Consider the following 57,671-nt stretch of genomic DNA (forward strand, 5'->3'; position numbering starts at 1 on the left):
TATCATGGATTATGGCCTATGAAAATATCCCTCAAAATGTAAGTGCTGGTTTACTAGGACTTAGCGATAATCCAATTGTTATCTTACTACTGATTAATTTAATTCTTTTAGTTGTTGGTGTATTTATGGATATGACTCCAGCTGTACTAATTTTCACTCCTATCTTTTTACCAATTGTAGTAGATCTGGGAATTGATCCTGTACATTTTGGAATTATCATGGTTCTAAACCTTAGTGTAGGACTTTGCACTCCACCAGTAGGCTCCGTTTTGTTTATCGGATGTAGTGTTGCTAATATCAAAATTCAACAAGTAATTAAACCGCTACTGCCTATGTTCATAGCAATGATTGTGTGTTTGTTACTGGTTACTTATATTTCAGATTTAAGTATGTGGTTACCAAACACATTTGGATTTTAATTCGATGATTATGAATTAGTTTGAGTTTATTATAGGTGTGCTTTATTTAGTAATTATACATTTAAAGTACCTAAACGAAGTTCATTAGATGAATATTTAAACTTGTAACAGAATAATATTGTGATTTAGTACTTTCATAGTGAAGTTTAGTTTTGGTTAGTAAAAACCACATTCTTTTGAATGTGGTTTTTTTTGTCTTAAAAATATTTTTTATACTACCAAGCTTATTAGGGGTAACCTTTAAAATGTATTTTAAAGGATGTTATTTAAAGGAGGTCCTAAGGAGCTTGAAAATAATGATCACTTGAAAGTTTATCTAGTAATCTTAATTGGATATTTTTTAATATTAAAATCAAGTAATAAATTTGTCTTAGAGTATAGATGTGGAGTTGCTACAGTTACATTTATAGTGAGTTTAGGTATAATTAGACTAATCATTTATATCTTAGAAAAGGGAAAAATGAAGACGGAAATTTAGCAGAGAGTTTAAATTGAATGCTGTTGAGTTAAGTTACTCAACAGCCAACATAAGACAGCTCGCACATGAACTGGATATACCTCCAGAACTCACATATCGCTGGCGTAGTGAGTTTGAAAACTATCATGGAGCATGTTTGCCTGGCAATGTGTAAGCTGAGATTACAAAAGAAGAATCTGAAGTATATAGGTTGAAGAAAGAACTTGCTGAGGCAAGAATGGAACGAGATATATTAAAAAAAGCAGTTCACATCTTATCCAAGAGCGGTGGGAGATTTACCAATTCATAAGAAATCATATTAGCATATTTCCTATTGAACTGATGTGTCGGGTTCTATATGTTTGTCGTAGTGGTTATTATATGTGGCTTAAATCAGAACCGAGTCAAAGGGTTTTAGAAAATAAGAGGTTTACTCAGCAGATTAGATTGATTTATGACCAGAGCAAGCAAACTTATGCAAGTCTTCGGATAACGGAAGAGCTTAAAGCACGAGTCATTACAGTTTCAAGACCACGAGTGGTTCGCTTAGAGAAAGGCAAATATAAAACATTCAAAACCTCTGTATTATCTATTTTTGAATATATAGCAACATGGTAAAATACATGTAGAAGACATTCTTCCTTAAACTATCTTTCGCTTTTAGAATAGGGAAGACTCTTAAATAATGAAAAGAATGCAGCATGACCTAACTTATTGTCCACTTTTTTGTTGCAAGTCCAATGTTCCTTTTACTTATTAACTTATCGTTTAGGTTTTAAGCATTTTAAATCTATATGCAGTTTATCGTTTGAAAAAATAATTACGGTATTGTAATTCAACCTTCAGTATTCTTCATACTGCTTTCCGAGTATTGTTTTGGAGTTTGTCCAAACTGATTCTTGAATAGAGATATGAAATGAGAAACATCCGAAAAACCAGCCATGAAAGTAACCTCATTCACATTGTGTTGATGTTGTTGTAATAATTCGGAAGCGTAGTTTAAACGTGTAACTCTAATAAATTGACTTGGAGTTGTATCCATAAGAGCTTTAAATTTACGAAATAGTTGACTTCGACTCATACCAAGAGCTGAACTTAAGCTTTCTACAGATAAATTACAATCGGTAATTTCTGCTTGAATAATTTCGGAAACTTTATCCAAGAATAATTTATCTATTGGAACGATGTCATCTTCAATTGTTTTTAGGATATCTTTTCCCTTATACTTGACTTTGATGTTTTTACGTAATTCGATAAGGTTATCAACTTGAATTTTTAGTAATTCAATATTGAATGGTTTTTCTATATAGGCATCTGCATGGTGTTTAAAACCCTCCATTTTTTGATCATCAGATGTTCTAGCAGTTAATAATATGATAGGAATGTGTGAGGTTATATAGTCAGTTTTTAGGTGGTTACATAACTCAAGGCCATTCATTTTTGGCATCATAATATCTGATAGTATGATGTCTGGCATTTTATCTTTGGCTTGTTCTAATGCTTCTTCACCATTGGAGCATTCAATAATATTGTAATTCTGAAAACTTGATATTAGATATTTTCTCAAATCATCATTGTCTTCAACGATCATTAAGTAGTCTTTCTTCTTATCAACTTGTTTTTCTGTAGATACAGTTATTGAAATTTTAGGTTTTGTATTTGAAATAACAACTTGTTTTTTTGTGATTGTACTCAATTCATCTTTAGAAAAAGCTGTTTTTGCAACGGGGATAATTACTGTAAAACAGCTACCTTCATTTATTACACTTTCAACATTTATACTTCCACGGTGTAAGTCAATTAAACTTTTTGTGAACGATAAACCAATTCCTGTACCTGTTTGGTGGTAGTCAACAAAATCGGTTGTATAGAATCGATCAAATACCTTGTCTAATAAATTTGGAGCGATACCAATTCCATCATCTTTAATCTTAATGGTTGCCTGCCCATTTTCTATTTGAATATTTAGTTCAATGGTACCTCCTTTATTTGTAAATTTAATTGCATTGGAAAGCAGATTAAATAGTATTTTTTCTAAAATACCAAAATCATACCAGCTCTCAATTTCTTGATCGTTTTTGGTTGTAAAATGTAAGGTGATGTTTTTATTTTGTGCTACATAAGAGAAACTATTCAATATCTCTTGAGAATCTGCTAATATAGTTCCTTTAGAAACTCGGAGCTTAATTCTATTTTTTTCGACACTTCTGTAGTCCATTAATTGATTAATTAACCGAAGTAATCGTTGAGCATTCCTATTCATGCCCATTATAAGTGCTTTTAGTTGTTGATCTTTTGTTTCGTAATTAATTAGACTTTCAAGGGGAGCAGTTATAAGAGTTAGGGGTGTTCTTAATTCATGAGAAATGTTCGTGAAAAATTTGAGCCTCATTTTTCCAGCTTCTTCAATTCGTTGTTTTTCTAGAATTTCTACTTTTAATTTGTGTTCATGATTTGCTCTATATGTAATAATAACAGCAAACAAGCTAAGAGAAAGCAATAGAATGATAAAATAAATGACCATTGCAATTTTACTTTTCCAAAAAGGAGGCCAAATTTTGATCGCAATAGATGAACCTTCATTGTTCCATAATCCATCATTGTTTGATGCGATAACTTTAAAAATATAATTTCCTGCAGGGACATGAGTATAAGTGGCAATTCTATTGTGTTTTGCATTTTTCCAATCGGTATCATATCCTTCTAGTTTATATCGATACTGATTATTTTCAGAAGATGTGTAGTTAATACCTATAAATTCAAATGAAAAAGAAGATTGCTCGTAAGTTAATTCCAATTCTTTAGTTAAACTTATGTGTTTCGTTAAAGGGGAATTAGGTTCGCCAATCTTAACAGGTTCATTAAGAACGTACATCTCTGATATAACAACATTAGGAATGTTGGGATTGTCTTTTATTGAGTCGGGATGAAAAATATTAAATCCGTTAGGACCAGAAAATAGTAATTTACCACCACTTGTTTTTAATGATACAAATTCTTCAAACACGTTTGATTGAAGACCATCATTCTTATCGTAGTTCTTAAACGTATTGTCAGTAGTATTTAATTTTGAAATTCCACCTTTGGTACTTACCCATATATTGTTGTAATCGTCTGGTAAAACAGCACAAATATAGTCATTCGATAAACCGTCTTTTTCATCATATATTTTATTTGTTTTGGTTTTAAAATTATGCTCAACAAGTCCCTTGTTTGTAGCTAACCAGATATTCTTATTTACATCTTGTGTAATTCCATTAATACGAATTTTATTATTGAGAGTATTGTTCGAATCTTTTAAATCGTAAATTTGAGCCTTACCGTTTGCTTTATTATATAGGTAGACTCCATTCGACCAGGTTCCTATCAAAACATAGTCTCCAATATCTAGAAAACATCTCGCATAAGTTACATTTTTAAGATGTGAGAATTGTTTAGTTGTTGGATTGTATATGTCTACAAAAGAGTTGTTTCCAATCCATATTTTTCCATTAAAATCTTTATAAAGAGAATATACATTGTTGTTCGATATGGAATTTTTATTGTCAGATGCTGTGGCAAATTGAGAGAAATAATTTTCATTCTTATGGTATGTAAATATGCCACTACCGAAAGTTCCAATTAATAATTTTCCTGGTTCTAGTTCATTAATTGCTATAATGATATCATTATCAATCCATTTGTTTTTTGTCTTATCTGCTTTATAATTGTCGAAAATACCTTTTTTTGCGTTGAAACGACTAATTCCTCCTCCTTCTTTTGTACCAATCCATATTTCACCATCGGTATCTTCAAATAAGGCTCTAACGCTATTACTCATTAATCCATTGCTAGTATAATCAAAGTGATAATGATCAAAAAGTTTTCTGTGTCTATCAATAAAATTCAATCCATTATTGTAGCTACCGATCCAAAGGTTACCAAACTTATCAGTAAACATGGTCCGGGGAGTTTTACTTTTTATCCCTTTGGGATTATAAAGATCTGGTTGTAAAAAATGAGATTTACCTGTTACTTGATTAAGAACTAGTACTCCAAAATCTCTAATTCCTGCTAGTATAATATCTTTATTATAACTTGAAATACTCGAGATCCAATTGTATTCAGTTGTTTCTAGGTTTGGTTCAAAAAATTTGCTAATACTATCATTTACACATACATAAAGTGAGTTGCTTTGTTTTGATCCAATCCAAAGTTTATTTTCAGAGTCTGCAAATAAGGTCGTTACATACAATTGATCTTTATTGTTAGTAATATATTCAACTTGTTTAAATGAATTTGTTTGCGGAATGTAGTAGTAAAGACCCTTTTCTGATCCTAGCCAAAGACGTTCATTTTTATCTTCATAAATTGCAGTTAGGTTTTGAGGTACATTTTTATTGTTTTTTGAGATATTAATGAACATATCTTCTTCAGGATTATATCTAAATAAACCTTCGCTAAATCCTTCATTAAATCCTTCAACCCAAACATTTCCCTTACTATCAACACAAACCGATCCTCTGGCGAAAGGTGTATAGGAGGTACTTACGGATGTTGAAATGATGTAGTTTTGAAATTGATAATTGTTTTTATCAAATTTGGAAATCCCAGTAGAAGTGACTAGCCATAAGCAATTTCTAGATATGTCTTCAGCGATAGAAGAGATGAAATTATCTGCAATTGATGTGCTATCCCCAGGTATGTTTTGAAAATTATCAAAGGAGCATCCATTAAAACGACATAATCCTTCAGAGGTACCTATCCATATAAAATCATCTTTATCTTGAGTTATAGAGTTAACAGTGTTAGAAAGTAGTCCATTCTCATAATTGTAGTGCTTAAATGGAAAATATTTCTGGGCTGTAACGCTTAATAATTGACAAAATAATAGTCCTAATAGAATTAGAAGCTTGATTTTCTTCATAGAGATTGTTATTAAGAGCTTCATAATATTATTAGGTTTTAAAGACTATTAATATTTAGAAGTAGTGAGTAGAGAGGTTTGTGATTTTGTTGACCAAAAATACGCAAACGATCTAGTATAAAAAATTTCAAATGGAAAAATAGTTAAGGGATAAAACAAAAAAGTTTGTAGTTTTTTATTTAAGGACCTTACATCTAGAAGTTAATGTGCTTGTTTTTTTTCTTGGTGGTTTAAGGAGAATATAATTATTCTAAGCAAATACAATTAAATTCTAAAAGGGCTTACTAGATATATGCATATTATTTCTATGTTAGTTTACATATTGTATTTGTGTAGATAAGAATTAAATGACTTATTAGTTGAATAATGATCGTAAAAATTGAGTTTCTTATCGGGTTTTTGTTAGTGTATTCATGGTTTGTATTTTATTCTATGAAGAATAATCTTCTATTTTCATAAAAAATAAGTAACGATTGCGGCCTTGTATGTGTTTGTGGGTGATGCTGTTGGTGTGTTGTGAGACAAATATCCTATTCTTTGGAACGCATATCCTACCCAAATTATCAATTAATGAATAGTTTCGTTGTATGAGATTTTCAATAATAGATTGTCTAAAGGCAATTAGTAAAAACAAATATTTTACATACGTATACATAGTGCTTATTGCATTGTATATATTTTCTCTTCTCTACTTATTCTTATAAGAAGGATGAAGTTGAATATTTTTTTTAATTGTGTTATCAGTCTGTGCAAACGATTTAAAATGAAAATCTAATTAAAAAGAAATGATAAAACTTGATTTAGTATATATAGTGAATATAAAGAAAACGAGAGATGCTATGAACATCTCCCGTAATATAATATCTAGAAGTAGATATTATCATAGTAATAATAACTTATAATTCTACAAATTTATGAAAAAAAAATCGTTTTTAAGGCATGATGCCTTTAGAGGTGGTTTAAAATGTTTCTGCGTTTTGTTTATGTTGGGTCTATTCAATGTAAATGCGAATGCGGGTCATTATTCACCAACTGATGAGAATGGAACAGTTAGTTCTGTAAATCAACAAAATCGGACAATAACGGGTAAGGTATTCGATAGTGAAGGTATTACACTTCCTGGAGTTTCAGTTGTTGTTAAAGGAACTACAATTGGAACCATTACAACCATTGATGGTGATTTTGTGATTGATGTCCCTGTAGATGCAAAAACTCTCTTGTTAACATTTATTGGTATGAAAGATGTAGAACTGAGTTTAGCTAGCCAAACTTCTTTTAAGGTGGTGATGGAGCAAGGTTCAATTGGATTAGATGAGTTAATTGTTGTTGGTTATGGAGCAGCGAAAAAAGCAACTTTAACAGGATCGGTTGAACAGGTAAAGGGAGACGATATGACAGCAGGTAAAGGTACTTCTAGTGCTGCTCTTGCTATTCAAGGTGAGGTTCCTGGTGTATTGGTAACACGTACATCAGCTCGTCCTGGTAATGAAGGTATTGATATTAAGATTCGAGGTGATATCTCGGTAAATAATATTTCACCACTTATTTTATTGGATGGGATGGAAATTCCTGAATGGCAGCTTTCTACTATCAATCCAAATGATATTGAAACCTACTCGGTAATTAAAGATGGTGCAGCCGCAATTTATGGAGCGAAGGCAGCTGGTGGAGTTCTTTTGATTACAACTAAAAAGGGTAAGCAAGGAGACATTAAAGTAGAGTACAATGTAGATCTTCAGGTCACTATGCCTAAAGCTTGGCCTATTACTGATTTGCAAGAATTAGGAGAGTTGTGGGAGCAGGCAGGAAATAATGATGCACTTACTTTTACTGATGGTGATGGTAACGAAACCGTTGCAGGTGGAACATATAAGTTTTTTAGTAAAGAGCAATGGGAAAAAATTGCTGCTGGAGAAATACCTACAGAAGCATTGTTTGGTTCTTTTGATTTCAACTATGCTGATACCGATTACTTTAAAGAAGTTTATGGCGCAACAACATCTCAAAGACACAATATTGCGATATCTGGAGGTAACGAGAAAGCAACATATAGAACATCATTTGGTTATGCGAACGATCGCTCTACTATGGATGTGGCTTATGATGGTGCGAAAAAGTACAACTTTCGTACTAACGTAAACTATAAGGTGAACGATATGATAACAACTGATATCAATGTTTCATATGATAAAAGAGATATTTCTGAGCCAACTCAGGGAGTGGGTGAAACTACTATCGATCCTTGGTTGTTCCCTGTTTATAATCCTGATGGAGAATATTATCATCTTTGGGGTAGTAATAACGTTATCGCTAAGCTGAAAGATGGTGGTCGTACCGAAACTGAGCAAGAAATTTTCAGATTAGGTGGTAGTCTTAAATTAGACTTAGATAAATACGTTGAAGGTTTATCGTTCACCTATAAAGGGAATGTGAGTTCACGAAGAAGTGATAAAACAATTAGAAAAACGACCATTACCGTTTGGGATTGGGAAAGTGAAAATAGTATCGTAAATCCTACATTAGCAGGTACATCTGCGAATGTAAATCTTTCAAAGGTTGTATTCCAGAATCACGTTCTACAAGCTAACTATAAGCGCTCATTCGGAAAGCATAATGTGGGAGTTATGTTGGGTGCTACAGCTGAAGATACTGAAAATATTCAGTACAACATGTACCGATCGAATATGGCATCGGATGAGTTGGATGATTTGAATACAGGTGATGCTTCTACTGCAACAAATGCTGGAACGAGTAGTGATGGTAGTTATGATTCAGGTAGTTCAGAAGTAAGTCTGATGTCTTATATTGGAAGATTTAACTACGATTACGATGGTATTTATCTTTTCGAAGCTTTAGGTCGTCGTGATGGATCTTCAAGATTAGATCCTGATAACCGTTGGAAAAACTTTTATGGTACATCTGCTGGTGTTCGCTTATCAGAAATGAGTTTCTTAAAGGAGGGTTTATTTCAGAACTTAAAAATACGTGCTTCTTATGGTGAAACTGGTTCTACAACCGGAATTGGTTCTTACGATTCTTATTCAACGATTGCAACTGGAGAAACATATTTTGGTTCTACACCAACTATCAACAATACAGCATGGATTAGTGCTATGACATCAAGCGATCGTACTTGGGAGCGTGTTGCAAAAACCAATTTTGGTGTTGATTTCACAACATTAGATAGTCGCCTTAGTGGAACATTTGAATATTTCCACCATCAAAATAAGGACATGTTAATAAGTATCACTTACCCACAAGTTTTAGGTGCAACTGCACCAAAGACCAATAGTGGTGACTTTAATACCCATGGATGGGAAGTATCTTTAAAGTGGAGAGATCAAATTGGTGACTTTAAGTACAATGTAGGTCTGTCTATGTGGGATAGTAAATCAGAAGTTACTCACATGGAAGGAGCACAAACTATTGCGGATGGTGTAAATAAAACCATTGAAGGCAAACCTTTAAATGCAATTTATGCTTATAAAACCGATGGACTTTTTCAAAATGAAGCAGAAGTATTATCTTATTACGACAAATATGGTTTTGCCGATGCTTCTGATCAATTAACATCGAAGTCAGGTAGTGATCTTCCAAATTATAGAAGTAAAGATCGTTTAGCACCAGGATCGTATAGAAAAGTTGATGAGAACGGTGATGGTAAGATTAACACGGATGATTTATATTATTTTGGTGATGCGAATCCACATTATAATTTCGGTATTAACTTAGGCTTAAAGTGGAAGAGTTTTGATTTTAGCGCCTTTTTCCAAGGTGTTGGTCAGCAGTATATTGTGCGTACGGGTACTTTGGCTTATCCTTTCCGTGCTTGGTGGATGAACCAAAATAATACATGGACTGGTGAAACTTGGACTACAGAGAATACTGGAGCAGATTATCCAGCAATAAGCAACAACGGTAAACGTAAAACTTGGAATTATGGTACTACTAATGATAATAATGTGATTAATGCTTGGTACATGCGTGCTAAAGTGATTTCATTGGGATATACCTTACCAACAGAAGTTTTACAGAATATGGGGGTAGAAAGACTTCGTGTATCTGTTACTGGTAACGACATCTTTACATTTAGTAATGTAAAAGATGGTTTAGATCCTGAAAACGGAAGCTCTGCTCATGGTGGGGATGTAGATCCGTTCAGTTCGTCGTTAATTTTTAGCTTACAGGTTACATTTTAATTCTTTCAACTAAAATGAATATACAAATGAAAAATATATATAAACAAATCAATAAGTTTAGTTTGGCACTTGTAGCTGCAGGGCTAATCTTAAGTGGTTGCGATGATTATTTGGATCAAGAGCCACTAGATCAGGTAACAGAGGCGATCTATTACAAAACATCTGAGCAATTTACGAATGCATCCAATACTTTTTATACCCGCTTTGGTTGGGAAGAAGGAGATGAATCATCAGATCTTTCAGGCAACCTAGCTGATTATGACTATCCTGCTGGAAAAACAACTGTTCCAACTAAAGATGATATATGGAGAAAAAATTATATCTACCTACGTGGAGTCAATCAATTAATTGAAAAAGCGGTTGACTATCCTGGTGAACAGTCTGAAATTTCGGCATCCTTGGGTACAGCGTATTTCTTTAGAGCTTGGCACCACAATAAATTATTATTGCGTTTTGGTGGTGTACCAATTGTAACACGTTCTTTGGATGTTACTTCAGATGAGATTTATGGGGCACGTAATAGTCGCTATGAAGTCGTTTCTCAGATGGTTTCAGATTTAGATATGGCTATTTCTCTTTTGCCAGCTGCTACATCTTTAACTACTGATGATCAGGGTAAGATATCGGCTGAAGCTGCTAAAGCTTTCAAGGCTCGTATCTTGTTACATGCTGCTACTTGGGAGAAGTATGTGGGTACAACTACTGATGGAGATGGAAAGACAACTGGAGCAGGATCTGCTAAGCCAGCAAATTATCCTTCTGTTGATGAGATGTTAACTGAAGCTAAAAAAATGGCATCGGAAGTTATGAATAGTGGTGCTTATGAACTATGGGACAAGCGTGCAGAGATCGAAGCAGCATATCCAGGTTGGGGAGATCACCATTTGTTTTACTTCTTTTGTTTAGAAGATGGAACTTCTAACCCAGCTGGTCTTACCAAGGCTGATAATAAGGAGTTTATTATTCAAACAGTTTATGATTATGTGTTAAGACAAAATAGAAATAATACGACACATGCTAAACCTTGGGGACCATCACGTAAGTTAATGGATATGTATTTGTGTTCAGATGGTCTTCCTGTTCAGTACTCGCCAGAGTTTGAGGGATATGATCTTATGAATTCTGAGTTCCAGAATCGTGACCTTAGATTGGTTGGTTTGGTAAAAGAACCAATAAAAGAATATTGGGGATATGGATCAGGTTCTGAGGGTGGAGGAGCTCAATATAATTTGGATTTTGCTGATCTTGCATGGGATTTCCGTTATATACCTAATTTAAGTAGCGAAGCTGCTGGTCGTAATATGGGATATGAGGGACGTAAGTTAACTCATGAGAATGCTTATCGTGAAACAAGAGAACAGGCGTATAACTTTCCATTGCTTCGTTATGCTGAAGTGTTGTTAATTTATGCAGAGGCTACATGTGAATTAGGTGATGGTGCAATTTCAGATGCTGATTTGGACTTATCTATCAATAAAATAAGATATCGTTCTGGTGTTGCTGATTTAACAAATGCATTAATTTCTCCTTTTGGTGATTTAACAATGCTTGGCGAAATTCGTCGCGAGCGTGCTATTGAATTGTTTGGTGAAAATTTCCGTTACGACGATTTAAAACGTTGGGGAATTGCAGAAGAAGAATTGAATAAAGATGTTTGTGTAACTTATATTACAGGAACTGAATTTGAAACAGCTTTAGATCCTGGAAATACGGCAAATACCATTTATAACGCTAGTGCATGGTCTTATGGTTTAACCAGCGGAGAAGAAGCAACTTCTTCTTATGCAGGTATTGCTTCGACTAAGGCTGGTGCTTTAATTATTGATGCTGGTGCAAACAGAAGCTTTAAACGAATGAATTATGTTGATCCAATTCCTTCTGTACAGCTAGATCTAAATTCAAGCTTAAAGCAAAATTCTGGTTATTAATATTTTTTTTCAAGTTTAGTTAGAAATTAGACTAGCTAAGTAGTTTAGTTTAATAATGATTATTTCATCACGGGCAATTGATTTCTTAGGATTTTTTATTGTCCGTGATGTTTTTTTATAAGTGTATTACTACTGATTATAGATCAATATCACTTGATCTTATTATCTAATGGAGCTTAGTAGATTTAATGATGTGGATGATGAAATAGCGATGTGAAAGAAATCGCTATAAACGTTCAATTTATAGAAATCTATAACTTCTAGATATTTTTTTGCCGAAATCCCTTTATGGTTTTTGAATTTATCGCGTTGCAAGAGCACTCTTTCTTGTTTATACTCAAAATACGATTTGTAAAGAATGTGAAAATAGGTTTAACAAATGGTATTAGTGGGAGATTATCAACGATCTCAGAATAGATTTTGATCGGTGTAAAATTAGAGAGTTAATTAGTAGTGAAAAAATAAGGTTTTGTGTTTTGAATGGTAATTATTTTTAGGCAAAACTAATGTTAACATCAAATAATAACAAGTAATGAAGAGGATGAACAAATTGATAACAGCTTTTTTAATCTTAATTATAACTGTTTCATGTTCTAATGAGGAGAAGGCTACGGAAAAATTTGATACACAGAAGGTCTTGGAGTATTGTGTGGTAAAAGCACAGGAAACTATGAAGGATTTAAATGATGTTGATAGTTTGCCAAGGAATATTTATCCAGGACAAAAAAAATGGAATAAGGTTGGTAATAAAGATTGGACATGTGGCTTTTGGCCGGGGGTACTATGGTATGCTTACGAGGCTTCTAATGATTCTACGATTCTAAAAAGAGCAAAAGATTTTACAAATCCACTTACTGCAGTTCTTGATGTTCCTGTAGATAATCATGATTTAGGTTTCATGTTGTATTGCAGTTTTGGAAATGGGTATCGTCTGACTAAAGATCCAGAGTATCATGATATCTTAATTGAAGCCGCAGATTCATTGGCAACATTATACAATCCGAAGGTAGGAACTATTCTATCGTGGCCTGTAATGCGTAAGAAAATGAACTGGCCTCATAATACGATCATAGACAATATGATTAATTTGGAACTCTTGTTTTGGGCATCAAAAAATGGAGGTAAGAAAGAATTCTACGATATGGCTGTTACGCATGCCGAGACTTGTATGACAACACTGGTTAGACCAGATTTTAGTACCTATCACGTTGCTGTATTCGATACGATCGATGGGCATTTTATAAAAGGAGTTACTCATCAGGGATATGCTGATGATTCTCAATGGTCACGAGGCCAAGGATGGGGAATTTATGGTTATACCATGTGCTACCGCGAAACGGGTAAAGTAGAGTTTTTAGAAACAGCTAAAAAACTTTCTGATGTTTTTATGAAACGTTTATCTAAAGATGGTATGCCGTATTGGGATTTTGATGATCCATCAATTCCAAATGCACCTAAAGATGCATCAGCCGCTGCTGTAGTTGCTTCTGGTATGTTAGAGCTTTCTACATTTATGGAAAATGATTCTGAGAAAATGAAATATAGACAATTTGCGATTTCTCTGCTGAAAAACCTTTCTACAGATAAGTATTTAAGTAAGGATGTAAATCAATCTATGTTGTTGCATTCAACAGGGCATTTACCTCACAATTCTGAAATTGATGCTTCTATAATCTATGCAGATTATTACTTTATCGAAGCATTGTTACGATTGAAGAAAATTGAGGATTCAGAAAAATAAATATTGTAAATAAAGTTTTTACAATTACTCAGTTTGGAAAAAACATTTAAAAAAGCTTAAGAATAGTAATGATGAATCAATTTAAAATAAAGATTAGGCTATTGGTAAAATTTCTATTTGTAGTCGCAGTTTCTCTGGTATCTTCAATTCAAGCATTCTCAAAAGAGACGTGTTCTGATAGTGAAACAAAAGCCAATATTTCTTTAGAAAGTAAAGTCCTTTCTTTACCCGCAAAGGCTAACGAGATTGTGACCTACAAATTTGAATTGAAGAATTCACTGGATAGATCTCAGACTTTCCATTTGAGTATCAAAAAAGTTAGAGAGTTAGCTTGTAAAGCAATTTTATCTGATTCAGTAATTACGATTAATCCTCAAGGTAAATATTTCGGAGTGCTCCATGTAACTGTAAGTGATAGAATTCCTGTTGGTGGACAGGAAAATATTACAGTCTTGGTAAAAAACAGCAAAAATAAAGAGGTGGATAATATCCAATTTATTACTGTTCGGGCAACACCTCACCCATTTTTGTTAGTTACAAATGAAATTTTAGAAGAAGCTAAAGAGAAAGTTAAAAACAATGCTTGGGCTAAAGAGAATTTAACCAACATGTTAAAATCTCTGAATGAATTTAAGTTTCCGAAAAGAAGAATAGTTACAAAACCTAGGCCAACACAAGTTTGGTCAAGCTTATCTTATATTGCTAGTGATGGAGAAAGAGCATTTCAACTTTGTTTGGCCTATAAACTAACAGATGATGTAGCTTATCGCGATAAAGCGATTCACTTTATCAAACAAGTTTGCGATAAAGAAGAAGGTTACCTTTCAGTTGGAGCTGCAACAACAGGAGTGCAAGTACACGAAGGAAATTTTTTCCTCTTTTTAGCTGCCGCTTGTGATATCGTTTATAATGAATCTTCATTTTCTGAAGAAGATCGCGAAAATATTAATAACACATTTCGTTATTACTTGCAGCAGAATAAAGGGCACATGAGTTCTTTAGGAATTATGAATCATCAGGCCAGTGCTAATGCAGGGGCTATTGTAGCCGCTTTATTTTTACAAGATGTGGCAGAAGTTAATTACTTGATAGATGCTGATGGTGGCATGGCCGATCAATTGTCAAAAGGGATAATGGCTGATGGTTGGTGGTTTGAATCAACAATAAATTACTGTCATTTAGTAACCCAAAGATATGTATTAGTCGCTCAGGCTTTCGAAAATTTTGGATGGGATTTATATCACAGACGATTTCCGGTAGAATATAAAAGTAAGGATTTTGTAAATGCCAAAGAGGGATTTACTGGCATGAAATTCGACAACTGGGGACCTACTGGTAGAAATACAAGAGGAGTAGAAGATATGGTAGCTGCGTATATTCCAATGATGGATGAAAATGCGTGGGTAGTATCAAGTAACGATTCAAGACTTACAAAGCCAGATATCTACTATGAACTGGCTTATAGACATTACAGAACAGATGAGTTGGCGTGGGTAGTTGGAAAATCAGATAGAGATTCTTGGGTTTCGTTACTATATGGAATACCAAATTTGCCGGATGTTAAAGATCCAAGAACAAAATCAACTTTTGCACCTAATGTTGGCTTGGTGGCTTTACGCTCTCAGGGAACAGAACAAAAGCCTGAAGAGCAGATACAAGCTTATTTTAAGTTTGGAACTCATGGTGGCTGGCACGGTCAATTCGATAGAACTGGCATGTTGGCATTAGATCGGTTTGGGCACAAGTTTTTTGGAACCGAGATGGCTTGGTTTGGATATGGTGATGCAGGATATAAGGAATGTGTACAAACATCGGCTACGCACAATATGGTTGTGGTTGATGAGTTACAGCAAGAGGCGGTTCCTTCGGAGCAACCTTTGTTTTATGCGGGCAAAATGATGCAGGTGAGTGTTACCGAAACCAATGCCCGCTGGAGAAAAATACCAATTTTTAACATCGAAAAATTTCCACCCTGGAATGATTCTGATTTTGAAACAGAGCCAATTCTTCAGCGTCGTTTGTCGGTTGTTACCGACGATTATGTTGTGATTGTAGATTATTTGAAAGCGAGCAAAAAGCACAGTTTCGATTGGATGTTGCATCCTGTAGGCTTCCAATCAATTAAGGGAGCCACAAAAAAAGGAAAAGTACATCCAATGTTGAGTACTTTTCAAACTTCTCCTTACAAATATTTTACAAATGCACAGTGGTATCAGATGAAAAATGGAGCACAAACTCATTTCCTTGATGAAGGTGTTTCTCTTGATATTCATACACTTTGGCCTAAAAAGGCAGGTGTTGTCGTAGCTAATTATCCTATTGGTGGCAAACATAGCGGAATCAAAAATAATCCGAATAGAAGAACTTTGGGTGTTCGCATTGAGGCTAAGGAAGCTCTTTATGTTACAGTTTTAGAGCCGCACAAAGGGGAATCGGTAATTGATAAAATTGAATCTTTATCGCCTCAAGAAATAAGAGTTTCTCTTAAAGATGGTAGAAAACAAATCATATCGATTGATAATTTGAAAGGAAATTCGAAAGACATTCAAGTTCAAATTTCTGAAACTTTGAATGGTACTGATATACGTACTGAAACAACAGAGCAATAATTTAAAATGTCTATTAAAAGTCTAGTATAATATAAAAATAATTTGACTACTGATCTAAATTATAAGAAAATGAAAAGTAAACTACATAAAGGAATTTCGAAACTAACATGCCTGTTGGTGTTATTGGTAGTTTTTAGTACAGCACAAGCACAGAAAGTAGATTTAGTATATTCAACAGCATCGGCTAGATGGATAAAAGGAAAGAAGGCCGTTAGCATTAATAAAGATCAATCTGTTAAAGCGGATATTACCGTATTTGCTGACAGTGAATTGCAGTTAATTGACGGAATTGGTGGTGCATTTAATGAGTTGGGATGGACCGCAGTTAATGTTCTTCCGCAAAAAGCAGCCAATGAGGTATTCGATGCCTTATTTGGAGAAGATGGTTGTAATTTTTCTATGGGTAGAGTGCCAATAGGAGCAAGTGATTATGCATTGAGTTATTACTCGATGGACGATGTGCCAGAAGATTTTGAAATGCGTGATTTTAATATCGATCGTGATCGTTTTATCATGATTCCTTATTTAAAAGAAGCCTTTAAACGTCGTCCTGATTTTAAACTATGGGGATCGCCATGGACACCACCAGCATGGATGAAAGTAAATGAGCACTACTCTTTACGAGCTGGTGAAATGGAAGAAGGTCGTACAGGTGGTAATAAAATGGCTCCTGGTAAAGAAATCAGAACCAGTTCAACTGCATTTAAAATGCAAAGACGCTACTTAGAAGCCTACGCATTGTATTTTTCTAAATTTGTTACGGCTTACAAAGAAGCAGGAACACCTGTTTTTATGATTCAGCCACAAAATGAAATTTTATACGCACCAAACTGGCCTGCTTGTACTTGGTTAACAGAGGATATGTCGTATTTTATTGGAGACTTCTTAGGGCCTAAATTTGAAGCGGATAGTTTGGATACAGAAATATGGTTGGGTACTATCAATAGTCCTGATACTCGATATGTAAAGTATGCTTTGGATCACAAAAATGCTAAAAAATATATCAAGGGTGTTGGTTTTCAGTGGAATGGAGAGCGATCAATTCCTACGATTGCAAAAGAGTATCCAAATATTAAATTGATGCAAACAGAGAATAAGTGTGGAGAACAGGAAAATGACTGGTCCTCATTAGAAAGATCTTGGAAATCGATGGTGCATTATTTTAACAATGGTGCAGGATCTTATTTATACTGGAACATGATTTTAGATGAAACTGGTAAAAGTGCTTGGGGATGGCCACAAAACTCGATGATTGTTATCGACAGTGAGTCAAAAGAAGTTAAGTATAACGATGAGTTTTATTTGTTCAAGCATCTTTCACATTTTGTTCAGCCTGGCGATCATTATTTAAAATCATCAGAAGGAGATAATCACTTGGCATTTAAATTAAAGGATGGCCGTACTATGCTAATGGTTTATAATCCTGAAGAGAAAGCCAAAACAATTAATATTACAGTGGGTGAAACTACAATTACAGCCGATCTAGAAGCTGTATCTATTAATACAATTTTGTTGAATTAAATGATAAATTATAGGTTCCATTCCGTTATATAAACGGAATGGAACTTCTGTTTTGTAGGTTTTTCGAACTCAATTATTGAGAACTTAAAACAAAGCAATTGATTTAAATACAAGGTAAAATGAAAAATAATAATTTTAAATTATCAGGTTTAATATTACTTGTGCTGCTTGTTGTATCAGGAACTGGTATTGCTCAGAATAAAGTAGAAATCGATACAAAAACGGAAGGGGCTTCATTTGAACATTTTTGGAGTAATTGTGTTGGAGCTGGCCGTGCAAATGAAGGATTACGTGCAGGTTGGTTAGAGCAATTAGAAATGGCACAGAAAAATTGCGGTTTTAAATCCGTTCGTTTTCATGGACTATTTCATGATGATATGTTTCTGGTGTTTAAAGAAAATGGAGTTACAGTTTACAACTGGCAATATATCGACGATTTATTCGATCGAATGTTAGATTTGCAAGTGAGACCTTTTATCGAGCTTAGTTTTTTTCCAAAAAGTATAGCTGCTGAAAATAGCAAAACACAATTTTGGTGGAAAGCCAATATTACTCCTGATGAGTCTAAATTTGGTGAATGGCACGATTTAGTGCAAGCATTTACTCAGCACTGTGTAGACAGATATGGTATCGATGAAGTATTAACTTGGTATTTTGAGGTTTGGAATGAACCTAATCTAGTAAGAGGTTTCTGGGATGGTTCAAAATCGCAATATTTCGCCTTGTATAAGCAATCGGTAACTGCAGTACGCTCAGTTGATGAACGATTAAAAGTTGGAGGTCCTTCAACTAGTAACTTTGTTCCTGATGCTCGTTATGATGGTGAGCGTGAAAATAACAAAGGCTTTAATGATGCTTTTTCGGTTAAAGATATCAATACCTTGAATTGGAGAGGCGTTTGGATTAAAGATTTCTTAGAATATTGTGCAAAAGAAAAATTACCTGTTGATTTTATTAGTTGTCATCCTTATCCAACCGATTTTCCTTTTAATCCTAAAAGCGGAAAAGGTAGAGATTTATCTCGACGCGTAACTTCAACTAAAGAAGATATGCAGTGGTTAAATAAAGTATTAGAAGGAAGTGCCTTTCCAAATGCTGAAATACATTTAACAGAATGGAATACCAGTCCAAGTAGTAGAGATGCAATGCACGATTTTCTTCCACCTGCAGCATACATCGTAAAAACGAATTTAGATTGTATTGGCTTAGTCAACTCTTTGGCATATTGGACTTTTACCGATATTTTCGAAGAGAAAGGTGGTGCCTCTAGTATTTTTCATGGCGGATTTGGTTTAATTAATTATCAAGGGCTAGTAAAACCAAGTTATCATGCATACAGAATGTTGCATCAATTGGGTGATGAAAAATTATTTAGCGACGATCATCTTTTTGTAAGCCGTAATTCTGGAAATGGAAAAATTATTGCTTTGGCTTATAACTATCCTGAAGAGTATTACAACTCTGTACCAAGAGGGAATAATAAGCGCGAAGAAGGTACAGCTCGAGATCTTAATTTTAATCTTAAAGATCTTCAACCAGGTGCTATGTTTAAAATAGAGGTTCTAGATAAAGATCATGGAAATATTCAGAGCTACTGGGAAAAAATGGGTAAGCCTGAACCTCCTACACGCGAACAGATTAAGGTGATGAAAAAGGTAGCTGAAAATCTTAAAACTTCTTTCGTTAAAGCGGATGAAAATGGAGAGATTACTATTCAACAAGAATTGTCTCCTTGGAGTGTAGTATTGATCGAACAAATCAATTAGTAAGAATAAAAATAGCTGTTGATTTGAGGATCAATGTGAGAAAAAGTTTTATCAATAAAAATATAAAAATGCGTAATAGAGTAATTTTATTTATATTATTTGCTGCATTTCTGACGAATGGTAAACTTGTTACTGCTCAGAAAAAAGTTAATGTTTCGGCAAATTCAGAAGGTGCTAAGTTTGAACATTTCTGGAGTAAATGTGTTGGCGCTGGTCGTGCTAACGAAGCATTGCGTGCAGGTTGGTTAGAGCAATTGGAGAAAGTAGAAGAAAATTGTGGTTTCGAATATGTTCGTTTTCATGGACTTTTTCACGATGATATGTTTCCGGTGTTTCAAGAGAAAGGAAAAACGGTTTACAACTGGCAATACATTGATGATGTGTTCGATCGTATGTTGGATATGAATGTTCGTCCCTTTGTTGAACTAGCCTTTCTTCCATCAAGTATAGCTGCCGAGAATTCGAAAACGGTATTTTGGTGGAAAGCTAATATCACACCTAAGGAAGATTCTTTTGTGGAATTTCATAAGTTGGTAAAAGCTTTTACTCAACATTGTGTAGATCGATACGGAATTGATGAGGTTCTTAATTGGTATTTCGAAGTTTGGAATGAGCCTAACTTGTATCAATTATTTTGGGATGGTTCAAAGTCGCAATATTTCGAATTGTACAAGCAATCGGTGTTAGCGGTTCGTTCGGTAGATAATCGATTAAAAGTAGGTGGACCAGCAACAAGTAATTTTGTTCCTGATGATCGTTTTGATGGAGAAGTATTAGATCGTAAAGCTTCGGAAGAAGTGTTTACCGTAAAGGATATTAATTCTCTTGATTGGCATGGTGTGTGGATCGAAGATTTCTTAAAATTCTGTAAAAAAGAGAATTTACCTGTCGACTTTGTGAGTTGTCATCCTTATCCAACCGATTATGCTTTTAATCCAGAAACAGGTAAAGGAAGAGGTCTTACTCGTTTTGTTCAATCGGCGAAAATAGATTTGAAGTGGTTGAATAAAATTGTGAAAAATAGTGCTTATCCAAATGCGGAATTACACTTAACCGAATGGAGTACTAGTCCAAGCAGTAGAGATAAAATGCACGATTTATTGCCAGCGGCAGCTTATATTGTAAAAACAAATTTAGATTGTATTGGACTGACTAATTCTCTTTCGTATTGGACATTTACCGATATTTTTGAAGAAAAAGGCGGTGCTGCAAGTATATTTCATGGTGGTTTTGGGATGATCAATTTTCAGGGTTTAGTGAAGCCTTCCTATCATGCTTATCGTATGTTGCATCAATTGGGTGATGAGAAATTATTCCAGAAAGATAATTTAATGGTTAGCCGAAAATCAGGCGATGGAAAAATTGTTGCCTTGGCCTATAATTATCCTGAGGAAGCGAATAATGCTGTGCCTGCAGGTTATATGAGTTACGAAAAGCTGGCTAATGGAACGGCTAAAAAACTTAATTTTTCACTTAGTGATTTAAAACCAGGAGCAATGTTTAAAATTGAAGTTTTAGACAAAGATCATGGAAACGTAGAGAGTTATTGGGAAAAAATGGGTAAGCCACAACCTCCTACACGCGAGCAGATTAAAATAATGAAGGCTGTTGCCGAAAATCTTAAAACTTCTTTCGTTAAAGCAGATGAAAATGGAGATATCACTATTCAACAAGAATTGGCTCCTTGGAGTGTCGTTTTGATTGAACAAATCAACTAGTCATAATTTAATAGAACTATCATGTTAATTAATTCATTTAGTAATATGCACAGGAAAATTACTTACTCTATATTATCGGCAATTATTTTAATGATGTGTTATAGCTGTAATTCCGATTCAAAAGATGAATTTGAAAAAGTAAATGAATCCGAGGAGTGGTCTTTACAATTTTCAGATTCTTGTACGGGTAACTGGCAGGATAATTGGTTTTTAGATGGCTTAATTGCAACTGTTGAAAATAGTGATAAAGGAATGAATCTTATTGCAGGACCTGAGCATAAGAATAATGCTCATCATGCGGTATTATGGACTAAGCAGTCGTTTAATGGTGATGTTAAAATTGAATATGAGTACACCCGAACAGATACTCAGCTAATTAATGTCAATATTCTTTATATTCAAGCGCAGGGAATCGGAAAAGGTGTTTACGATAAAGATATTTCGAAGTGGAATAAGTTAAGAGAAGTGCCAACAATGAGTATTTACTATAACTATATGGATCCAATTCATATCAGTTATGCGGCATTTCCAATGACAAACGATGATCCAACTGCAGATTATATAAGAGTTAGAAAATATCCTGTAAAAGAAGGAATTGCTTTTGATGATATGGCGGTAGAACCTTCTTACTACAAAATGGGATTGTTTTTACCGAATGTACCTTATAAAGTGACTGTAGTAAAAGCCAATTCGAAGCTATACATGCAGGTAGTTGGAGATGGTAAAAACGAACTGTTTACTTGGGATATGTCTGATAAAGCGCCATCGATAGAAGGTCGAATTGGACTACGTCACATGTTTACTCGTTCTGCAAGTTATCGTGATTTTAAAGTTTCGGTAAAATAGAATTTTAGATCAAGATTCTGATTCAGTTTAAAAGCAAGTTAATTCACAAAAATCCTTTGTGAGTCAACTTGCTTTATAAATATGTATAATGATAAAGCATAGCAATTTTTAAACGAAAAGGAACCAATACCTGATTATCAAATAACTATGAAAACTAATTTAATAGCAATTTTATTTTTGATGATGACTCTTGCTTCTTGTAGTAAGAAGGCAACATCGGATGTTAGACAAATAACCGACGAAGAACGCATGGAATGGTGGCAAGATGCCCGATTTGGTATGTTTATTCATTGGGGCGTTTTTTCTGTTCCAGCTGGTTTTTACAAAGGAGTGGCACAAACAAATAGTGGTGAGTGGATTATGAATAAAGGCAAAATTCCAATTGCCGAGTATGAAAAATTTGCCAAAGAGTTCAATCCAACGGACTTCGATGCGAAAGCTTTTGTTGGCTTGGCAAAAGAAGCCGGAATGAAATACATCGTTATTACTGCCAAACATCACGATGGCTTTTCGATGTTTCATTCTAAATGTAATCCATTCAATATTGTAGATGCTACACCTTTTAAACGCGATGTATTAAAAGAGCTATCTGTAGAGTGTCAGAAACAAGGTATTCGTTTCGGTTTTTATTATTCTCAGGCTCAAGACTGGAATCATCCTGGTGGCATAGGCAATACTTGGGATAAAACGATAAAACGAGTTAGTAGTGAGAAATATATTCTTGAAAAAGCACTGCCTGAGGTCAATCAACTTTTAACAGAATACGGACCAATCTCTATTTTTTGGTGGGATACTCCGCGTGATATGGGAAAAGAAGTGGTTGATAGCTTGTATCGAGTAACGACTGCACTACAACCTGCCATTATTACCAACGATCGATTAGGTGAAGAATATCCTGGCGATCATAAAACTTACGAGCGTAGAATTCCATACAGAGCACCCAAAGATAAATATTGGGAAGAATGTATGCCAATAAGAGGCAGTTGGGGACATCGTAGCGATGATCGTAATTATAAATCGAAAACAACTCTAATTCATAATTTGGTTGATATTGCGAGTAAGGGCGGAAATTATTTATTAAATGTGGGTCCAACAGCGCAAGGTACTTTGTTACCCGAGACGGTTGAACGTTTAAAATATATGGGACAGTGGATGAAGCGGAACAGCGAATCGATTTATGGTACACAAGCTAGTCCTTGCACACAACCTGAGTGGGGACGTGTAACAATGAAAACAAATGACAATGAGGCAACTCTTTATTTGAATGTATTTAAATGGGTAGATGGTGGCAATATTGTTGTGGATTTAAAAAATAATGTGAAATCATGTTATTTGTTGGAAGACAATAACAGAACCTTTGTTACTGAATCATCTGAAGATGGTATTGTGCTTAAACTTACTGGGGAAGCTAGAGATACGGTATCTACTGTTGTGGTATTAAAGCTTGCTGGTTTGCCTAGTCGATTGCCTCTTAAAGAAATTGGACAAGATGATAAAGGCAATATTACCTTGCTGGCAGAAAGAGCAGAATTTCAAAGTCTAGATGCACCAGGTGCAGAATACGACGTTGAATTCAATTGCATTGGTTCATGGAATCATGAAAAAGCCAAGGTTTATTGGACTTTCAATGTGAAAGAAGCAGGTGTTTTTACTATTGAATCTGGATATACTGCAGAAAAAAAATCAAAATTCACATTGAGTCTGGCAGGACAATCAGGTGATGTGACTCTTGCCCCAACAAAAAGCAAAAAAAGATTCAAAAAATTGAATATGGGTGAATTTACGATTTCGAAAGCAGGTGAATATACTCTTTCAATTAAACCTGTTATTGGAGAATGGAATCCAGTATTACTTCAAAATATTCAATTGAATAGAGCGAAATAAATCGAAGGTGTAAGTGATATGGCACCACAATAAAATATGATTAAATAGGATAAAATGAAGGGAATTATATTAGTTGTTGCTCTTTTATTATCAGGAATAGTAAATGCACAACTCAAAACAGAGGTTGGAAATCGTAATTTTTCCGATTGGAAAGGAATATCAAAAGTAAAAAACGAAGTAGCTACTTTTAAAAATGCTACAGTTATATCTTATGAATATTCGAATTGTAATCGGGTATATCCTGGTTTAATGCGCGATTTTTATGGCGATGCTGCTGATTTGAGCATTTATTCGGGAGTAAGCTTCGAGCTATTCTTGAAAACAGAGACAATAGCTGATGTTACCCTAGTTTTAAAAGTAGATTCACTTGATTTTAATGAGTTAAATCCTGTGAATACTGCTAAGCTCTGTGTTAGTGGTCAAGGTTGGCAAAAAATCTATATTCCTTGGGACTTGCTCGATGTGAATGTTGGTCAACGTGGCAATATGCTTCAGGCAATCAAGAAGCTTGAAGTTTCTGTAAAATCAAAAAATAATTCAACCTATCAAATTCAAAAAGTACAGCTTACAAAAGGAGAATTTATCTCTGCAGATGCTAAAGTATTTGGTCGTTCGGCAAAGGGTGGCGAAAGTGTAAGTTATGAGTTTGAAGTAGGTAATACTACGGATACAAAGCAAGGAGTGCAACTTAAATTGGAAACTTTGGGTTGGGAATCAATGGAAGTTGTTATTAGACCTACAAACTTTGAACTAGCTCCCAATGAAACAAAAGTTTGTAAGCTGGAAGTAAGTATTCCTTCTTCTTTACCTGAAGGAATTCGCGAAAAGCAAACTGTGAAAATTATTCCTAACGGGAAAGGTTCTTCTGTACAGACTTTGGTGTTTACAACTGCAGTAAAGGTTCCAAGTCCTAATATTGTTTTTACTGCTGATAAATGGCAAGATGTTAAAGATAAAATCGCAAACTACGATTGGGCGAAAGAGGCTTTAGCTGAATATGAAAAAATAGCTCAAAACTGGGAAGTTCCAGAGGGGAATAAAGCGGTTCTAAATAAACAGATTTTTAATAAAGGTGAAGGCGATAGAATGTACGAGTGTGGTATTGCCTGGCAATTAACAGGGAATAAACTTTACGTTAAAAAAGCTTTAAAACTCTTGCGAAGATTAACGAGTCTTGAAAATGGATATCCTGTGACTCTTCACGGTGGTGGTGATTCATTCGTTGCCGAGGGTGTGTTTTTTCAGGGTGTTGCCCGTTCGTATGATATGATTCGAGATTGCGATTTACTTACTGATAAGGATCATCAATTAATTGAAAATACATTTAGAATTTTCATCGACAGGACTATCAAAGCAAATACACGTGGGGGAATTAGCAACTGGAATGTGGCTGAAATTACTGGCGCTTTGTATTGTGCATTAGCCCTTCAAGATTGGAATTCCATTGAGTGGTTGTTAGAATCTCCAACAGGTATCTATAAACAAATTGCTCATGGTGTGATGAGTGATGGTTGGTGGTACGAATGTGCTGTTGGTTATAACTTGTGGGTAGCCAGTGAGTTTTCTGAAATTGCCATTGCCTTGCAGCCTTGGGGTATCAATATGAAAGATATGCGCATTCCTATTGGAACTACGTCTTATTTTTCATTAAACCCAAGTCGAAGAGTGGGTGGATTACATGGAATGCAATTTATGAAATGGGGTACAATTCAAAATAATAACATAGGGATTAAAGACATGTGGGATGCGGTTATTCCATTTCTTGATTATCGTGGTGTTTTGCCTGCAGTAAACGATGCCAAAGAAGATATGGTGACCGGTAAACCTTATGAATTGGCTTATTACTTATATGGTGACTCTGAATATGCAGCTGTAATCAACAGAGGTACAAAAAGAGATTTATTGTATGGTGTCCCTGATTTGCCAAATGTTACTTCTGAAAAAATGAAACAATCAGCTTATGCTGATAATATTGGTTTGGTTCAACTTCGTTCTCAAGCCAAAGGAAGAGAACAAAAAGATCAAATTCAAGCTGCCTTGCATTACGGTTCTCATGGTGGCCATCATGGTCATTTCGATAGAACAAACTTTATTAGTATGATGCGATATGGTCGAAGTTTCTACAATCCTGAAATGTATTGGTATGGATATGCTTCGTATCTGTATAAATTTTTGGTGCAAACTTCCATCAATAAAAACATGGTTGTTGTCGATCAGAAAATGCAGGAACCCAAAGAGAGTTTCAAAACTCTTTTCTATACGGGTGATATGATGCAGGCTACAGCTGTTGAAACCAATACTCGTTGGAGTTATCCTCCTTACGGTGGTATGATTTATTCGAGTCAACACGATATCGACTTTCCTGAAAAAATGTGGTTAGATGGTAAAACTATTGAAATACCTGAAGATCGACCAGAATATGGTCTGTGTACGGAATATACTGAGCCTGTTTTGCAACGACGCCTAATGATTATGATGGACGATTATGTGATTTTAGCTGATTATTTAAAGGCAGACAAGGAACATACTTTTGATTGGTTGATGCAAATAAAAGGTTTTAAAGGCATTACTGCTGATCAAAAAGAGTATTTGCGTCACGATAATCAAATGAGTACGGATCCACTTGGAAGCGCTCAATTTATTATCGATTGCGATTGGTACAAAACTTCAGGAACTTCAAGAGCTAGCTTTGTAACCCGTTGGGGAGAAGGTGCTGATAATGCAGGTGCACGCATGCCTTTTAGTGAAGATGGTGAATTGAAGATGGATATTTTTAATGCGTGGCCAAAACAAAACGAAGTGATGATTGGAACAGTTCCCGAAAGCTTTCGAGTGAGTAAGCAGTTGTGGTATTCAGTAAAAGCCGATGATAAAACCATATTGAACGACAGTACGGGTGCTTGGATTTTAGGGAGCCAGCAAATTAAGCTTGATGTAAGAGGTAAAAAGACATTGGTTTTAACAACAAAAGCACCAGGTCGTAAGTGGAATAATACCATTTTCTGGGGCGATGCAAAAATAATTTTAAAAGATGGTTCCGAAGTATTTGTTTCATCTCTACCGGTAAAATACAAGAATGTTGAAATGCCTAAAACCAAAGGGCTTGATTATTACGATGGACCCATTAAAATTGCCGGTGAACTAATGGAAAATTCAACTCCGGCTAATCCAGAAAACACCAACGAGGAAGCAGTTATTACTGTTGATTTATCGGGTATTGAAGCGGTAAGCTTTAAAGCTAAATTAGGTGGTGATTTTCCAATGGGAGACGAAACTCAGCGTAGAAAAACGATGGCCGTTCGTAGCAAAGGAAAAGAGGCTCGTTATTTATCGGTTATTGAGCCTTACGAAACAGAATCAGTAATAAAATCTGTAACAGCTAAAAGTGCGAATGAATTAGTTGTTGAATTGCTTGACGGAAGAATTCAAGAAATCGCAATATCTGAAATGGAAGGTGATGGTACACAAATAAAAGTATCTGTAAAAGAAATTATTGATGGTAAGCTTGTTCGTGAAGAGCAAACAAAGTAAGTATACAATTTACATTTTTTTTGGATTTGGTCTATTTAAAATAGAGTGCAAAAGCCAGTCTGATCTGTTGAACTTATGCATATTACATATGATACTTTAAAGATAAAACTTATGAAATCTAGATACTTATTTTTGATACTGTTAATGTGTATGCTTGTTCAATGGACTTGGGCTCAAAATCCAATTTTAAAGAATAGCGATTCTAACTTTTTATATGTTGCCGATCCTGCAGCGGAGGTTTATAATGGTAAGGTGTATGTTTACTGCTCTCACGATGTGGATACAGCGGTAAACTACAGTGCTATGCAGGATTATGTGGTTCTGGAGTCGGAAGATATGCTTAATTGGACAAATCACGGCGTCGTTATAAAACCTCGCGAATACTCATGGGCTAATGGGCAAATGAATGCGCCAGATGTAGCCTATAAAGACGCTTGGTATTATTTCTATTTCCCATATAATAAAACACAGATTGGTGTAGCAAAGAGTCGCACCCCAATTGGACCATGGGAAGAAGCGGTTACAGATAAAATAACGACCATTTTTGATCCTACTGTATTTATTGATGATGACGGTCAGGCTTATATTTATGGTAGCGATACCAAGATGAATATTGGCGATAAAGGTCGTCATGTTATGGGAGCAAAGCTTAAAGATAATATGCTGGAATTAGATGGGCCATGGCACAGGTTAAGTGAGGAAACTGTTGCAGAAGCAGTTCATTGCTTTAAACGCGATGGTAAATATTATTTTATGGGACGTAAAGGGTGGAGAACAAGCTATTGGATGGCTGATTCGCCTCTGCCAACCGAAAAGTACGCAGTGTTTAAAGGTTATATTACAAAGAATCAGATAGACGCTCCAACCCATATGTCAGCCATTGAATTTAAAGATCAATGGTATTTCTTCTATCAACGAGGTGATGTGAATGATGGAACTTTTTACCGCCGTTCAGCTTGTTACGAAAAAATGGAATTCAACGCAGATGGTAGCATCAAACCCATAGAGTTTACTTTAGATAAAGGAGTAATTGTGAATGAACCAGTAACACCGATAAAACATTAAATAAATAATTTATTTGGTCATGATGATTGTAGTATTTAAGAAAGTAAGAACGTTTTTAATTTTCGTGCTATTAAATGTAATAGTGATTAATGGATATGGACAAAAAATTGGTCCTTGGAATTTAAATGATCTAAATGAGGTTCCAAAATGGGAAAAAACCTTAAAAGCTCAGAAAGAAGGAATGACTGGAATTTTGTACGAGTCACTTCCGAACAAAGGGAATAAAGTTCAAGTTTTTGCTTATTACAATGCTCCTAAAGGCAATATGCCCAAAGCTGGTTGGCCCGCTGTTGTATGCGTACATGGTGGAGGAGGAACCGCTTTTAATGAATGGGTAAAAAAGTGGAATGACCATGGTTATGCTGCTATTAGTATGGATTTAGAAGGACATTACCCGATTAAAGACACTATAGAAGGAAAGTTGCAACGAGTACCAACAGAAAATCCGGGTATTGCCCGTGTAGGTACGTTTATGGATTTTGATTTACCGATTAAAGAACAATGGTATTACAATGCTGTAGCACATATTATTTTGGCGAACTCGCTGATTCGTTCATTTCCTGAAGTAGATGCCAACAAAATTGGAATTACGGGAATTAGCTGGGGTGGTAACTTAACAAGTACAGTAATGGGTGTTGACAGTCGCTTTAAGTTTGCTATTCCTGTTTATGGTTGTGGTTTTTTACCTGAGGCCGATGGAGCACAAGGAGATGCCATAAAGCCAGGAAAACACACCGCGGTTGTTTATGAAAATTATGATGGTTCGGCCTATTTTAAGAATGTTAGCATTCCTACATTTTGGTTAAATGGAACCAACGATAGGCATTTTTCAATGCTCTCCACACTAAAGTCATCGCAATCGGTTAAAGGTCCGGCTACGCTTCGATACAAGAAAGAAATGCCACATGGACATAAAGTAGGCTGGAAACCAGAAGAAATTTATGCATTTGCCAATAGTGTTGTAAAAAATGAAGTTCCATTAATACATTTTGATAAGCCAGTAGTTAAAAAGAACAACATTACTGTAGCAATAAAAACTGCTAAGGAAGTTACTAAAGTCGAATTATTGTACACCAAAGATTTAGGTGCTTGGAATAAACGAAAATGGGAAGTTTCTGAAGCAAGATTAGAAAAGAAAAAAATAAAAGCAATTATTCCTGCAGGGGCAACAACAGTTTATTTGACTGCTAGCGATGAGGATGGTTTTATGGTGACTTCTGAGTTTGTAGTAATAAACCAATGATTCTACGATTGTGTGAAGTACACTTAAAGGAAAATACAAGAAGAGCTCAAATAACTTAAAATGAGATTTATTGGGACTTCTGTATAATACATATAAAAACAGACAATTTAATCCTATGAAAAATACTAAAACGATTCTTCGTTTAATAATCTTTTTATTGGTGATCAGCACATCATGCCAAGCTCAGATGGGTAATATTTCGGATAGTCAAGACAACTTTATTATTGTTGATAAGCTTTCTGATTTTATTGAATATGCTGGTAAAAACAATGTGAAAGTAAAGTTAAAAGAAGGATCTTATCAGGTTGACAATGCCACATGCATTCGCTTTATTCAGATAACAGGTAATAATTCACATTATGATTTGAATGGCGTTCGGTTTATGGTGGATACAAAGTTATTTAGTAGAACCGATCTTACGAATAGTAAGGATGGAAATTCATTGTATTGCGCTATCGAAATATCAGGACATAATACAAGCTTAGAAGGTTTGTATATAGAAACATACGGAGAGCAGTATGGTCGACAAAGTAAAAATAAAATGTTTAATATAGTTGGCGATAGAGTTACTCTTAAGAATGTAGAGATACGAACAGCAGGTTCTAGTCCGTGGGGATATGGCTATTTATATGGTATTGGTAGAGGTAGTAATGTGCGTAAAATGAATGGCATTCGCGTTAGTTATCCAGCCAAAAATGTAAAATTAGTGGGCTGTAAGGTGCACATGCGTGCAATGGGTCATGCCATATTTATACAAGGTGCTGAAAATACTATAATCGAAGATTGCCATGTGGATGGTTTACTTCGTACCACTGATGCTATTTTGGCAGAAACTTCGGGCTTTTGCTTTGATAAGAATTTTTATGCCGGCAAAGGAGGCTATATTGAAGGAACTACAGTGGGTGATGATGGGAAAATTCTTCCAGGAGAAATAATTTCCTTAAGTGAAGATGGCATACGTATCTATCCGAAATATAATAAGCATTCAACTAAAAATACAACAATTGAAAATTGTACTGTTTTTCAAATGCGTAGAGGCATTTGTACAGGACTTGGTGCATCGGCTGATAAGGTGATTAATTGCCAAGTAACGAGCTGTGTAGCTACTGGTTTTAATGTGGGCAATGCCGATACTTTAATCAACTGCAGTGCTGATGCCAAATATGCCGAGGCATTTTGTGTGCCTTATCTAAATGCAAAAAATGCTTATGTCGAAATGGAAATTTTGGATAGTAGAAATGGTATTGCAAATAGTTTGTTGGCAAAAATAAATGGAACAGGGCATTGTGTGAATATTAAAACTTCCAATCCTGATTTTATACCTGAAAAAATGGAGATAAAGCTTTCAACCAAAGAAGGCTATGGAAATTTCAATAAAAATTCAATTCCAAAATCAACTGATATTCAGTTGAATAACGATACAAAAGCCAATGTTCTCCTTTTACAAGGGGCTAAGAATGTTAAAGTAGAAAGTGAAGGAGAAGTTGTGGAGTTAAATAATAATTAATATAAAACTAATTGTAAATGAGAACAATAGTCTTAGTTGTTTTTGGGTTGATGCTTTCAAGCATCTGTATGGCAATGGAATTATCAATGCCTAGTATCTTTGCTGATCATATGGTTTTGCAACGTGGTCAAAATGTACCTGTGTGGGGAATAACTGAAGCTGGTGCGATGGTCGAAGTTTCCTTTGGGGAACAAAAAAAGACGGTAAAAGCAGACGCTAATGGAGTTTGGCGAATTGATTTGAATGCTATGCTAGCTTCTGCACAATCGCGTGTTATGACCATCTCTGCTCAACTTAATGGAGACAATACCGAATTAAATATATCTGATGTATTAGTGGGTGAGGTTTGGCTTGCAGGTGGACAATCGAACATGTATCGTCCATTCAGAATGTTGACAGGGAAAGCAACTGATCCAAAATACGAACCAGTAGCTGAGTATCTCAGGAAAGAAAGAGATACAGCCAACGACTCATTATTTCGACAGTATAGAGCAGGTAAAGATTTTAGTGTTCTAGAAGAAAAAAATCAAGGGAGAGGTACGTGGTCAAAAGCAGTTAGTGGTTCAGTAAATGAGTTTTGTGGTACGGCTTATTTCTTCGCTAGAGAATTACGTCGTGAATTAGGTGTGCCAGTGGCAATAATAGCTTGTAATCTTGGTGGCACTAAAATAGAGCCTTGGATACCGATGAGTTCATATCAGAAAAACGATACGCTTAAAGCTTTTTACAAAAATGAAATTGATGCCTATAATGAAAATCTAGCTTCCTGGAATCAGGAAAATGTAGACAAGGAGTTTGAACAAGAGATGGCCAAATGGAGTGTTAAAGCAGAAGAGGCCAAACAAAAAGGTAAAAATGAACCCAGAAGACCTAGAAAGCTTGAACATCCCGACAGAAATAAACAAACTGCTTCAACTTTGTATAATGCAATGATTCATCCTATTGCACCATTTGCAGTTAAAGGAGCTATCTGGTACCAGGGCGAGAGCAATGGAAACAATTTACCCGAACAATATGCTATGCGTCTTTCTGCTATGATTGATGGCTGGAGAAAAGCATGGGGACAGAAAGAGTTCTTTTTTGATTATTGTCAGTTAGCATCTTATAAGGATGTAAATTCAGAGCCACTTGATGAAACAGATGGTTGGGTTATTGTTCAAAACCAGATGCGACTTGCGCTTGAGGTACCAAGTACGGGAATGGCGGTATTAAACGATATTGGTGAAGCAAACGATATTCATCCTAAAAATAAGCTGGATACAGGCAAACGACTTTCTTTATGGGCACTTAGTCAAGCCTACGGGAAGAATATTGTGTATAGCGGGCCTTTATATAAAGATTCTAAAATAAAGGGCAATAAAATACTCATAACATTCGATCATGTTGGGTCTGGTTTAATGGTAGGAAAAAAGCACTTGATGGAGTCTACTGTGGAGGTGGATGAGCCATTAAAACGTTTCCAGATTTGTGGTAAGGATGGACAATGGTTTTGGGCAGAGGCAAAGATTATTGGTAAAAACAAAGTAAAGGTTTGGCATCCGAAAATTGCAAATCCAGTGGAAGTACGTTATGCTTGGTCTCCAAATCCTGAAGGTGCAAATCTATATAATAAAGAAGGATTACCAACATCGCTCTTCAAAACCTCTGATTAACAAAACTGGTTTTGTCATTAGTCGAGTTTGTTTCTTCAGTTAATGTAAGATGTGAATTTATGTTTTATAATAAGTGACTTATGGATTATGGTATTTGTTCAATAAGGATTTTTTATTTCGATTGAATTATTCTGTGCAACAGGCTCACTATTTTTTGGGATTTATATTAGATGTACATGTACGTTCTTTATTTACTTTAGCTTTCTCATTTCATGAGATGAGAACATCCCTTCATCGTATGTATATATTATAGTTTCGAATGTAGGTTAAAGATTAGTGTTAACGAAAAAGAATAAATTCCGGTTATGAAACTCTACTTAAATTTAATAATAGCATCATTGCTAATGATGGCTTGCAATAAGCAAAATACAATTGAGATAAAATCCTTGGACGGCAATCAGATATTAACTGTTATGCCAACGAGTGAAAAAGGAATTGAATTCTCGGTTTATCACAATGGAAAACAAGTTATTCTACCTTCTACGATTGAATTGAAATCAAAAGATATTGATTTTAGAAAGGCTTTTAAACTTGTTAAGGTGGAGGAGTCAACAGTTAATAATGAGTGGACCACTGATTTAGGCGAACGAAGTACAATTCCTGATAACTATAATCAGGTAAAAGTATATCTGGAAAGTAAATCTGCTAAACTCAATCTTATTTGCCGTGCTTACAACGAAGGAGTGGCTTTTGCCTATGAAATACCAGAGCAAAATAATTTTAAAAAGATAAGTCTAGATGATGAGCTTATCAACTATCAGTTTGCCGAAAATTATTCGGTATGGTCCACACCCAAAAGAGAAGCTAGAGTTTTAACAGCACAAGGAGAATATCGTAAAATTCCTTTATCGGAATTAGAAGAGGGTTGCGAGCGTCCATTGGTAATTGAAATTGCAGAAGATGTAAAGATTGCTTTGGCAGAGGCTAAATTGGTAGATTATGCTCGTTTAAGTTTTAAAGCGAGTAAAGAGTTCGAATTCGGAATAACTTCTAGTCTCGATGGAAAGTTGGGAGCACTAAAACAAGATACCATTACCGGAGCTTTGGAAGGACAATGGAGTCTACACTCTAAAATTGTAAAAGCGCTTCCTTTTCAATCGCCATGGCGAGTAGTAATGATAGCAGAAGATCATGGAAAATTATTAGAAAATAACTATTTGATTCAGAACTTAAATGATCCTTGTGCCATTAAAGATGTTTCGTGGATTACACCTGGAAAAGTTCTTCGAGAAGGGACTTTAACAACTAAAGGAGCTTATTCCGCCATTGATTTTGTTGCTTCACACAACATGCAATACGTTCATTTTGATGCAGGATGGTATGGAAATGAAATGGATGATAGTTCTGACGCAACGACTATTACTCTTGACACTAAACGTTCAAAGGGTCCTTTTGATATAGAATCAATTTGCAAGTATGCCAAAGAAAAAGGCGTTAAGGTGATGTTATATGTCAACCGTCGTTCTCTTGAAAAACAACTGGATGAGGTGTTGCCTTTATTTGAAAAATGGGGCATCGCAGGTATCAAGTATGGTTTTGTGCGTGTTGGCGATCAGGATGCAACAGCATGGTTACATGAGGCGATTAAAAAAACAGCCAAATATAAAATGATAATGGATGTTCACGATGAATATCGACCAACAGGATTTTCCAGAACTTACCCTAATTTCTTGACTCAAGAAGGTATTGGGGGGGATGAAACTACAGTTACCAATGCTCAAACTTTAATCCATATGTTTACTCGTACTTTGGCAGGAGCTTCGGATAATACTGTTTGCTACTACAATTCGCGAGTTGAGAAAATGGGTTCTCATGCCTCTCAATTGGCTAAAACAGTTTGCATCTTTAGTCCACTTCAATTTTTATACTGGTACGATAGTGCACCTATGGCACCGATTAAAGGAGATGCACTTTGGGGAGATACAAAGTACATTGGGAACGAACCTGAGTTGGAATTTTTTAATGATGTACCAACAACTTGGGATGAAACTAGAGTCTTAGAATGTAAAATAGGAGAATTAGGCGTAATAGCACGTCGAAAAGGGAATGATTGGTTTATTGGTGGTATTAACGGTGAGAAAGCCAATAAAGTAAAAATTGACTTTTCATTTTTAAAAGAAGGAGCCAAATACTCTTCAAAAATATATACCGATGATGAGGCGGTTAAAACCCGAACACGTGTGAAGATTGAGGAAAAACAATTGAATTCAAAAAGTTCAATGGAGTTGAATTTAAAAGCCAATAATGGTTTTGCAATGCATATTGAACAGGAGAATTAGGATTTATTATTCTAAAAAGATGGTTCTTAAGTATTACAGATCGTATACTTTAATAAGTGTGAGAATAGTGAGTAAAGGCGGAGTCCTGACATCAAGTTAAGGATTCTGCTTTTTGTTTGATCCAATATGCAACATTCTGCCTATATTTTGAACTGTTTTTTTGATTTTCAGAACCTGTTTTTTGTTAATTTTCTGCTCTATTATAAGGATGATTGGTGATAGAGATATTTTGGATTTTAAAACTGATGAACAAAATAAAATATTGTTTTCTGAATCGGAAACGTTGAAGTAAATCGAAATAACAAATAGAGAAAGAAATACATTTTTCTAGGCTTTGCCGAAGGAACCTTTTACTCTAAAATAATTAGATTAAGCTCTATTTATATATCCTGTTTCACTAAAAATAATTTAAAAGTACAATGCCAATTATATCGAAGCACTTATTATTAGGCTTGTTTTATTTGTGGCATTAAGGGTGAGAAAGCCAATAATGGTTTTAAGAATGCATATTGAATTGGAGAATTAGAAAATTATAACTTACTATTATGAAATTATCTGTATTTAAAGTATTTATCGTTTTAATTGTGGCGATAACTTTTGTTGGTTGCAAGGAGGAACCGAAACAACCAAATTTTTTATTTGTTCTGGTCGATGATCAATCTCCATTCGATCTAAATCTTTACGATTCTGCATCCATTCTTGAAACGCCGAATATTGATAAATTAGCAAAGGGAGGAATGGTTTTTGAAAGTGCCCGTAATATGGGTTCAATGAATGGAGCTGTTTGTACTCCTTCTCGCCATATGATTATGAGCGGACGTACTGTATGGCACTTACCACCAAGTGCCGAGTTTCAGAAACAAACCGGTCCAAATCCTATTGATGATCAAACCATTGGTGCTGTTTTTAATAGAGCCGGCTACAAAACGATGCGAACCTGTAAAAAAGGAAATTCGTATCCTGGTGCTAACAAACAATTTACTGTGGTTCACGACAAAACAAATAGAGGTGGAACTGAACAAACTGGAAGTGCTTGGCATTCAAAGCAGGTATTAAACTATCTTAATGAAAGAGAAAGTACAAAGACTACTGATCCATTTTTCATTTATTTCGGATTCTCACATCCACACGATACTCGTAATGGAACACCTGAATTGCTAGCTAAATATGGAGCTACAAACCACAAAGATCCAAACAGTTTGCCAGCAGCCAATCCGAAACAACCAGAATTGCAAGACAATTACCTTCCTAAGCATCCATTTTTTCATGGACATCCAAATTTACGTGATGAAGAGCGTGTAAGTGGAGTATGGAAAAATAGAGATGAACGAACAATCAGAAATGAGCTAGGACGAGAATATGCTTGCGACGAAAATATCGATATCCAAATAGGTAAAGTATTAAAGAAGCTAGAAGAAATGGGTGAGTTGGATAATACTTACATCATTTATACTGCCGATCATGGTATTGCCATTGGACGACATGGTTTAGTGGGAAAGCAAAATTTATATGAGCACACATGGAGAGTCCCATTTATTGTAAATGGCCCTGGAATTAAAGCGGGAACGCGTGTAGAAGGAAATATATATTTATTGGATGTATTACCTACTTTATGCGATTTGGCAGGTATAGAAATACCTGAAACAGTAGAAGGTAAAAGCTTTAAGCCCGTTTTAGAGGGCAAGGAAAATACCATTAGAGACGTAATGTATGGTGTGTATTGCGGAGGAACAAAACCAGGAATGCGTACCGTTAAAAAAGGCGATTGGAAGTTGATTAAATATGATGTAATGGATGGTGCTATTCACGAAACACAGCTATTTAATTTAGCCGAAAATCCTAATGAGTATTTACCTGAACATGGTAAAACTGAAGAAATGGAAACTAATTTGGCTACTAATCCAAAATATGCCGATAAATTAAAAGAAATGGAAGCTTTGTTGTTAGAGCAAATGGAAGCGAACGACGATCCTTATCGTTTGTGGAATCAGAAATAATTGTGTTTATAGGAGTATCAAATTAGTAAAATAAAAAAGAAATAAACAACGTAGGAACAAATGATAGTTAGTACACAAGCCAGAATGGTGAAGAGCTTAATTGCATGTTTATTGCTGTTGATTCCGTTTATGGGAATGGCTCAAGTTCTTAAACATCCACGGATTTTAAACAATGATGATGCTAAAGACGCATTTCTTAAATCAGTGAATGATGTAGAATGGAAAAGAAGCTTTGTTGAAAAGAAAAAGGAACATGTTGCTAAATATTTAGAATTGTGCAAAAAGGATCCTGAATGGTTAGTGTCCCGTTTACAAATGAACTGGAAAACCAAGTATTCAAACGTGTACTTGCGAGGTGGAGACTTCTCTCATTCTGATGGTGAAGCTCCTGTTCCTACTGTTCGTTATTCTGGAACTCGTGATTGGGCTACCGACTATAAAACACCATCTCTCGAGAATATTGAGCCTTACTTTGATGATGAAAGAGGCTTTTTTTTAGAGCACAAAGAAACAGGTAAAAAAGAGTGGGTTCAGCCATCAAAAACGGGGCATATGATTGAAGGAATCAATAGTCGAATCATGTCGATTGTTGAAGATGCCGCTTTTTTGTATTGGTTGACAGGCGAGGAAAAATACGCCAAGCTTGCGCAACCGGTCTACCTGACTTATGTTGATGGGATGTACTATCGTAATCCTCCTGAAATTTTGGATGAATCGAATCAGCGTTTTATTTCTGGTTTGGCCACTTTCGAGGTAATTCACGAAAAAGTGGTGGTTAATCTTGCGTTAACCTACGATTACTTGTTTACTTATTTTAATCAAAACAAAGTTGATTTAGATCATTCGGTGGCTGTTCTTCAAAAATGGGGCGACCAAATTATCAAATTTGGAATTCCAGATAATAATTGGAATTTATTTCAGGCTAGATTCTTAACTTATATTGCCTTGGCACTCGATGAGGATTCGAATTATGCCAATGGTAAAGGTCAGCAATACTATTTGGAGCACACTTTTGATATTTCTACACCAAGACAAATTGCCATTAAAGATGCGCTATTGGTTTATGATCAGAAAACTGGTATTTGGCCCGAAGCGGCATCTTATTCCATGCATGTAAATACTACTTTGCTAGAAATATTGGCTTTGTTAGATCATGTGACTAATGCAAACGAATTGGCTAATTTTCCGATCATCGAAAAGGCTGCATTAGCGTGTTTTCAATACCTATTTCCTTGCGGGAGTAATGTTGGTTTTGGGGATTCTAAACATAACACGATTCCGTTCGAAAATTTTGAATTATTAATTGGCAACTACAAAAAATACAATAAATCAGATAAAGAGTTGCTGATTACCTCATTGCTTACCCCTTTTGTAGCCGATGGATCTTATAAGCGTAAGGCAACGAGTTTGCTTGAGCTTAGTTTCTATGTAGATGAGTTGAGCCCAATATCTTCGGATGCCAAAATAGAAACTTCTTCTTTAATGACTCCTACTTTTTATGCACCTAACGTAAGCATGTTTGTGCAACGAATGGGAGAAGGAGATCAGGCTATGATGGTTTCTACAGTTGGTTCGTATGGCAACCATGCACATGCTAATGGAATTTCCATGGAGCTGTATGCTAATAATTATGTACTAGCTCCTGATAAAGGCAAAGGAAAAAGTTATTGGAATTCTGATTTTAGAGAATATTATTCGAAAATGCCTGCGCACAATACCGTGGTGGTTGATGGAAAATCAACCTATAGCAACATGCGTAGTTTTTATCCTTATAGTTTAGAGAATCATTATCCTAAGTCGGGTGTGGTAAATCCACTCTTTAAAAAGGTTTCATTCGGAAACTTTTCGTTTGTTGAACCTAAAACCAATTCCGATCAGCAGCGCTTAACGGCTATTATTAATACGCCTTCTGGCCAGGGATATGTGTTGGATTTATTTCGATCTAAAAAGAAAGAATCAGGAGCCCAAAAGCACGAATATTTTTACCATAATCAGGGTCAATCGCTTCAAATATTCGATGAAAATGATAAAGAGTTGACATTGAGAAAGACGAATGAGTTAACGTCGAAAAACGGACAGTTAAAGGCTTACGATTATTTAACAGAGAAGAAGGTTATTTCTTTTGATGATGATTTTAAAACATTATTTATAATTAAAGAAGCTAATAAGCCTGATAACTTGATGAAAGTATGGGTGAAAGGATATGAGAATCAAACAGTTTTCTCGGTAAAAACACCTAAGAGTAATGCTATTTCTAAGACGACGGCACCAAAGTCTCTTATCGGTAAAGACATTCCTGCTCTCATTTTACGAAGAAACGAGGAAGCTTGGACAAAGCCTTTTGTATTGGTTTTTAATCCATACATAGAAAAGGGAAACAACCCAATTCAAAATGTAGATTTTGATGTTTTTCCTGAAAGTCCAGCTTGTCAAAAAATTACCGTGAATCAAACGGATGGATTGACTAGCGATCACATAGCAGTCACAAGTTCAAAAGATGATATTATCTCAAATGAAGATCTCTATCAAAAAGGATTTTTATCGATAGTAAGAGAGAAGGATGGAAAAGATATTCCTGATTTTATATTTACGTCAGGAGTTTATCAATTCAAATACAAAGAGTGGGAGATATTATCGGTTAATACTGCATCAACAGTTTCTATTGAGAAGAAAGAAGATGGATTTTGGGTTGAAAATGATGCTCCAATTGTTTTGAAGGTTCCTATTACAAGCAATTTTAAACCTGCAAAAATACGTTTGTTTAATATGGATGGATCTTATGTGGAGAGAAATGGAAATATCAACAGAAAGAATTCAAATCAAATAGAATTTAGGTTGGAAAAATCATACCAAAAGACAGTCGTACTTTCGGAGTAAGAATTTTATAGATAGTGAAAATAAATATATCATGATAAAGAAATTAAGCATATTCGTAGCATTGGTTTGTATTGGAATGCTTGCTAAGGCGCAGGACACGAATATAATTCCACTTCCTGAAAATCTACATGAGGGTTTTCCTCGTTTGTATATTACTCAGGACGAAAAAGGAGATCTGGAAAAAACGATTCAGAAAGAGGTCTGGGCAAAAGATGTTTTAAAAGGCATTCATAAGCGCATTGATAAGTATATCGATGATCCGGAATGGATGGTTTCGCGTCTGCAAATGCATTGGAAAACGAAAGCCATCAACGAATATGTAAATGGCATTTACTTCTCGCACTCCGATGGTGAAGCTCCTGTGCCTACAGTTCGTTTTACTGGTTCGCGCGATTATACGACTGTCTATGGAAGACCTAAATTGGAAGATATCATTCCTTATATGGATGATGAACGTGGTTTATATTTACCTAACCGTAGCAAAGAAGGAAATCCTTTTGAATGGGCTGAAGCATCAAAAACAGGAGGTATCATTCATAAAATAAATGAGCAAATTATTGGTTTAGCTCGCGATGCTGCCTTTACTTATTGGTTAGAGAATGATGAACGTTACGCCAAATTTGCATTCGATTTGTTCGATACTTATATGGCTGGAATGTACTATCGTAAAGAACCTATTGATTTAATGAATGGTCATATTCAAACATTGGTTGGCTTTACTTGTTTTCAGGTGATTCATGAAAAAGCATTAAAAGAAATATCTGAACTGTACGATTTTTTGCATCCTTATATTGAAGCTAAGTACGCAGATAAAATTGACAATTACGATGCAACCATTAAGCGATGGACTGATCAGGTAATTAAAAATGGTGTACCACAGAATAACTGGGATTTGCATCAGGCAAATACAATTTTAAAGGGTGCCATGGTTTTGCGTGATAATAAAAACTATGAAGATCAAAAAGGTCGTGAGTATTATATCAATCATATTTTAAATGTAACATCGCCACGCCAGTGGTCTATGACTAAGTTAATGGATTATGGTTACGATTCTAATAATGGCGTTTGGGCCGAGTGTCCGGGTTATTCTCAAAGTGTTACAAAGGAGTTGATGGCTTTTATTCGTGATTTTGATACTACTTTCGATCATAATATTTTGCCTTATACTCCGGTAATGGATAAAGCGGTAAAAATGTTGCCACAATATTTGTTTCCAAATGGACAAATTGTTGCCTTTGGGGATTCTTATTATGATCATGTTTCTACCGAACCTATGGGAGATATGATACATCTTGCTCAGAAATATAACAACACAAAGCAAGAAGAGGAATTTACGGCTATGTATCGTTTGTTTGAGCCTAATGCTGATAAAACAGCGAAGGATTCTAAACCAAGAGCTGAAGTATCGTCCTTTTTTGCCAATAAACCTTTAGTGCTGAATCCGAAATATAAAAAAGGAGTAGTAAGCGATTATTTGACTCAAACTTTTTATGCGCCAAATGTTAGCTGGCATGTACAACGTATGGGCGTTGGCAAAGAGGGTTTAATGGTTTCCTTAAACGGATCTTTGGGAAATCACATGCATTCCAACGGAATTAGCATGGAATTGTATGGAAAAGGCTTGGTTCAAGGTGCCGATCCTGGAAAAGGAGCTGGTTATCTTCAACCTGTTTATTTGGAGTATTACTCACAATTCCCTGCTCATAATACCGTAATGGTCGATGGAATTTCTTCTTATACCGAAATGTTAAGTCATCATGCTTTCGATTTGATGGGACAGTATCCAAAATCGGAACAAAAAGAAGGCTTTTATGAGGATATTACTTACTCTGATGTTTATTTTTTAGAGCCAGAGAGTCAAAGCGACCAAAACAGGACGGTGAGTATTGTGAAAACAGGGGAGACAACAGGTTATTATGTCGATATTTTCCGTTCTAAAAAACAGCGAAAGGGAGATGTTTACCATGATTATTTCTATCATAACCTAGGTCAGACTATGAAGATTACCGATACAAAAGGGAATCTACTGCCATTGACTCCAAGTGAAGAAATGGCTTTCGCTGGAGGACATCTTTATGGATTGGATTATATGTGGGATAAAAAATCGGTTCGAACTTCTGACGATTATCAGGCCGAATGGAAAATTGATAGACCCGAAGGAGAAGAAGATGTGTATATGAGTTTGTGGATGAAAGGTACTGAAGGACGTGAAGTATTTTCGATCAAGTCGCCTTCTTGTAAGTCATTTAAAGATAAAACAGGTATTCCTTACGATATTGATCACGAGCCATATTTAACTTTAGCTGCTCGTCAGCATGGCGAAGCTTGGGAGCATCCTTTTGTTTCGGTGTACGAACCCTTTACTTCGACCGAAGGAAAAAGTATCAAAAACATAGAAGGTTTCGATGATGAAAATGGGAATAAAGATTTTGCAGGTTTGAAAATTACCCAGAAATCAGGTCGTGAAGATCTTGTATTTTCATCCTATAATGGAAAAATAGCTCGTTATCAAGATAAATCAACTGATGCTAGTTATGCTTTGGTGGGGAATGAAAAGAATGGCGATTTTGTGTTGTTTATGGGAAATGGAACTCTGCTCGAAGCTAATGGAGTTACTATTTCTACTTCTGAAAAAGGAAATGTTGTATTGGAGCAGAAAGATGGAAAATTATTCTTGCACAATGAGGTGTCTGTAACGATCACTATTGGAAAAAAGAAAAAGCAATTTGATGCAAGTGATAGAAGAGAAATTAAATTGTTGAAACGAAAATAATAATTTCTAAACCTTATGAAAGTATTAAAAGAAGGTGCAATAGCCTTATTGGCTATTGCACCTTTTTTTTTGTCCGTTCAAAAAAAAATATTCTGAAGCTTTATTAATGGTGTACTGCAGGAGAATATGCAGCTTGCTTAATTCGGAATGTGGAAATAGATTTGGAACAATAAAATAAACTATTCTTTACGTAAATGTTTAAAATAGATATAAAATTAAAAGTATTGAACATTTCTTATTCGTTCGAAAATGTTCAATTTTATCTGCAAAATAAAAAACCATGAAGAGTTTTTTTTTAATAATTATTGTATTGTTGTCTGTTTCGTTGTTTACGTCTTGTAAACATGATAATAAACAACCAAATATCGTTGTTGTTTTGTGTGATGATTTAGGATATGGTGATTTGTCAACCTTTGGACATCCTGTTATTCAAACACCAAATTTGGATCAATTGGCAGAGAAAGGAATAAAGTTTACAAATTGTTATTCTGCTGCACCTGTTTGTTCTCCTTCTCGAGTAGGATTGTTAACAGGAAGAAGTCCCAATAAAGGTGGAGTTTATGATTTTATTCCTGGTATTAAAAAATCTCCCGATTGTCGTGATTTGGTTCACTTACAAGCAAGTGAGCAAACGATTCCAGCTATGTTAAAGGCAGCTGGATATGCAACTTGTTTGTCGGGAAAATGGCACTGTAGTTCTCGCTTTAACAGCGATGCTCAGCCTACTCCTGGTTACTTTGGATTCGACCATTGGTTTGCTACCCATAATAATGCAGTTCCTAGTCATAAGAATCCTAGAAATTTTATTCGCAATGGTAAAAAAGTAGGTGAATTGAAAGGTTTTAGTTGTCAAATAGTGGCAAATGAGGCGATTCAATGGCTTACAGATAAAAAAGACGATAAGCCTTTTTACCTTCAGGTTTGTTTTCACGAACCACATGAACCTATTGCTTCGCCCAAGGATTTGGTTGAGAAATACCTTCCTCAATCTGAAAATGAAAATCAAGCAGAATACTTTGCCAATGTTGAAAATATGGATAAAGCTACGGGGCGTTTGATTCAGTTTTTAGAAGAAAATTATAGCGATAATACATTGGTTTTTTTTACATCCGATAATGGTCCCGAAACATTAAACAGATACTATCGAGCAACAAAGTCTTATGGTTCTCCAGGGAATCTGAAAGGGATGAAATTGTGGACAAATGAGGCAGGATTTCATGTTCCAGGTATTTTGTATTGGATGGGAAAATCTACATTCAACGGAACATCAGATGCGATTGTTTCCTCTCTCGACTTAATGCCAACTTTTGCTGAATTATCTGGTGCAACTTTGCCAAATAGAACTTTAGATGGTGAATCGATTACATCATTAATTAAAATTGGGGAAAAGGAAAGAGTTAAACCTTTAATTTGGGCTTTTTATGATGCAATAAATGAACATCGAGTAGCGATGCGCATTGATGATTGGAAAATTATGTGTCGTTTAAAAATTGATACTGCTTATTTATGTCATATTCACAATTTGTGTGAGGGTAATGAAAAATTGGTTAAAGAAGCTGAGATGACTGATTTTGAGTTGTACAATATGAAAGATGATAGGGGTGAGACTGTAAATGTAGCTATGCAATATCCAGAAGTTTTTAATAAAATGAAATTGCAATTCGAGTCGGAATATTCTGATTTACTGAAAGATAGTTACGTTTGGAAAAGAGAATCCAAATAATCTGATCAGAATGAAATATCACAGCATCTATTAAGGCTTGAGCAAGAAATACAGAAGGTTCTAAATGCAATAGGTGTTGAGAAAGTACATTGGAGACCATGACTATTTACGCTAGTTTTTAGAGGGTAAATCAGAATAAGGACTTGGTTGTAATTAATTTTCGATCTATTGTGTTTTTCCCAAATAAAACACACAAAAAACATATAAAATGAAAAAAATAATTATTGGCGTATTGTACTGTGTTTTAGTTTTATTTGGGGCGAGAGCAGAGTCTCCAGATCGGACCGAGCTGCATAAGAATGCCATAAAACAGGCAACAGAAATTGTTAAGCAGATGACCTTGGACGAAAAGATCAACTTGATCGAAATGGAAAACCTGCCAATTGAACGTTTAAACATACCTGGCCATCACTGGTGGAATGAAGCCTTGCATGGTGTCGCTCGTCGTGGAGAGGCAACTCAGTTTCCCGTGCCACTTTCTATGGCGTCAACTTGGAATCCGCAATTGATTAAGGATATGGCTACTGCAATTAGCGATGAAGCCCGAGCGTTGAATAATGCCGATTCGCCAGAAAATAGAGCAAAACGATATCATGGATTAACAATATGGAGTCCGGTGATTAATATGGCTCGCGATCCACGTTGGGGACGTACCGAAGAGACTTATGGTGAGGATCCACATTTGGCCACCGAATTAGCTTGTTGTTTTGTAAATGGTTTGCAGGGTAATGATCCAAATTATTTGAAAACAGTGGCAACAATCAAACACTTTGTTGTGAATAACACAGAGCATAACCGCTTATTCGTTCGCCCTGATGTATCTGAGCGTGCATTGCGTGAATACTATTTTCCTGCCTATCGGGATGTGATTAAGCGAGAAGATGCAGAATCGATTATGTCTTCATATAATGGGCTTAACGGAATTCCTTGTTCGGCAAATAAGTGGCTATTGACCGATGTTTTAAGAGGAGAATGGGGATTTAATGGTACTGTAGTAACTGATGTAGGCGTACCAAACCATTTGGTTGAAAAGCATAAATATGCTAAAAATGGGCCAGAAGCTGCTGCGATGATGATTACGGCAGGTGTAGATGTTTACTCAGGATCAGATGGAGGCTCACTAAAAAATCAGAGAATATGGGCAAAACAAGCAGTTGAGCAAGGTTTGCTAAAAGAGGCTGACTTGGACCAAGCTGTTATACGTAGTTTGGCAACTCGGATTAAATTGGGTCTTTTAAGATCAGATAAGAATAATCCTTACACCAAAATTACAACTGAAGTTGTTGGTTCTAAGGAACATCTCGCAATTGCTAGGCAGATTGCTCGAGAAGGAACTATTCTATTACAAAACAAAAAAAATGTTCTTCCGGCAACGCCAAAGAAATACAAAACTATTGTTTTTGCAGGACCGTATGCTAAGGACGCTCCTTTTGGAGCTTATAGTGGAAATGCAGCAGGCATCGCAGTAACTCCAATGTTGGGTATGAACGAAGTGGCCGGAGATAAATATGAAATAAAGGGTCAGCTTGGGGGTAACTGGTTGTTTATTCCAGAAGGAAATTTGAATATCCCAGGAAAGCCTGACTTAAAAGGTGTGAAAGGTGAATATTTTGCGGGAAATAAATGTACCGACATGGCCATGACAGTGAGAACAGATCGTACCATTGATTTAGACTTGCCGAAACCATTGGCTCATATTGATCCTGAAATTCCTCAGCCAACTTTTGCTGTGCGCTGGTCGGCAGACTTAACTCCCAATCGTTCGGGGTTTCACTATTTTTCAATCACTGCACTTAGCGGAGCAAGAGTTTGGGTGAATGGTGAGAAAATAATTGATATTTGGAGTGGAAAAGCTCCAGATTCCCGAGAGTCAAAAGGCATCTATTTAGAAGCAGGTAAGTCTGTGGATCTAAAAGTGGAATATTATAATAAGGAAGCTGTTCCAGCCCAAGCCTTATTAAAGTGGATTGAGCCACAGGAAAAAAACAGGATAGATAATGTTGAAGACAAACTTCTGGTTTATGTGGGAGGTATTACTTATCGCATGGCAAAGGAATCGCACGATAGAATGAACTCAATTGTACCTGAGGATCAGATGAAAGAAATTAAGGCGCTGGCAGATATTTATCCGAATATACTTGTGGTACTTAATGGAGGAACCGTATTGCAATTGTCAGATCTTAACGATTTGGTTCCATCTATAATGCTCCAATGGTTCCCTGGTCAGGAAGGTGGATATGCCTTGGCAGAGATTATTACCGGAAAAGTCAATCCTTCTGGGCATTTACCACTCACGTTTTATACCAATACAAGCAAATTGCCTGATTTTGAGGATTATGAAATTAGTAAAGGACGTACGTACATGTATATGAAAGATAATGTAACTTATCCTTTCGGTTATGGCCTTAGCTATACCTCATTTAAATTTTCAAATCTGAAAGTAAGGCAGCAGGATACGCAAGTTACAGCAGTTTTGAATGTAACCAATACTGGGGCAATGGATGGAGATGAAGTGGTTCAGCTTTATGTATCGAATCTCGATTCAAAAGTTTATCAGCCTATTCGCCAACTAAAAGCATTCAAGAGGGTTTCGGTTCTTAAAGGCGAAACCAAGAAAGTAGAATTGAAATTTTCAATCGACAATATGGCTTGGTGGAGTAAGCAAGATCAAAAGTATGTTGTGAATCCTGGTCGCTATAAAATTCAAATTGGAAAGTCGTCATCGGATATTGTTGTGAAGCAGATAATTACAGTAAAATAAACGACTTAGATATTAGCAGTATGAACAAATGGTGTAGAATTCTTCATTAGATATGAATGAAGGATATATTTTTGTTTTAGCTCTCAAAATGTTGAGTCAAGATGTACAGAACTTCTTTGGTAAGTACATCTTGGTTTAATTAAAAATATAATTATGTTGTAAATAATCAAAAAGTTGCATTTGCAACTTGAATTCAGGAAACCTAAAATTTTAAGATAATGGGAATTATGCAATTACTGTTTTTTTAATATAAAACTGCCTTAAATTATGAAACGTAGAGGATTTGTTAAATCTATTGGAATTAGCGCATTAGGTATTGGGTTAATGCCTAGTGTATTTGCAGCTAACAGGGTAAAAAAAACAGATCATGATATTTGCAAGCTTGCTTGGAAACAATTGTGTGGCAACATTGGGAATGTTTATAAAACCGATGCTTTCAAATATGTTAATTCTGTAAAAGGAAAACCGAATGTGCTGATCTATGGCGATTCCGTTTCAATCAAATATTCTTCTGCAGTTAGAGAAAGTCTAAAGGGAAAAGCTACTGTAATTCGTTTGTTTAAGAATGGTGGCTCAAGTCAGAATTTTATCCCAAATATGGAAAAAATGCATGATTCTATGTTTCAGCCCGGTTTAGATAAAGGCTGGGATTTTAAGTGGGATTTGATCCATTTTAATGTTGGATTGCACGACTTGAAATACTTAAAAGGCAAGAATTTAAGTAAGAATGGAAAGCAGGTTTCATCTTTAAGTATTTATAAAGAGAATTTAGATGAGATCTGTAAATATTTGATGATGAAGTTTCCTAAAGCTAAATTAGTTTTTGCTACCACAACACCAGTTCCCGAAAATGCAAAAGGTCGTTACCAAGGAGACAGTATTAAATACAATAAGGCAGCATTAGAAGTCTTAGCGAACTATCCTGATATTGCTATAAATGATCTTTACGCATTCACTTTTCCGCATCATAAAGAATGGATGCAAGAGCCTGGAAATGTTCATTATAATGAAGTGGGATTTGCCAAGCAAGGGAAAGAGGTTGCCCGAATAATAGCTGAAAATTTAAAAATTGGAACAAAATAAATTAATTAATGAAAACAAAATAATGAATATTTACTGCTGTTTTTATTAGTATCTACTTCATTAATAGGAGTTAAAAGTTTACGAATGCCTAAAAAATCTATATTATGAAGTATGTGCTTATAATTTTGTTGTTTTTTCCCTTGTGGCTAAATGCACAGGTAAACCTTGATGGAACCATTGATACTGGTGATAAATTTGCTAATGCCAAATTGGAATCAAATGAATCTCCCGAAGTTATTGCGAAACGATTAGAATGGTGGAGCGAAGCGCGTTTTGGAATGTTTATTCATTGGGGCTTATATGCTCAGGATGGTTGTTTTTGGAAGGGTAAAGATGGACGTTCGGAACACATGATGCGTAACTTACAAATTCCAATTTCTGATTATGAAAAAATAGCAGATGAGTTTAAACCTACATGTTTTAATGCGGACGAATGGGTGAAGGTTGCTAAAGATGCAGGCATGAAGTACATGGTACTTACTTCTAAACATCACGATGGTTTTGCCATGTTTAACAGTCCATCAAACAATTATAATATTCTTACATCTACTCCTTGGAAACGAGATCCTGTTAAGGAACTTACAGAAGCTTGTAAAAAACAAGGTCTGAAATTTGGTGTGTACTATAGCTTAGGCAGAGATTGGCACGATCCAGATTGTAATTCTGTAAAAGGTTGGAGAAGCAATGTTTGGGATTTTCCAGAGGAAGAAAAAAAAGATTTCTCGAAGTATTTTGAAAGAAAGGTGAAGCCTCAGATTACAGAGCTCATCACACAATATCATCCGGCTATTATTTGGTTTGATACTCCAGAGTTGATTACCAAGGAAGAAAGTACAGAATTACTATCGCTGATTCATGAGCTAGATCCTACTTGTATTGTAAATCAACGAGTAGGAAACAAGTTGGGCGATTATGCGGTTAGAGAACAGAAAATTCCAGCAGGCGGAGAGCCACGACCATGGGAAACTTGCATGACTTTAAATGGTGCTTGGGGATATCATAAAACAGACAATAATTGGAAATCGGCTGATTCTTTAGTGCATAGTTTGGTAGATATAGCCAGCAAAGGAGGTAATTTTTTGCTAAATGTTGGGCCTACGGGAAAAGGTATTATTCCTCAAACTTCTGTAAATCGATTGAAGGAAGTTGGAGAATGGTTAAATGTAAATGGAGAAGCTGTTTATGGAACCAGTTCTAGTCCTTTCGGAAAACTAGCTTGGGGACGTTGTACTAAAAAGGTAGGGGAAGATGATGAAACTCTTTACTTATCGGTATTCTACTGGCCTAAAAATGGAAAACTACAATTGGATTTTCCTGTTGAAATAATACGAGCATGCTTACTAAGTGATACAGACAAAGAATTAAAAACGGAGACGAATCAATCTGGTGTTTCCATCACAATTCCTATTCAAGCGCCAAACGAAATAGCAACAGTTGTCAAGTTAGTTGTGAAGCCACTATAAGCTTAGGTGAAGTTTGTTAGAGGAGTGTAATATGGTATTAGAATAAAAACATTTCTGATATTATTAAAAACGGAAGATCAACATCGGGTACACCACAGGAATTTGTAAAAGAAAACTGGGGACAAGTTACTTGGATGGATTTGTAAGAATAGTAGAAATTATTAAATGAGATAATAGGATGAAACAAGAATTAAAATATAATAAATCAACATTTTGGGATGTATTTAAAATAGCAGCTATAAGTAGCCTTTTAGTTTTTATGATTGCTTGCTCCAATTCAAGCCAATCTAAGTTTACTTATGAAAATGTGGCAATTGAAGCGGAAGTAGATTCAATTATGCATGCCAAATGGGGTGATAATTTTCAGCCTGCTGATTATCCAAAACAGTTCTTTGAAAATCTGATTACGCTTGAACCAGGTGATTCTATTCAAAAAGCGATTGACGAAGTAAGTCAGTCGGGTGGAGGTATTGTTTATTTAAAAGAAGGTACCTATCCGTTGAATGTAAGCATTGTTTTAAAAAGTAAAGTGAGCATTATTGGCGAAGGAGTTGAAAAAACAATATTGTTGCAAACTGCAAATTTGGATAAAGCTGCTTTTAATGTTGAGGCTAAACCTCAAATTACCGATGTACTAATTCGTAACCTAACAATAAAGGGCACAAGAAGTGGAGAAGTAAATGGAATACTGATAAGAGGGAGAAACGAAAGTCGACATGAGCGAATCATGTTGCAAAATATAAATGTTACCGATTGGTCTGCTCAAGGCGTTCATATTAAGCGCACGAATCACATTATTATGGATAAGTGTAACTTTCAGTACAATGGTACTGCCGGAGGTTTGTACCATAATGTATACTTCTTGTACAATAAAAATATTTTGCAGTCCGATTTAAATATGTCTTATCCTGTAAAAGGAAAAGGCTGTAAATATACCTCGTGCGAATATGTATTAGCTCAAAGATGTACTATTAAAGATACTCATGGAAACGGAATTCAGTCCGATCATGAACAAGCTGGATATATTTTCTTTCATAAGTATCATATTTCGGGATGCGAGCGTGTTGCTATGTGGTTTCCTTGCGAAGACTATTACGACAAGTTTACTTATAAAGAAAATCCAAAATATGCACCTCAGCATATAATCTTAAACCGATGTGAGATTGTAGATAATACTTGGGGAGCTATGTGGAGACTAGTAAACGATTCTTACGTAATTAACAGCCATTTTGCTAATAAAAAGATAGATATGGGTTTACTAAAGTGCGATGTGAAAATGGAAAACAGCTCCTTTGAAAAGGGAAATAAAATTTATACTGATGTGAAGGAATGGCCTGAAGATGTTAAAATATTATGGTAATAAAATTGGGAGTTTAACGATCGGATAAAAATAAATTAGTAAAAATAGGATAATGAATATTCACACTACTGCTCTTGTTAGTACCTGCTTCAGTAAAAGCGCAGAATCTAAAAGAACAATTAGTAAATCAGGATAGAAATGAAGCTTTTAATGTTACCTATAAAGTTATTGATGACGAAAAGTTTGACTTAACCTTAAGGTATCCGATCAATTTTAATCAATAGAATTCCTCGAGGCTTGCCTCGGGGTCAGTGAGGAAAGTTTGAAAACATAAGGTTTTCATAACGTTTAAAAAAAGCGTATTTTCTACTAATGAACAAGAGACTTGTCTCTTAAAAAGAATATCTCACGAAATTAAGATCCTATTAAATACCTCGCGGGCTTGTCCTGGGGTTGTTTAATCTTGTTTTCGATAATGGTTTTGATATTTTTTGTTATGAGTTAATGGGAGATCGTAGGCAAGAGAATTTACCAGCTCAGAATATTAAAAAAGGATCGCCTCATACAATCGTGTTTTTGGGTAAAGAAGATCATCTGATTCCGGCATCAATTGCGGGGAATTACAAAGTTAAAATGGAAGCAGTGGGTAGCCGATGTAATCCATATGAAAATCCTACTAAAATTTGTTCTCACGATATGATTATTGGAAGGTACTGTCCTATTTGGCATCAAAATGGAGCAATTACTGGAGAGCAAGCTGCTGGCAGTTGGAAAATAGAATTTGTTGAAGACAGTGAATATAGCATTACACTACGCAGGTTTCCACGAGAAAGTGGTTTGGCCATTAATGATGTTTTTCCTGCTCAGGAAAAAAGAGTTGAATTGGACCAAACTGCTCCTGCAGGAGTGAAAAACGATTTTACAGAGGCTCGTTTGTATGTAGCAGGTATCACTAAGTCTCTTAAAATTAAAGAAGGTCAGTCTGAAGTTACTTTCAAAGTAAAAGTACCAGCAGGAAAATACGATATGGAAGCTCGATTAATCGACACAGATAATCGTATACATCCAGCTTACTATGTTTATATAGAAAAGTTGTAGAGGGGCAGATACAGGACAAATTAAGGTCTTCTGATCAAATTAAAGATTATCGTGATTTGCATAAATAGAGGTGATTTGTAATTCTGATCTATTTTTCCTCTAAAATGTTAATATTTCAGGTACATCTATACTATTAGCTTTATAGACTGTTTTATTAAAAGTACCTTCTGCACTTCAAAAAAAATAAAGGATGATAAATAAAGTAGGAAATATAAAGGCTCACATATACATGGCAACTGCCATGATTCTTTTTGCTATAATATCTCCCGTAGGAAAAATTGTACTGGATTATATTCATCCACTTACATTAAATACTTTCAGATTATTGGGTGCTGCTATCTGTTTTTGGATTACCTCTATTTTTGTAAAAGAGAAAGTATCTAAAAAAGATTTATTCCTTTTATTCTTTGCTGCGCTTTTTGGAACGATGCTTAATCAGGGATTATTTATAATAGGATTAAGCAAAACAAATCCGATACATTCTAGCTTGATGACCTCTACTGCGCCTATACTAACGATGATTATTTCGGCTTTTTATTTAAAAGAAAAGATAACGTCGAGACGTATAATTGGAGTTTTAATAGGTGCTGGAGGTGCTGCCATGCTAATATTAATGAACAAACAAACAGGGGATTATCCTAGTAGTATATGGGGAGATATAATTTGTCTGATGGCACAATTATCGTTTGCCATATATCTTACCGTCTTTTTAAAACTTGTAAAAAAATACTCTCCTGTAACGGTAAGTAAATGGATGTTCACTTATGCTTTTATATGCTATTTCATTATATCTTTTCACGATATAGTCAATGACGATATTTTTTCATTACCGATAGGCATTTGGGTAAGAATCTTTGTTATTGCTATAATGTGTACTTATGTGACATTTAATTTGATGATGAGATCCCAAAGGTGTCTTAGTCCTACAATGATATCTACTTATAATTATTTTTTACCGATTATAGGAGCAGGAATCAGTTATGCTTTAGGTATGGGAACGCTTGGTATTTCGGCCTTTGTAGCAACTGCACTCATTCTTGTCGGTGTAATTTTTGTGAATAAAAGTAAGACGAAAAAGTTGAATTAATATTCCAAAATATACGTAATGCGGAACTGTTCATTAAGGATTTATTTTGTCAAAATTGCGTTAGAGGTAATGATTAATAAACAAGAGTTTATGTTTCTTGTTACATGAGGAAGGTAAGTTTCCAGAAAGAGCAATTTATTGGCATTTTCCACATCACCAAAAAGAGGGTGTTTCCATGGAAGCAGATATTCTAAAAGGAAAATGGAAGCTTATTTATGAGTTTGAAACAGAAAAAAAACACCTCTATAATTTGGAAGAAGATTTAGGTGAAGAAGATAACCTATTTCAGGATTATCCAGAAATAGGTAAGAGTCTTTTAGTGGAATTAGAGGAATCGCAGAAAAAAGTAGGTGCTGAAATGCCACAGACAAATGAAAATTATTAAAACGATTAAATTTTATGTTATGAGTAGAGTATTATTTTTAGTTATTTTTCTTTTTAGTTCATCTTTTATATATGGGCAAAGTGCTACAGAACTTGAAATACTTAAGGGTTTCAATCACAAAGAAAGTGTGGTTTATAAAACGGTGGATGGAGTTCGCTTAAACATGGATATTTTCTACCCTGATTCGACTAAAATGCAGGAAAAAAATCCTTGGATGATACATGTGCATGGTGGTGGCTGGGCAGGAGGTAATAAATTCGTAATCTTAAAACCTCCTTTCTTGTCTACTTTGCATACTCTTGTTGATAGTGGTGTTGTGTGTGTAAGTATAGAGTATCGAAAAGCCCGTGGTAGTTCTAATGCCTACGATGCTGTTGTGGATGCTAAAGATGCTACCCGTTTTCTCATAAAAAATGCAGATAAATTTAAATTAGATAAGAATAAATATGGGATTTGGGGTGGTTCAGCAGGTGGACATCTCAGCTTGGTTACAGCTTTAGGTGCAGATTCTGATTTTCAGGGTGATTCGCAACTGTCGGATATTTCCACCCGATATAAATGTGTAGTCTCTTATTTTCCTTTTACTTCATGTTTAAATCCTGATTTAAGACCGGGTTCTATTTTTGAAGATGAAACTCTTTTTGTTCGCCTTTTGGGTGCACCATTAAATGAGAAACCTGAATTGGCTCGCTTACTCAGTCCAGCCGAACTTTTAAAAGGAAACAGTTCTCCAATATTATTAATTCATGGCGATAAGGATAAAACACTTCCAATCAAGAACTCTCTTTATATGCTAAAGGTTGCAAAGGAAAAAAATGCGGATGTTCAATTATTGACGATTAAAAATGCAGGGCATAGTTTTAAGGGTTCAAACATTTCACCTTCCATGAAAGATCTGAATGATTATTCTGCCAAATATATTCTTTCCCATTTGAAAGACTAAGCACATCAAAATAGATAAAGGCTGAAAATACTGCTGATTTTGAGATTTTAAAAATAACTATTTGCCTAAGTGAAGAAATATGCAAACGAAAAACAAGTTCAGATTATTAAGTATCTCTTTACTAATGATTTTCTCAGTTGTAGCTAGAGCACAAAATAATTCCCAGACCAATGATGGTTTTGTGAAACTATTTAATGGAGAAAACTGGGATGGCTGGCATCTTAAACTAAGAAATGGAGATGAAGAGATGGCTAAAAAAGTGTATGCCATTGAAGATGGAATGGTTCATGTTTTTAAAGATTTTCCGGATAGTATTAATATGAATACAGGTGAAAATGGAACGCACGGACTTTTTTATACGAATAAAAAATATAGTAAATACATTCTTCGATTTCAGTACAAGTGGGGAACGAAAATTGCTAATAATTTCGATAAATGGCAATACGATGCAGGTGTTTATTTTCATGTAATAGACGATAAAGTTTGGCCCACTGGAATTGAATTTCAAATCCGTTACGATCATACAAAATTCTGCAATCATACCGGAGATTTAATACGACCAGCGGGTGCCGATTATACATGGTATTGCGATGAAGATAGCAAAACCTATTTGCATCCAGATGATGGTGGAAAGCCAGAGGTGAAGAGAGATTGGATGCATTTGGGAGCACCAACAAAAAAAATCCATGCATTGGATGGCAAGTGGAATCAATGTGAAATTATTGTTATGGGAGCTCAATATGTTATTTACAAATTAAATGGAGATGTGGTGAATGTAGCTTTCAATTTAAGTCCTGGAGAAGGAATCTTGGGCTTTCAATCTGAGACTGCCGAAATTTATTACCAGAATATAGAAATAAAAGAATTCGAGGAAATTATTCCTATTGAGCAATTTCTAAAGAAATAGGACGGAGATTAGGGATGAGTTTTTAAAAGCAGAATTAGAATGGATTGATAAGTAGTATTAAGCGGAATTGTTACAACGAGCTAACAATTCCGCTTTTTTTGTTGATTCTATAACAAATGCAACATTCGACCTATTTATTGGAATAAATTCTAGGTCTATAAACTGCTACTTATGGCTATTTTGTCATTAATAATATAGAAAAAATGTAATTGTATGAAAACATCTAATAATAAGTTTATTTTAATATTTATTGTACTCGCGAGCATGATGTGCTCATGTACAAACGCAGAATCTAAAAAGGAGTCTTTGAACATTCCTGCTTATTTGAAGGCTGGAGATAGTAAGCATATTTATCCAACAGTGGAACAAATAGAAATGTTGAAAAAGGTGGTTCCTGAAACTGCTTTTCAACCAGCTCCTCAAGCATCAGATCGTGCTTATTGGGATAAGATTGCGAATGGAGAAGAGGGAAAAGTGTATTTAGAAGAGGCAGTTTCCTTACTTAAAAGAAAACCAGAAGTTCCTATTAGCGATGCAATCTATCGTCGCGCTAATAAAGAAGGAAACCGTAAGATTTACAAACCTAGATATTATCGCACGATGGATCGACTTGAGAAGTTTATCATCGCGGAATGTATAGAAAATAAGGGGCGATTTATCCCTCAAGTTGAGGTTTATTGTGATTCTATAATGGCTATGAAATCGTGGATGCATCCCAATCATGATGACCGCGAAAATAGTGTATTAGAAGGCAAGCGCGTGGCCATTGATCTTGGAGCACGTAAATTTGGATTGGTATTAGCATTGGCAAATGCTTTATTGGTAGATAAATTACCTGAGTCATTAAGATCTGAAATTACGACTCAATTGCAATGGCGAATTACCGATTCATATCTTAAAACTTGTAAAGGTGAAGATAAAGTAGGAAATAGCTGGGTGAAATCTACTAGTAACTGGAATTCGGTTTGTACGAGCGGAACCATATTTTCAACCATCGTAGCTTCAAAAAATAGTAATGAACGTATTGTTGCTATTGGTTGTGCCTTAAATAGTATGGTATATTACCTATCGGGTTTTGGCGCAGATGGTTATTGTTCGGAAGGTACTGGATATTGGAATTATGGATTTGGTCATTATTTGTATTTAGCTGAGATTTTAGAGGATTATACTGATGGAAAAATAAACCTTTTTGAGTTTAACGATCCAGAGAAGTTAAAAAATGTGGCAAATTTCCCTCATAATTTTCAAATTCATGAAGGAATGTATGCGCCTTTTGCTGATGGTGTCACAAGAGTAAAATCAGGGAACGATAATTTTGCATACATCATGGCAAGTAAACACTATGGTGCACAGAAACAAGTGCAATTTGTTCCCGATGAAGGTGTTCAAACTTTGGTTATTTGGAACGATGGACAAGATTATACTTATTCAACTCAAACAAGTTCAAAACTACCAGAATATACTTATTTCGATGATTTTGGCATTCTAATTTCACGTGGTCAGCAACAGGTTCCTTTTTCTATAGCCATAAAAGCAGGTCATAATGCCGAAAATCATAACCATAGCGATGTTGGAACTTATGTATTGGTGTTAGGTGAGGATTATATTTCAGGTGACATTGGAGCGCCATCTTACACTGCTGGTGCTTTTTCAAAAAACAATCCTGCTCGAAGTTCATGGGGGCATCCAGTACCAAGAATCAACAAAAGTTTACAGTCAAATGGTATTGAGTTCAAAGGAAAGATACTTCAAACAAGTTTTAATAAAGAAGCTGATAATCTTGTAATGGATATTAAGCCAGCGTATGAAATTTCTGGTTTAGAAAAATTAGAACGAAGCGTGGTAAACGATAAAACTGGAAAAGGATGCATCACTATAACAGATAATTTTGAAGCTAGTGAGTCTGTTAGTTTCGGAACTGCCATTATGGTTAATGTAGATTATAAAATTGTAGGTGATAATACCATTATTATTAATTCAGAGAATCAAAAAGTAAAAGTTGA

The 57,671-nt window shown here is 35.3% G+C and carries 32 protein-coding genes and 1 pseudogene (1 of these 33 running past the window's edge); 32 read left to right on the forward strand and 1 reads right to left on the reverse strand.

Annotation, left to right across the window (positions count from 1 at the left end; all coding sequences use genetic code 11):
- The 3 genes and pseudogenes from EMN46_RS12525 to EMN46_RS20450 form a co-directional block, all read left to right on the forward strand.
- On the forward strand, nucleotides 1-419 hold a 419-nt coding region (locus tag EMN46_RS12525), incomplete at its 5' end, for a TRAP transporter large permease subunit (RefSeq protein WP_154200611.1).
- A 476-nt stretch (nucleotides 420-895) separates the two neighbouring features.
- Nucleotides 896-1,051: pseudogene (locus EMN46_RS20445) on the forward strand (transposase); the annotation flags it as partial.
- Nucleotides 1,052-1,257: 206 nt separating this feature from the next.
- The gene (locus EMN46_RS20450; RefSeq protein ID WP_195715261.1) at nucleotides 1,258-1,494 is read left to right on the forward strand and encodes an IS3 family transposase; all 237 of its coding nucleotides are present in this window, start codon (nucleotides 1,258-1,260) and stop codon (nucleotides 1,492-1,494) included.
- A gap of 217 nt (nucleotides 1,495-1,711) precedes the next feature.
- Here EMN46_RS20450 and EMN46_RS12540 read toward each other — a convergent pair whose 3' ends face one another.
- Nucleotides 1,712-5,782, reverse strand: a complete 4,071-nt coding sequence (locus tag EMN46_RS12540; RefSeq protein WP_195715262.1) for a hybrid sensor histidine kinase/response regulator transcription factor — start codon at nucleotides 5,780-5,782, stop codon at nucleotides 1,712-1,714.
- 914 nt (nucleotides 5,783-6,696) lie between these two features.
- Between EMN46_RS12540 and EMN46_RS12545 the strand changes: the two genes are divergently transcribed.
- The 29 genes from EMN46_RS12545 to EMN46_RS12685 all read left to right on the forward strand — a co-directional run.
- Complete coding sequence (locus tag EMN46_RS12545; RefSeq protein ID WP_229130360.1) at nucleotides 6,697-9,981, forward strand: SusC/RagA family TonB-linked outer membrane protein; 3,285 nt, start codon at nucleotides 6,697-6,699, stop codon at nucleotides 9,979-9,981.
- A 26-nt stretch (nucleotides 9,982-10,007) separates the two neighbouring features.
- The gene (locus tag EMN46_RS12550; protein WP_154201163.1) at nucleotides 10,008-11,909 is read left to right on the forward strand and encodes a RagB/SusD family nutrient uptake outer membrane protein; all 1,902 of its coding nucleotides are present in this window, start codon (nucleotides 10,008-10,010) and stop codon (nucleotides 11,907-11,909) included.
- A gap of 541 nt (nucleotides 11,910-12,450) precedes the next feature.
- Entirely contained in the window at nucleotides 12,451-13,650 is a 1,200-nt protein-coding gene (locus tag EMN46_RS12555) for a glycoside hydrolase family 88 protein (RefSeq protein WP_154201164.1), read from the forward strand.
- Nucleotides 13,651-13,721: 71 nt separating this feature from the next.
- The gene (locus tag EMN46_RS12560) at nucleotides 13,722-16,259 is read left to right on the forward strand and encodes an alginate lyase family protein (RefSeq protein ID WP_195715263.1); all 2,538 of its coding nucleotides are present in this window, start codon (nucleotides 13,722-13,724) and stop codon (nucleotides 16,257-16,259) included.
- A 69-nt stretch (nucleotides 16,260-16,328) separates the two neighbouring features.
- Entirely contained in the window at nucleotides 16,329-17,780 is a 1,452-nt protein-coding gene (locus tag EMN46_RS12565; RefSeq protein ID WP_154201166.1) for a glycosyl hydrolase family 30, read from the forward strand.
- 119 nt (nucleotides 17,781-17,899) lie between these two features.
- A complete protein-coding gene (locus EMN46_RS12570; protein WP_154201167.1) occupies nucleotides 17,900-19,546 on the forward strand; it encodes a glycoside hydrolase in 1,647 nt (548 codons plus the stop codon).
- Between the two features lie 68 nt (nucleotides 19,547-19,614).
- Entirely contained in the window at nucleotides 19,615-21,264 is a 1,650-nt protein-coding gene (locus tag EMN46_RS12575) for a glycoside hydrolase (protein ID WP_154201168.1), read from the forward strand.
- A gap of 45 nt (nucleotides 21,265-21,309) precedes the next feature.
- Nucleotides 21,310-22,110, forward strand: a complete 801-nt coding sequence (locus tag EMN46_RS12580) for a DUF1961 family protein (RefSeq protein ID WP_229130361.1) — start codon at nucleotides 21,310-21,312, stop codon at nucleotides 22,108-22,110.
- Between the two features lie 147 nt (nucleotides 22,111-22,257).
- A complete protein-coding gene (locus EMN46_RS12585) occupies nucleotides 22,258-23,994 on the forward strand; it encodes an alpha-L-fucosidase (protein WP_229130362.1) in 1,737 nt (578 codons plus the stop codon).
- Nucleotides 23,995-24,048: 54 nt separating this feature from the next.
- Complete coding sequence (locus EMN46_RS12590) at nucleotides 24,049-27,525, forward strand: hypothetical protein (RefSeq protein ID WP_154201169.1); 3,477 nt, start codon at nucleotides 24,049-24,051, stop codon at nucleotides 27,523-27,525.
- 111 nt (nucleotides 27,526-27,636) lie between these two features.
- A complete protein-coding gene (locus EMN46_RS12595; RefSeq protein WP_195715264.1) occupies nucleotides 27,637-28,590 on the forward strand; it encodes a family 43 glycosylhydrolase in 954 nt (317 codons plus the stop codon).
- 19 nt (nucleotides 28,591-28,609) lie between these two features.
- Nucleotides 28,610-29,833 carry a S9 family peptidase gene (locus EMN46_RS12600; protein WP_154201171.1) on the forward strand — a complete coding sequence of 408 codons (1,224 nt, stop codon included), beginning with the start codon at nucleotides 28,610-28,612 and terminating at the stop codon, nucleotides 29,831-29,833.
- Nucleotides 29,834-29,948: 115 nt separating this feature from the next.
- A complete protein-coding gene (locus tag EMN46_RS12605; RefSeq protein ID WP_154201172.1) occupies nucleotides 29,949-31,340 on the forward strand; it encodes a right-handed parallel beta-helix repeat-containing protein in 1,392 nt (463 codons plus the stop codon).
- Nucleotides 31,341-31,357: 17 nt separating this feature from the next.
- Entirely contained in the window at nucleotides 31,358-32,992 is a 1,635-nt protein-coding gene (locus tag EMN46_RS12610; protein WP_229130363.1) for a sialate O-acetylesterase, read from the forward strand.
- Between the two features lie 305 nt (nucleotides 32,993-33,297).
- Nucleotides 33,298-35,271, forward strand: a complete 1,974-nt coding sequence (locus EMN46_RS12615; protein WP_154201173.1) for a glycoside hydrolase family 97 protein — start codon at nucleotides 33,298-33,300, stop codon at nucleotides 35,269-35,271.
- 545 nt (nucleotides 35,272-35,816) lie between these two features.
- The gene (locus tag EMN46_RS12620) at nucleotides 35,817-37,268 is read left to right on the forward strand and encodes a sulfatase-like hydrolase/transferase (protein WP_154201174.1); all 1,452 of its coding nucleotides are present in this window, start codon (nucleotides 35,817-35,819) and stop codon (nucleotides 37,266-37,268) included.
- Between the two features lie 60 nt (nucleotides 37,269-37,328).
- A complete protein-coding gene (locus tag EMN46_RS12625; RefSeq protein ID WP_229130364.1) occupies nucleotides 37,329-40,145 on the forward strand; it encodes a heparinase II/III family protein in 2,817 nt (938 codons plus the stop codon).
- A gap of 31 nt (nucleotides 40,146-40,176) precedes the next feature.
- On the forward strand, nucleotides 40,177-42,918 hold the full coding sequence (locus EMN46_RS12630; protein ID WP_154201175.1) for a hypothetical protein: 2,742 nt from the start codon (nucleotides 40,177-40,179) through the stop codon (nucleotides 42,916-42,918).
- Between the two features lie 280 nt (nucleotides 42,919-43,198).
- Nucleotides 43,199-44,641, forward strand: coding sequence for a sulfatase-like hydrolase/transferase (locus EMN46_RS12635; RefSeq protein WP_154201176.1), 1,443 nt, complete (start codon nucleotides 43,199-43,201; stop codon nucleotides 44,639-44,641).
- 208 nt (nucleotides 44,642-44,849) lie between these two features.
- Nucleotides 44,850-47,402, forward strand: coding sequence for a glycoside hydrolase family 3 protein (locus tag EMN46_RS12640; RefSeq protein WP_154201177.1), 2,553 nt, complete (start codon nucleotides 44,850-44,852; stop codon nucleotides 47,400-47,402).
- A 267-nt stretch (nucleotides 47,403-47,669) separates the two neighbouring features.
- Nucleotides 47,670-48,485, forward strand: a complete 816-nt coding sequence (locus EMN46_RS12645; RefSeq protein WP_154201178.1) for an SGNH/GDSL hydrolase family protein — start codon at nucleotides 47,670-47,672, stop codon at nucleotides 48,483-48,485.
- A gap of 104 nt (nucleotides 48,486-48,589) precedes the next feature.
- On the forward strand, nucleotides 48,590-49,948 hold the full coding sequence (locus EMN46_RS12650; protein WP_154201179.1) for an alpha-L-fucosidase: 1,359 nt from the start codon (nucleotides 48,590-48,592) through the stop codon (nucleotides 49,946-49,948).
- Between the two features lie 178 nt (nucleotides 49,949-50,126).
- Nucleotides 50,127-51,308 (forward strand): right-handed parallel beta-helix repeat-containing protein, encoded by a 1,182-nt coding sequence (locus EMN46_RS12655; protein WP_154201180.1) that lies wholly within the window; start codon nucleotides 50,127-50,129, stop codon nucleotides 51,306-51,308.
- A 444-nt stretch (nucleotides 51,309-51,752) separates the two neighbouring features.
- Nucleotides 51,753-52,346: a hypothetical protein gene (locus EMN46_RS12660; protein ID WP_154201181.1), complete on the forward strand. Its 594-nt coding sequence runs from the start codon at nucleotides 51,753-51,755 to the stop codon at nucleotides 52,344-52,346.
- A gap of 190 nt (nucleotides 52,347-52,536) precedes the next feature.
- A complete protein-coding gene (locus tag EMN46_RS12665) occupies nucleotides 52,537-53,433 on the forward strand; it encodes a DMT family transporter (RefSeq protein WP_154201182.1) in 897 nt (298 codons plus the stop codon).
- Nucleotides 53,434-53,530: 97 nt separating this feature from the next.
- Complete coding sequence (locus tag EMN46_RS12670) at nucleotides 53,531-53,818, forward strand: hypothetical protein (RefSeq protein WP_154201183.1); 288 nt, start codon at nucleotides 53,531-53,533, stop codon at nucleotides 53,816-53,818.
- 19 nt (nucleotides 53,819-53,837) lie between these two features.
- Entirely contained in the window at nucleotides 53,838-54,761 is a 924-nt protein-coding gene (locus EMN46_RS12675) for an alpha/beta hydrolase (RefSeq protein WP_229130365.1), read from the forward strand.
- 79 nt (nucleotides 54,762-54,840) lie between these two features.
- Nucleotides 54,841-55,668 (forward strand): DUF1080 domain-containing protein, encoded by an 828-nt coding sequence (locus EMN46_RS12680; RefSeq protein ID WP_154201185.1) that lies wholly within the window; start codon nucleotides 54,841-54,843, stop codon nucleotides 55,666-55,668.
- 213 nt (nucleotides 55,669-55,881) lie between these two features.
- Nucleotides 55,882-57,671, forward strand: partial view of a hypothetical protein gene (locus EMN46_RS12685; protein WP_154201186.1) — the 5' portion only. The gene runs 160 nt beyond the window's last position; only the first 1,790 of its 1,950 coding nucleotides appear in the window; its start codon is at nucleotides 55,882-55,884; its stop codon lies beyond the right edge, outside the window.

It is taken from the genome of Ancylomarina sp. 16SWW S1-10-2 (assembly GCF_009669305.1).
Classification (GTDB): Bacteria; Bacteroidota; Bacteroidia; order Bacteroidales; family Marinifilaceae; genus Ancylomarina.

Bases quoted from the DNA above. Each gene is read 5' to 3' on its own strand.
- EMN46_RS20450 (WP_195715261.1), top strand. From the start codon at position 1,258: ATGTGGCTTAAATCAGAACCGAGTCAAAGGGTTTTAGAAAATAAGAGG.
- EMN46_RS12540 (WP_195715262.1), bottom strand. From the start codon at position 5,782: ATGAAGAAAATCAAGCTTCTAATTCTATTAGGACTATTATTTTGTCAA.
- EMN46_RS12545 (WP_229130360.1), top strand. From the start codon at position 6,697: ATGAAAAAAAAATCGTTTTTAAGGCATGATGCCTTTAGAGGTGGTTTA.
- EMN46_RS12550 (WP_154201163.1), top strand. From the start codon at position 10,008: ATGAAAAATATATATAAACAAATCAATAAGTTTAGTTTGGCACTTGTA.
- EMN46_RS12555 (WP_154201164.1), top strand. From the start codon at position 12,451: ATGAACAAATTGATAACAGCTTTTTTAATCTTAATTATAACTGTTTCA.
- EMN46_RS12560 (WP_195715263.1), top strand. From the start codon at position 13,722: ATGAATCAATTTAAAATAAAGATTAGGCTATTGGTAAAATTTCTATTT.
- EMN46_RS12565 (WP_154201166.1), top strand. From the start codon at position 16,329: ATGAAAAGTAAACTACATAAAGGAATTTCGAAACTAACATGCCTGTTG.
- EMN46_RS12570 (WP_154201167.1), top strand. From the start codon at position 17,900: ATGAAAAATAATAATTTTAAATTATCAGGTTTAATATTACTTGTGCTG.
- EMN46_RS12575 (WP_154201168.1), top strand. From the start codon at position 19,615: ATGCGTAATAGAGTAATTTTATTTATATTATTTGCTGCATTTCTGACG.
- EMN46_RS12580 (WP_229130361.1), top strand. From the start codon at position 21,310: ATGCACAGGAAAATTACTTACTCTATATTATCGGCAATTATTTTAATG.
- EMN46_RS12585 (WP_229130362.1), top strand. From the start codon at position 22,258: ATGAAAACTAATTTAATAGCAATTTTATTTTTGATGATGACTCTTGCT.
- EMN46_RS12590 (WP_154201169.1), top strand. From the start codon at position 24,049: ATGAAGGGAATTATATTAGTTGTTGCTCTTTTATTATCAGGAATAGTA.
- EMN46_RS12595 (WP_195715264.1), top strand. From the start codon at position 27,637: ATGAAATCTAGATACTTATTTTTGATACTGTTAATGTGTATGCTTGTT.
- EMN46_RS12600 (WP_154201171.1), top strand. From the start codon at position 28,610: ATGATGATTGTAGTATTTAAGAAAGTAAGAACGTTTTTAATTTTCGTG.
- EMN46_RS12605 (WP_154201172.1), top strand. From the start codon at position 29,949: ATGAAAAATACTAAAACGATTCTTCGTTTAATAATCTTTTTATTGGTG.
- EMN46_RS12610 (WP_229130363.1), top strand. From the start codon at position 31,358: ATGAGAACAATAGTCTTAGTTGTTTTTGGGTTGATGCTTTCAAGCATC.
- EMN46_RS12615 (WP_154201173.1), top strand. From the start codon at position 33,298: ATGAAACTCTACTTAAATTTAATAATAGCATCATTGCTAATGATGGCT.
- EMN46_RS12620 (WP_154201174.1), top strand. From the start codon at position 35,817: ATGAAATTATCTGTATTTAAAGTATTTATCGTTTTAATTGTGGCGATA.
- EMN46_RS12625 (WP_229130364.1), top strand. From the start codon at position 37,329: ATGATAGTTAGTACACAAGCCAGAATGGTGAAGAGCTTAATTGCATGT.
- EMN46_RS12630 (WP_154201175.1), top strand. From the start codon at position 40,177: ATGATAAAGAAATTAAGCATATTCGTAGCATTGGTTTGTATTGGAATG.
- EMN46_RS12635 (WP_154201176.1), top strand. From the start codon at position 43,199: ATGAAGAGTTTTTTTTTAATAATTATTGTATTGTTGTCTGTTTCGTTG.
- EMN46_RS12640 (WP_154201177.1), top strand. From the start codon at position 44,850: ATGAAAAAAATAATTATTGGCGTATTGTACTGTGTTTTAGTTTTATTT.
- EMN46_RS12645 (WP_154201178.1), top strand. From the start codon at position 47,670: ATGAAACGTAGAGGATTTGTTAAATCTATTGGAATTAGCGCATTAGGT.
- EMN46_RS12650 (WP_154201179.1), top strand. From the start codon at position 48,590: ATGAAGTATGTGCTTATAATTTTGTTGTTTTTTCCCTTGTGGCTAAAT.
- EMN46_RS12655 (WP_154201180.1), top strand. From the start codon at position 50,127: ATGAAACAAGAATTAAAATATAATAAATCAACATTTTGGGATGTATTT.
- EMN46_RS12660 (WP_154201181.1), top strand. From the start codon at position 51,753: ATGGGAGATCGTAGGCAAGAGAATTTACCAGCTCAGAATATTAAAAAA.
- EMN46_RS12665 (WP_154201182.1), top strand. From the start codon at position 52,537: ATGATAAATAAAGTAGGAAATATAAAGGCTCACATATACATGGCAACT.
- EMN46_RS12675 (WP_229130365.1), top strand. From the start codon at position 53,838: ATGAGTAGAGTATTATTTTTAGTTATTTTTCTTTTTAGTTCATCTTTT.
- EMN46_RS12680 (WP_154201185.1), top strand. From the start codon at position 54,841: ATGCAAACGAAAAACAAGTTCAGATTATTAAGTATCTCTTTACTAATG.